This is a genomic window from Allobosea sp. GW821-FHT09G06 (genome assembly GCF_059416005.1).
In genome coordinates this window covers 386,702-443,719 of record NZ_JBWKOI010000004.1, presented here as the reverse complement: position 1 = coordinate 443,719, position 57,018 = coordinate 386,702, and the positions used below count along the sequence as shown (strand labels likewise).

46 protein-coding genes and 1 tRNA gene (1 of these 47 running past the window's edge) are annotated in these 57,018 nt (G+C 67.0%); 18 read left to right on the top strand and 29 right to left on the bottom strand.

All coding sequences use genetic code 11. From position 1 onward, the window contains the following. Positions 1-45 precede the first annotated feature (45 nt). The 5 genes from AC07NY_RS21325 to AC07NY_RS21305 form a co-directional block, all read right to left on the bottom strand. Complete coding sequence (locus AC07NY_RS21325; RefSeq protein ID WP_494585461.1) at positions 46-1,056, bottom strand: extracellular solute-binding protein; 1,011 nt, start codon at positions 1,054-1,056, stop codon at positions 46-48. Between the two features lie 344 nt (positions 1,057-1,400). Then, positions 1,401-2,516 carry a DUF2865 domain-containing protein gene (locus tag AC07NY_RS21320; protein WP_494585460.1) on the bottom strand — a complete coding sequence of 372 codons (1,116 nt, stop codon included), beginning with the start codon at positions 2,514-2,516 and terminating at the stop codon, positions 1,401-1,403. A 143-nt stretch (positions 2,517-2,659) separates the two neighbouring features. Then, a complete protein-coding gene (locus tag AC07NY_RS21315) occupies positions 2,660-3,070 on the bottom strand; it encodes an MAPEG family protein (protein WP_494585459.1) in 411 nt (136 codons plus the stop codon). A 69-nt stretch (positions 3,071-3,139) separates the two neighbouring features. Next, positions 3,140-4,633 carry an IMP dehydrogenase gene (gene guaB, locus AC07NY_RS21310; protein WP_336813520.1) on the bottom strand — a complete coding sequence of 498 codons (1,494 nt, stop codon included), beginning with the start codon at positions 4,631-4,633 and terminating at the stop codon, positions 3,140-3,142. A 180-nt stretch (positions 4,634-4,813) separates the two neighbouring features. Then, positions 4,814-5,137, bottom strand: coding sequence for a hypothetical protein (locus AC07NY_RS21305; RefSeq protein ID WP_492286139.1), 324 nt, complete (start codon positions 5,135-5,137; stop codon positions 4,814-4,816). Between the two features lie 301 nt (positions 5,138-5,438). On the opposite strand from AC07NY_RS21305, the gene AC07NY_RS21300 reads away from it, so the two are divergent. Then, the gene (locus AC07NY_RS21300; protein ID WP_494585458.1) at positions 5,439-6,878 is read left to right on the top strand and encodes a DHA2 family efflux MFS transporter permease subunit; all 1,440 of its coding nucleotides are present in this window, start codon (positions 5,439-5,441) and stop codon (positions 6,876-6,878) included. 36 nt (positions 6,879-6,914) lie between these two features. Further along, positions 6,915-7,535, top strand: coding sequence for a hypothetical protein (locus AC07NY_RS21295; protein WP_494585457.1), 621 nt, complete (start codon positions 6,915-6,917; stop codon positions 7,533-7,535). A 7-nt stretch (positions 7,536-7,542) separates the two neighbouring features. Here the strand turns inward: AC07NY_RS21295 and AC07NY_RS21290 are convergent, their stop codons facing one another. From AC07NY_RS21290 to AC07NY_RS21280, 3 genes are read right to left on the bottom strand one after another with little or no spacing between them, the layout of a single operon-like run. Next, positions 7,543-7,776 carry a hypothetical protein gene (locus AC07NY_RS21290; RefSeq protein WP_494585456.1) on the bottom strand — a complete coding sequence of 78 codons (234 nt, stop codon included), beginning with the start codon at positions 7,774-7,776 and terminating at the stop codon, positions 7,543-7,545. Between the two features lie 38 nt (positions 7,777-7,814). After that, the gene (locus AC07NY_RS21285; RefSeq protein ID WP_494585455.1) at positions 7,815-8,549 is read right to left on the bottom strand and encodes an RlmE family RNA methyltransferase; all 735 of its coding nucleotides are present in this window, start codon (positions 8,547-8,549) and stop codon (positions 7,815-7,817) included. 10 nt (positions 8,550-8,559) lie between these two features. After that, complete coding sequence (locus AC07NY_RS21280; protein WP_492286144.1) at positions 8,560-9,675, bottom strand: Ppx/GppA phosphatase family protein; 1,116 nt, start codon at positions 9,673-9,675, stop codon at positions 8,560-8,562. Between the two features lie 220 nt (positions 9,676-9,895). On the opposite strand from AC07NY_RS21280, the gene glpK reads away from it, so the two are divergent. Continuing rightward, positions 9,896-11,398: a glycerol kinase GlpK gene (gene glpK / locus AC07NY_RS21275; protein ID WP_494585454.1), complete on the top strand. Its 1,503-nt coding sequence runs from the start codon at positions 9,896-9,898 to the stop codon at positions 11,396-11,398. Here the strand turns inward: glpK and AC07NY_RS21270 are convergent. The 5 genes from AC07NY_RS21270 to AC07NY_RS21250 form a co-directional block, all read right to left on the bottom strand. Next, positions 11,390-12,556 (bottom strand): Gfo/Idh/MocA family protein, encoded by a 1,167-nt coding sequence (locus AC07NY_RS21270; RefSeq protein ID WP_494585453.1) that lies wholly within the window; start codon positions 12,554-12,556, stop codon positions 11,390-11,392. The two genes, glpK and AC07NY_RS21270, sit on opposite strands and share 9 nt — an antisense overlap. Positions 12,557-12,621: 65 nt before the next feature. Continuing rightward, the gene (locus AC07NY_RS21265; RefSeq protein ID WP_494585452.1) at positions 12,622-13,584 is read right to left on the bottom strand and encodes a substrate-binding domain-containing protein; all 963 of its coding nucleotides are present in this window, start codon (positions 13,582-13,584) and stop codon (positions 12,622-12,624) included. Positions 13,585-13,610: 26 nt separating this feature from the next. Further along, entirely contained in the window at positions 13,611-14,624 is a 1,014-nt protein-coding gene (locus AC07NY_RS21260; RefSeq protein WP_494585451.1) for an ABC transporter permease, read from the bottom strand. Further along, the gene (locus tag AC07NY_RS21255) at positions 14,611-16,119 is read right to left on the bottom strand and encodes a sugar ABC transporter ATP-binding protein (RefSeq protein ID WP_494585450.1); all 1,509 of its coding nucleotides are present in this window, start codon (positions 16,117-16,119) and stop codon (positions 14,611-14,613) included. The genes AC07NY_RS21260 and AC07NY_RS21255 overlap by 14 nt, the downstream gene beginning before the upstream one ends. After that, positions 16,116-17,084, bottom strand: coding sequence for an ROK family protein (locus AC07NY_RS21250; RefSeq protein WP_494585449.1), 969 nt, complete (start codon positions 17,082-17,084; stop codon positions 16,116-16,118). Before AC07NY_RS21250 ends, AC07NY_RS21255 begins: the two co-directional genes overlap by 4 nt. On the opposite strand from AC07NY_RS21250, the gene AC07NY_RS21245 reads away from it, so the two are divergent. The 5 genes from AC07NY_RS21245 (at position 17,004) to AC07NY_RS21225 (ending at position 22,883) form a co-directional block, all read left to right on the top strand. Then, entirely contained in the window at positions 17,004-17,375 is a 372-nt protein-coding gene (locus AC07NY_RS21245; protein ID WP_494585495.1) for a hypothetical protein, read from the top strand. The two genes, AC07NY_RS21250 and AC07NY_RS21245, sit on opposite strands and share 81 nt — an antisense overlap. A 147-nt stretch (positions 17,376-17,522) precedes the next feature. Further along, complete coding sequence (locus tag AC07NY_RS21240) at positions 17,523-18,578, top strand: sugar phosphate isomerase/epimerase family protein (protein WP_494585448.1); 1,056 nt, start codon at positions 17,523-17,525, stop codon at positions 18,576-18,578. Between the two features lie 426 nt (positions 18,579-19,004). Then, positions 19,005-20,570, top strand: a complete 1,566-nt coding sequence (locus AC07NY_RS21235; RefSeq protein ID WP_494585447.1) for a DUF4153 domain-containing protein — start codon at positions 19,005-19,007, stop codon at positions 20,568-20,570. 10 nt (positions 20,571-20,580) lie between these two features. After that, the gene (locus AC07NY_RS21230; RefSeq protein ID WP_492286153.1) at positions 20,581-21,285 is read left to right on the top strand and encodes a response regulator; all 705 of its coding nucleotides are present in this window, start codon (positions 20,581-20,583) and stop codon (positions 21,283-21,285) included. Continuing rightward, positions 21,282-22,883, top strand: coding sequence for a sensor histidine kinase (locus AC07NY_RS21225; protein ID WP_494585446.1), 1,602 nt, complete (start codon positions 21,282-21,284; stop codon positions 22,881-22,883). The genes AC07NY_RS21230 and AC07NY_RS21225 overlap by 4 nt, the downstream gene beginning before the upstream one ends. A gap of 116 nt (positions 22,884-22,999) precedes the next feature. Here the strand turns inward: AC07NY_RS21225 and AC07NY_RS21220 are convergent, their stop codons facing one another. Genes AC07NY_RS21220 through AC07NY_RS21205 form a run of 4 tightly spaced genes read right to left on the bottom strand, consistent with a single transcriptional unit; the run spans position 23,000 to position 27,991 of the window. Next, positions 23,000-23,284: a hypothetical protein gene (locus tag AC07NY_RS21220; RefSeq protein ID WP_494585445.1), complete on the bottom strand. Its 285-nt coding sequence runs from the start codon at positions 23,282-23,284 to the stop codon at positions 23,000-23,002. A gap of 17 nt (positions 23,285-23,301) precedes the next feature. Beyond that, on the bottom strand, positions 23,302-23,568 hold the full coding sequence (locus AC07NY_RS21215) for a hypothetical protein (RefSeq protein WP_492286155.1): 267 nt from the start codon (positions 23,566-23,568) through the stop codon (positions 23,302-23,304). A gap of 60 nt (positions 23,569-23,628) precedes the next feature. Continuing rightward, positions 23,629-26,760, bottom strand: coding sequence for an efflux RND transporter permease subunit (locus tag AC07NY_RS21210; RefSeq protein WP_494585444.1), 3,132 nt, complete (start codon positions 26,758-26,760; stop codon positions 23,629-23,631). 4 nt (positions 26,761-26,764) lie between these two features. Next, complete coding sequence (locus tag AC07NY_RS21205) at positions 26,765-27,991, bottom strand: efflux RND transporter periplasmic adaptor subunit (protein WP_494585443.1); 1,227 nt, start codon at positions 27,989-27,991, stop codon at positions 26,765-26,767. A gap of 77 nt (positions 27,992-28,068) precedes the next feature. Between AC07NY_RS21205 and AC07NY_RS21200 the strand changes: the two genes are divergently transcribed. Continuing rightward, positions 28,069-28,746: a TetR/AcrR family transcriptional regulator gene (locus tag AC07NY_RS21200; RefSeq protein WP_494585442.1), complete on the top strand. Its 678-nt coding sequence runs from the start codon at positions 28,069-28,071 to the stop codon at positions 28,744-28,746. A 95-nt stretch (positions 28,747-28,841) separates the two neighbouring features. Here the strand turns inward: AC07NY_RS21200 and AC07NY_RS21195 are convergent. Further along, positions 28,842-28,915 (bottom strand) — tRNA-Gln (locus tag AC07NY_RS21195). Between the two features lie 243 nt (positions 28,916-29,158). On the opposite strand from AC07NY_RS21195, the gene AC07NY_RS21190 reads away from it, so the two are divergent. After that, positions 29,159-30,271 (top strand): M20 family metallopeptidase, encoded by a 1,113-nt coding sequence (locus AC07NY_RS21190; RefSeq protein ID WP_494585441.1) that lies wholly within the window; start codon positions 29,159-29,161, stop codon positions 30,269-30,271. 87 nt (positions 30,272-30,358) lie between these two features. On the opposite strand, the gene accC is transcribed toward AC07NY_RS21190, so the two are convergent. From accC to AC07NY_RS21170, 4 genes are all read right to left on the bottom strand, one after another. Then, entirely contained in the window at positions 30,359-31,720 is a 1,362-nt protein-coding gene (gene accC / locus AC07NY_RS21185) for an acetyl-CoA carboxylase biotin carboxylase subunit (RefSeq protein WP_494585440.1), read from the bottom strand. Positions 31,721-31,761: 41 nt separating this feature from the next. After that, positions 31,762-32,223 carry an acetyl-CoA carboxylase biotin carboxyl carrier protein gene (gene accB, locus AC07NY_RS21180; protein WP_492286184.1) on the bottom strand — a complete coding sequence of 154 codons (462 nt, stop codon included), beginning with the start codon at positions 32,221-32,223 and terminating at the stop codon, positions 31,762-31,764. Between the two features lie 73 nt (positions 32,224-32,296). Continuing rightward, on the bottom strand, positions 32,297-32,752 hold the full coding sequence (aroQ, locus tag AC07NY_RS21175; protein WP_494585439.1) for a type II 3-dehydroquinate dehydratase: 456 nt from the start codon (positions 32,750-32,752) through the stop codon (positions 32,297-32,299). 121 nt (positions 32,753-32,873) lie between these two features. Then, on the bottom strand, positions 32,874-33,680 hold the full coding sequence (locus tag AC07NY_RS21170; protein ID WP_494585438.1) for a DsbA family protein: 807 nt from the start codon (positions 33,678-33,680) through the stop codon (positions 32,874-32,876). Between the two features lie 188 nt (positions 33,681-33,868). Here AC07NY_RS21170 and AC07NY_RS21165 point away from each other — a divergent pair, with 188 nt between their 5' ends. Both AC07NY_RS21165 and AC07NY_RS21160 read left to right on the top strand, forming a co-directional pair. After that, complete coding sequence (locus AC07NY_RS21165) at positions 33,869-35,059, top strand: pyridoxal phosphate-dependent aminotransferase (protein WP_494585437.1); 1,191 nt, start codon at positions 33,869-33,871, stop codon at positions 35,057-35,059. Between the two features lie 143 nt (positions 35,060-35,202). Then, on the top strand, positions 35,203-37,452 hold the full coding sequence (locus AC07NY_RS21160; protein WP_494585436.1) for a mechanosensitive ion channel family protein: 2,250 nt from the start codon (positions 35,203-35,205) through the stop codon (positions 37,450-37,452). Between the two features lie 48 nt (positions 37,453-37,500). On the opposite strand, the gene AC07NY_RS21155 is transcribed toward AC07NY_RS21160, so the two are convergent. Together AC07NY_RS21155 and AC07NY_RS21150 are read right to left on the bottom strand one after the other, a co-directional pair. Next, a complete protein-coding gene (locus AC07NY_RS21155) occupies positions 37,501-37,902 on the bottom strand; it encodes a hypothetical protein (RefSeq protein ID WP_494585435.1) in 402 nt (133 codons plus the stop codon). 156 nt (positions 37,903-38,058) lie between these two features. Then, the gene (locus tag AC07NY_RS21150; protein ID WP_494585434.1) at positions 38,059-40,806 is read right to left on the bottom strand and encodes an Rne/Rng family ribonuclease; all 2,748 of its coding nucleotides are present in this window, start codon (positions 40,804-40,806) and stop codon (positions 38,059-38,061) included. Between the two features lie 614 nt (positions 40,807-41,420). Here AC07NY_RS21150 and AC07NY_RS21145 point away from each other — a divergent pair. From AC07NY_RS21145 to prfB, 3 genes are all read left to right on the top strand, one after another. Continuing rightward, positions 41,421-42,737: an N-acetylmuramoyl-L-alanine amidase gene (locus AC07NY_RS21145; RefSeq protein ID WP_494585493.1), complete on the top strand. Its 1,317-nt coding sequence runs from the start codon at positions 41,421-41,423 to the stop codon at positions 42,735-42,737. 324 nt (positions 42,738-43,061) lie between these two features. Next, entirely contained in the window at positions 43,062-45,512 is a 2,451-nt protein-coding gene (locus AC07NY_RS21140) for a penicillin-binding protein 1A (protein WP_494585433.1), read from the top strand. A gap of 177 nt (positions 45,513-45,689) precedes the next feature. Next, a protein-coding gene (prfB, locus tag AC07NY_RS21135) for a peptide chain release factor 2 (protein WP_492286193.1) occupies positions 45,690-46,818 on the top strand; the annotation gives its coding sequence in 2 pieces (ribosomal slippage) (positions 45,690-45,758 and positions 45,760-46,818; 1,128 coding nt in all). A 75-nt stretch (positions 46,819-46,893) separates the two neighbouring features. Here prfB and AC07NY_RS21130 read toward each other — a convergent pair. Both AC07NY_RS21130 and AC07NY_RS21125 read right to left on the bottom strand, forming a co-directional pair. Continuing rightward, the gene (locus AC07NY_RS21130; protein ID WP_494585432.1) at positions 46,894-48,195 is read right to left on the bottom strand and encodes a M23 family metallopeptidase; all 1,302 of its coding nucleotides are present in this window, start codon (positions 48,193-48,195) and stop codon (positions 46,894-46,896) included. A gap of 108 nt (positions 48,196-48,303) precedes the next feature. Continuing rightward, the gene (locus tag AC07NY_RS21125) at positions 48,304-48,768 is read right to left on the bottom strand and encodes a peroxiredoxin (protein ID WP_494585431.1); all 465 of its coding nucleotides are present in this window, start codon (positions 48,766-48,768) and stop codon (positions 48,304-48,306) included. A 278-nt stretch (positions 48,769-49,046) separates the two neighbouring features. On the opposite strand from AC07NY_RS21125, the gene AC07NY_RS21120 reads away from it, so the two are divergent. Beyond that, positions 49,047-52,436 carry a hypothetical protein gene (locus AC07NY_RS21120; RefSeq protein WP_494585430.1) on the top strand — a complete coding sequence of 1,130 codons (3,390 nt, stop codon included), beginning with the start codon at positions 49,047-49,049 and terminating at the stop codon, positions 52,434-52,436. 197 nt (positions 52,437-52,633) lie between these two features. On the opposite strand, the gene tyrS is transcribed toward AC07NY_RS21120, so the two are convergent. After that, entirely contained in the window at positions 52,634-53,887 is a 1,254-nt protein-coding gene (tyrS, locus tag AC07NY_RS21115) for a tyrosine--tRNA ligase (protein WP_494585429.1), read from the bottom strand. 88 nt (positions 53,888-53,975) lie between these two features. Further along, on the bottom strand, positions 53,976-54,332 hold the full coding sequence (locus AC07NY_RS21110) for a DUF1127 domain-containing protein (RefSeq protein ID WP_494585428.1): 357 nt from the start codon (positions 54,330-54,332) through the stop codon (positions 53,976-53,978). Between AC07NY_RS21110 and gcvA the strand changes: the two genes are divergently transcribed. Beyond that, positions 54,331-55,287, top strand: coding sequence for a transcriptional regulator GcvA (gcvA, locus tag AC07NY_RS21105; RefSeq protein WP_494585427.1), 957 nt, complete (start codon positions 54,331-54,333; stop codon positions 55,285-55,287). The two genes, AC07NY_RS21110 and gcvA, sit on opposite strands and share 2 nt — an antisense overlap. Here the strand turns inward: gcvA and AC07NY_RS21100 are convergent. Beyond that, positions 55,262-55,933 (bottom strand): alpha/beta hydrolase, encoded by a 672-nt coding sequence (locus AC07NY_RS21100; RefSeq protein WP_047577045.1) that lies wholly within the window; start codon positions 55,931-55,933, stop codon positions 55,262-55,264. The two genes, gcvA and AC07NY_RS21100, sit on opposite strands and share 26 nt — an antisense overlap. Positions 55,934-56,223: 290 nt before the next feature. On the opposite strand from AC07NY_RS21100, the gene AC07NY_RS21095 reads away from it, so the two are divergent. Continuing rightward, positions 56,224-57,018, top strand: the 5' portion of a protein-coding gene (locus AC07NY_RS21095; protein ID WP_494585492.1) for a cysteine desulfurase family protein. It continues 411 nt past the right edge of the window; 795 of the gene's 1,206 nt are visible here — the first part of the coding sequence; the start codon lies at positions 56,224-56,226; its stop codon lies off the right edge, out of view.

Below are 57,018 nucleotides of genomic sequence, written 5' to 3'. Positions count from 1 at the left end.
ACGTGAATGGCGACCGTCGCGTAGAGTTGAGCGGGTGGCTCAGGCTCAATTGTCGAAGCCGACCTTGTCGACGAGGTTCGCCGCGGCCTTGCGCTGCTTGGCGACCTCCGAGAGCGGCAGCTTGTCGGGCGTGACGGTGCCGAGCAGCTTGACGGCGGCCGAGTCGGCCACGGCCGCGTTGACCGGGAACTCGAAATTGCCGTTGGCGTAGAGGGCCTGCGCCTTGTCGCCGAGCATGTACTCGACCAGCTTGACGGCGTTCGCCTTGTTCGGGGCGTTCTTGGCCAGCGCCGCGGCCGAGACGTTCACATGGGTGCCGCCATTGGCGAAGGTGGTCTTGAGCGGCTTGATCGCGTCGAACCAGCCCTTCTGCTCGTTCTTCGCCTCGCTCATCAGGCCGATATAGTAGGTGTTGATGATGGCGATGTCGCAGAGGCCGGACTGGATGTCGCGGGCGACGTCACGGTCGCCGCCGCCGGGCTTACGGGCGGCGTTGGCGCGCAGCGCCTTCAGGTAGGTCTCGGTCTTGTCGGCGCCGTGATGGGCGAGATAGGCCGCGAAGAAAGCGTTGTTATAGGGGTGCTGGCCGGCACGGATGCAGAACTTGCCCTTCCACTTGGGATCGGCGAGGTCCTCATAGGTGATCGCGTCCTGCTTGATGCGGTCCTTGGAGACGACCACGACGCGGGCGCGCTTGGTCAGCGTGACCCAGTTATTGTCGGGACGCAGCTGCGCCGGGACGGTCTTGTCGACGAGGTCGGACTTGATCGGTTGGGTGATGCCGGCCTCGACCGCGGCGTTGATCTCGCCGACATCGACCATGAGCATGACGTCGGCCGGGCTGTTGGCGCCCTCGGCGCGGATGCGCTCCTGCAGGCCGTCCTTCAGGAAAACGGCGTTGACCTTGATGCCGGTATCCTTGGTGAAGGCTTCCAGCACCGGGTTGAGCAGGGCCGGCTCGCGGGTCGTGTAGAGGTTGACGTCTTGCGCGAAGGCCGGGGCAGCCAGCAGGCAGGAAGACAGCGCCAAGGCGTGGAGATAGGTCTTTGCGGTCATTCTTCTGCTCCGTCGATGAGCGCAATCAGCGCGACAGGCGAGCGATAGAGCGACGCCCGCGGAGCGTCAATGAAGTAATCCTTTGATATCAATGCCTTATAAGGATTCTAGAGTTCTTCTTATTTTGACGAATTCTAATAAGTCAGGCATTCCATTGGAAACACGGCGAGATTTCGGGGCGGTCGGGATCGTACGCCTTTCGGCTGGGGCGACCTGTCGCGGCTCGGCGCCTTGCCTCCAGGTCAGTCGCGTCATGGCGGAATGGTGAAACTACGGCGCGAAACCGCGCCGCTGGCCCTCAGAAGGCAGATTGGCCTCTGGGGGGCGACCGGCGAAGCAGCGGTTCAGCGCGCCGGCAGGGAGAGCGGGATCAGCCGGACCGGCTCGCGCATCGTCGGATCGACGGAGCCACGCAGGATCGCGTCGCTGATGACGCTGTCGTCCTGAAGCTGTGCCTCGCGGACCCGCATCTGGCGCCGGACGGTACGCGCCTGCGCCTCCATCCGGGAGATGCCGACCTGCTCGTCGATCTGCTTGCGCTGGGCCTTGCTGAGCTCCGAGGCCGTGCGGAAATCGCGAAAGTCGCGCCGGTTGTAGGGCCAGCTCGAGCTGCCGGTGAAGGTCGAGACCTTGCCGTCGAGCACGACGCTGTCGCCCGGCCGCAAGGTGATGTCGCGCAGCAGGGAGATGCGTCGCTCGCCCGCCTGGACGATCGCCGGCCGGCAGGCCGGATCGGAGGCCTTGGCATGGCTGAAGGCCATTGGGAGCGCGCCATAGCGCTTGCCGTCGGCGGCGACGGCGTCGGCGATATCGGTCACGCCGGCCGCGGCCTTGAAGACCTTGACCGGAACGCCAGGGTTCATCGCCTTGCAGATCGCTTCATGCGCCTTGATGTCCCCGGACGCGCGAAGATAGCCGATCGGCGCATGGAAGCCGTCGCAGAGGCGCACGCAGAAAGTCTGGGCCCGGTCCGCCGCGCCGGTGACCGTGTCGAGCGAGGCATTGGTCGTGCCGGCCGGTCTGCGCTGCCGGTCGGCGAGCTTCTTGGGGGCGGTGCGGAAAGGGTTGAGCTCGATCGGCGGATGCGCGAGACGGCCGTCCGGCTGCACCTGCATGAGCGGCAGGCGCCAACCGTTATTGGCGGGCGCATAGGCATTGGCCTGCGGGGCGTAGCGGGTGGGAGCGGTGGACGTATAGGCGGCATTCCGCACGCCGGCCTGTGCCGCCTTTCGGGCGGCTTCCTGGGCGAAGAAGGCATGGATGCCGGCATCGTCCTCGGCCTGGACCAGCGACGCCGTCAGCACGATACCGCCCGAGCCGAGGGCGGCCCCGAGCACGGCCAGCGCCAGCAGGCGGCCCTTGCGGTTGCGCCGGACGATCTTCGCTTTGCCGGAAGCGGCAGCCACAACCTCACCCTCGCGGGCAAGAACCCGCGCCGGGACTTCACGGACACGCAACATCGCGTCACTCCAAACTACGCTTGTCCACCGTCCGCCGCCATTCGGGGTGTAGTTTACTTTTCGTTAAGCTTCAACGCTTCCGGGCGTGCGATCACCGGAAACGGCCGGAATGCTTAACGGGAGCGAGGGCCGGGCTCAGCCGCTCAGAGCACGGAGACGAGGACGCCCAGCCACATGCAGAACAGTGCGATGAAGCCGATGCCGTAGACCGCGCCACGCAGGGGCAGCTTGTTGGGGCCGAGATGGATGAAGGTGTGGATCACGCGGGTGGCGACATAAAGCCAGGCGAGCAGCGCCATGGCATAGCCGGTGGCACCGGTCTCCATCGCGACCATCACGACCGCGAAGAAAATCACCGGGGATTCGAACTGGTTGGTGAAGTTCGCGGCCGCGAGCCGCGCCGGGACCGGATAGCGCTCGGTCGAGACCGAGACCTCGTCTTGCCGGACGGCGCCGCTGCTGAAGGCATTCTTGCGGCGCAGGGCCAGGATGACGCCGACGACGAAGATCCAGAAGATCATCGCCAGCGTCGGATAGATCAGCTTGAGAGTCATGGTTGCGCGTCGCCTCGTGTCGCACCGGCCCGGATGAGCCGGGCAGTGCTGCACAATGCTCGCGATGACTCAAGAGCGGGTCGGGTAGTTCGGGCTCTCGCGCACGATGGTCACGTCATGGACATGGCTCTCGCGCAGGCCGGCGCTGGTGATGCGGATGAAGCGGGCCTTGTTGCGGTAGTCCTCGAGGTCCTTGCCGCCGACATAGCCCATGGCGGCGCGCAGGCCCCCGGCGAGCTGGTGCAGCACGTTCGAGACCGGGCCCTTGTAGGCGACCTGGCCCTCGATGCCCTCAGGCACCAGCTTCAGCGAGTCCTTGATGTCCTGCTGGAAGTAGCGATCGGCCGAGCCGCGCGCCATCGCGCCGACCGAGCCCATGCCGCGATAGGCCTTGTAGGAGCGGCCCTGGTACAGGAAGGTCTCGCCGGGCGTCTCGTCGGTGCCGGCCAGCAGCGAGCCGACCATGGCGCAGGAGGCGCCGGCCGCCAGCGCCTTGGCGAGGTCGCCCGAATACTTGATGCCGCCATCGGCGATGACCGGCACGCCGGCCTTCGCGCCGGCCGAGGCCGCATCCATGATCGCAGTGAGCTGCGGCACGCCGACGCCCGCGACGATGCGGGTGGTGCAGATCGAGCCCGGGCCGATGCCGACCTTGATCGCGTCGGCGCCGGCATCGATCAGGGCCTGGGCGCCGCCGGCGGTGGCGATGTTGCCGGCGATGACCTGGACCGAGTTCGAGAGCTTCTTCACCCGGCTGACGGCTTCCAGCACCTTGGCCGAATGGCCATGGGCGGTGTCGACGACGATGAGGTCGACGCCGGCATCGATCAGCATCTCCGAGCGCTCGAAACCCTGGTCGCCCGTCGTGGTCGCGGCGGCGGCCAGCAGACGGCCATGCACGTCCTTGGCGGCGTTGGGATGGGCGACCTGCTTCTCCATGTCCTTGACGGTGATCAGGCCAATGCAGCGATAGTGGTCGTCGACGACGAGCAGCTTCTCGATGCGGAACTGGTGGAGCAGGCGGCGCGCCTCCTCTGGGTTGACGCCCTCGCGCACCGTGATCAGCCGCTCCTTGGTCATCAGCTCGGAAACCGGCTGGGCCGGGTTCTGGGCAAAGCGGACATCGCGGTTGGTCAGGATGCCGACGAGCTTGCCGTTATGGCCCTGCGGGCCGCGCTCGACGACCGGGATGCCGGAGATGCCGTTGTTCTTCATCAGCGCCAGCGCATCGGCCAGCGTCTCATCCGGGTGGATGGTGATCGGGTTGGCGATCATCCCCGATTCGAATTTCTTGACGAGGCGAACCTGAGCGGCCTGCTGGTCGGCATCGAGATTGCGATGGATGACGCCGAGGCCGCCGGCCTGCGCCATCGCGATCGCCATGCGCGCCTCGGTGACCGTATCCATCGCCGAGGCGATGATCGGCAGGTTCAGCGAGATGGTGCGGGTGAGCTTCGTGCGGATATCGACATCCGCCGGCATGACCTCGGACGGGCCCGGCTCGAGCAGCACGTCGTCGAAGGTGAAACCGTCGCGAATCAGACCGTCGAGGGAAAGCGTCATCGTCAACTCCGACCGCCGGGCGAGGCCGGCTTTTCAAGGGGGCAGGGCGAGAGGCCCAGTGCCGAGTTGACGAGGCCCGTTAGCATGGGCGCGGCGGGTCCGCTAGTGCGCCGGGCTGGATTCTTTTGCAGTGCGGAAACGGCGCGTGTGCTTGGCGGCGCCGTTTCCTTGCGTCGGCGGCTATCGGATGGGTCGCGTGGCCGCGGGCTGGGCGGGTGCATCCGGCGCCACGCCGAAGCAGCCGGCCTCGAAAATGGTCCGGCCGGCCGCATTGGCCATGCGCTGGCAGGTCTCGAGACGCAGGCAGGCGTCATAGCGCAGGCCTTCGCCGCCGCTGTTGGGAATGGTCTTGAACTGGCAGCTGGCCTGCCAGCCGCCGGAGGCGGCCGCGGCCGCGGCCGACGCAGGCGCCCATGCCAATCCTGCCGCGAGAGCAAGCCCAAGAACGGACAGTCCAGGCGCTGCATGGTGTGCGGCGGTGAAAATGGATGAGACGGTAGTCATGGCGCTTCTCCAGGGATTGACGACGCACGCCCCTCGCGCCGGCCCGGCACGACCGGGCACGATGGAGATGGTGCTGGCGAGAGGCTCGAAGGAGTGACGTCAATGCATGGCGGCGTTGTGCGTGTCGCCGGGCCATATCCCGTGCGCATGGCGGAAGCGCGCCGGCAGCGGGCAAATCGGGCACCGCAGCGCGAATTCGCGCTCGTCACTCCCAATGCATCGGATTAATAGCCGAGCTTATGATTTCAAACGCGCCTAATTGACCGGGCGTGGAAGGTCCAAAGTCCCAAGGTCCGAAGACTTGCAGCGCTCCAAACTCCTGCCCCTGATCGTCGCCTGTGCGCTCTTCATGGAGAACACCGACTCGACGGTGATCGCGACCTCGCTGCCGGTGATCGCCGCCTCGCTCGGCGAGGATCCGATCGCGCTGAAGCTGGCGCTGACCTCCTATCTCGTCAGCCTCGCCGTCTTCATCCCGATTTCCGGCTGGATGGCGGACCGCTACGGCGCCCGCACGATCTTCCGCTCGGCGCTCGTCGTCTTCATGCTCGGCTCGATCCTTTGCGCGGTGTCGAGTTCGCTCGGCGCCTTCGTCGGCGCGCGTTTCATCCAGGGCATCGGCGGAGCGATGATGGTGCCGGTTGGGCGCCTCGTCATCCTGCGCAGCGTCAGCAAGTCCGAGATCGTCGGTGCGCTCGCCTACCTGACGATTCCCGCACTGGTCGGCCCCGTGGTCGGGCCGCCGCTCGGCGGCTTCATCACCACCTATTTCGATTGGCGCTGGATCTTCTTCATCAACATCCCGATCGGCCTGATCGGCATCGTGCTGGCGAGCCTGTTCTTCGAGGATATCCGCGAGGAAGATGTCGCCCCGCTCGACGTCAAGGGCTTCCTGCTGTCCTCCTTCGGCTTCGCCAGCCTGATGCTGGGCCTGGCGACCGGCGGGCGCCATCTCGTGCCGCAGGTCGTGTCCTATGGCTGCGTGCTGGCGGGCGCAGCAGCCCTCGTGGCCTACTGGTTCCATGCCCGGCGCGTACCTTATCCGGTGCTCAACCTCGCGCTGTTCCGAATTCCGACCTTCCGGATCGGCGTGATAGGTGGCTCGATTTTCCGGACCGGAATCGGCGCGATTCCCTTCCTGCTGCCCTTGATGCTGCAGCTCGGCTTCGGGCTCGATGCTTTGCAGTCAGGTCTGATCACCTTCGTCTCGGCGGCCGGTGCGCTGATCATGAAGACGCTGGCGCGAACCATTCTGGCGCGCTTCGGCTTCCGCCGCGTGCTGATCGCCAATGCCGTGATCGGCGCGGCCTTCCTCGCGGCTTCCGGCCTGTTCACGCCGACGACGCCGCACGCGATCATGCTCTCGGTGCTGCTGATCGGCGGCTGCTTCCGCTCGCTGCAATTCACCGGCATCAACGCGCTGAGCTATGCCGATGTCTCCAATCGCGAGATGTCGAGCGCGACCAGCCTGTCGAGCGTCGCCCAGCAGCTTTCGCTCAGCATGGGCGTGACGATCGGTGCCTTCGCGCTGGAGAGCGCCAACCTCCTCCATGGCGGCAAGGCGCTGGGCGCGGGCGATTTCTGGCCGGCCTTCCTGATCGTCGGCCTGATCTCGGCATCCTCGGCGTTCTGGATGATGCGGCTCGCCCCCGATGCCGGCGCCGAGGTCTCCGGCCATGTCCCGGTCAGCGCGCGCAAGGTCACCGCCGAAGCGATCGCCGATCAGAAGCCGCTCGAATAGCTTGTCAGCCCGGGCGGCTTGCCGCAGGGTCAGGGCATGCAGGCTGAGCCCGCGCCCTCGAACGAGACGCGCTACACGCTCTGCGTCGGCGACGGCGCGGCCCGGCTGAAACTCGCCGAAACCGAACTGACGCTCAGCGACGAAGGCATCGCCTACGAACTCGACGGCCGCTCCGGCTTGCGCGCCTTCGGCAAGCTGACCGGCGTACGGCTACAGGCGGTCAATGGTGGACCGCGATCGCCTTGGGAAGCGCTGGCCGAGCTGACATTTTCCTCCGGCCGGCCGCTCTTCGTCCATTCGAGCAGCCCTTGGGGCATCGACGATCCGAAGCGCGACACGGTCTTCATCGCCTTCATCGAAGACCTGCACCGTCGCCTCGTGGCCGGCGGGCACGGCCACGTCGCGTTCCGGCGCGGCATCCCGGAAGGGCGACATCGCTTCCTGATCGTGGTCGCGCTCATCGCCGCCGTGGTCTTCGGCGGTGCTGGGTTGATGGTTCTCTATATCGGGTTGAGCGGGAGGGCCGGGTTCTTCGAGGTCATCGGACCGCTCATCGGCGTCGGCGGCTTCGGCTTCTGGATCTGGGCCTCGGTCGTGAAGAGCGCGCCGGGAACTTATGACCCGCGCCATCTGCCGCGCGATGTCTTTCCGGAGTGACGGCGGCTTAGAACCCGCAGGCGAGGCACTCGGCGCCGTCGACCGTGCGATACTCCGCCTTCCAGTAATGCGGGTCGTTCAGCGCGGCATAGGTGACGCCGGGCGGAGCGGGATAGCGCTTTCGGAAGGGGCGGGCGAGCTGGACGAAGAGCCGGCAATCCGGCGGCCAGTCGCCAACGCTCAGGATGGAATTTCCCCGCGCGAGCTCGGCGTCGAGAATCACCTGAAGCGCCGGGATCATGCATGGAACAGGCGGCGCCACCGCGTCCCCGCTATCGGTCAGGCGTTCTCACCTTCCGGCCGCTGCTGCCGGCGATAACCGGTTGCGAGGACGTAAAGCTCGGAGGAATCGGCGCGGCTCGCAGCCGGTTTGACGTTGCGAACGAGCGTGAAGTCGCGCTTCAGCGTGGCGAGAAGCTCGGCGCTGTCGCCACCCTGGAACAGCTTGGCGAGAAAGAAGCCGCCCGGCGCCAGCACGTCATGAGCGAATTCGATCGCGGCCTCGGCGAGCGCGATGATCTTGAGATGGTCGGTCTTCTTGTGGCCGGTGGTGTTGGCGGCCATGTCCGACATCACGCCGTCGGCGCGGCCGCCGAGACGCTCGGTCAACAGGGCAGGCGCTTCATCGGCCATGAAATCGAGCTGGATCAGGTCGACGCCGGGGATCGGGTCGACGGCCAACAGGTCGATGCCGACGATGTATCCCTTGCCTTGCTCAAGCCCGATGCGTTTGGCCGCGATCTGGCACCAGCCGCCCGGCGCACAGCCGAGATCGACGAGCCGCTGCCCGGCTTTAAGGAACTTGTAGCGGTCGTCCATCTCCTCGAGCTTGAACGCCGCACGCGAGCGATAACCCATCTCCCGGGCCCGCTTCACATAGGGGTCGTTGAGCTGGCGCTCGAGCCAGAGCTGCGAGGAATGCTTGAGCTTGCCGGCCTTCTTGACCTTGACGCGCATGTCGCGCGCGCCGGCTGGCTTGCCGCCGGTGTTGCCGCCCGATTTTCCGGTGCTCATTGTATCGAACCTATTTCCGCCGCCACCAGGCGCGGTCCTCATGCATCATGCGCAGCAGGATGCCCTCGCGCAGGCCGCGATCGGCGATACGGACGCGCTCGCTCGGGAACGCACGGCGGATCGCCTCGAAGATCGCGCAACCGGCCAGCACCAGATCGGCACGCTCACGGCCGATGCAGGCATTCGCCGCTCGGGCGGCATAGTCCATCTCGATGAGGCGGTCGATCACCGCGAGGATGTCGCGCTGATGCATCCACAGCCCGTCGACCTCGCGCCGGTCATAACGCGGCAGGTCGAGATGGATACCGGCGACCGTCGTGACCGTGCCGGAGGTGCCGAGCAGGTGGAAGCTGCGGGCGTCGCGGGCGCCCGCCGCCTTCTTGGCGAAGGGCGCGAGCGCCTGCGTGCAATCCTCGACCATCTTCTCGAACAATTCGCGGCTGACCTCGATGCCGCCATAGCGCTCGGCCACCGTGACGACGCCGATCGGCAGCGAGGCCCATTCGCGAATGCGGGCGGCGGGGTCGCGCGCCTCGCTGCGGCCGCCGAGCCAGACGATCTCGGTCGAGCCGCCGCCGATATCGAAGACGATGACGCTTTCCGCCGCCGGATCGGCGAGCGCCGCACAGCCGGAGACGGCGAGCGCCGCTTCCGTGCGCTGGTCGATGACCTCCAGCGCGAGTTCCGCCTCCGCCGCGACGCGGCGGATGAAGTCGAGCCCGTTGGTGGCGGCGCGACAGGCTTCCGTCGTGACGAGGCGGGCGCGGGTGACGCCGCGATTCGCCATCTTGCCGCGGCAGATCTTCAGCGCCTCGACGGCGCGGTCCATCGCGGCATCGCCAAGGCGGCTGCTCGCGCCCAGGCCTTCGCCCAGGCGCACGATGCGGGAGAAGGCGTCGACGACGCGAAAGCCATGCTGCGCCGGGCGGGCGATCAGCAGGCGGCAGTTATTGGTGCCGAGATCGAGCGCGGCATAGGTCGCGCCCGGCGGGCGGGGGGCAGGCTGTCCAAAGCTCTGGAACGACGCACCAACCGGGATCGCGCCGTTCCGTTGCGGATCGGCGTCATGTCTCTGCGGTCGCGCAATAGGCGCGACATCCCGTTGTTGCCGGTCCTCGACCGCCACTGATTCAACCTCTCAACCTGTCCGATGCCTGGGGCACGGACAGGGGCCGCGACCCGGCGCGGCCCTGCTTCATGATGAGCTAACTACAGGGCGCGCGACATGCCAAGCGGAACCTTGCCGGCTGGGAGACTTGCCGCACATTCGCATGGGACGCGGCTTGCGCCCGGACCGGCTGATCGGCCAGTCTCCGCCGACCAATGAGACCGGGCAGGGAACCGACATGGCCGCCAGACATATCCTCGCCATCGACCAGGGCACGACCTCGTCGCGGGCGATCCTGTTCGATGCGTCGCTCGGCGTGGTGGCCAGCGCCCAGCGCGAGTTTCCGCAGCATTTTCCGGCCTCCGGCTGGGTCGAGCACGAGCCGGAGGATATCTGGGACAGCGTGCTGACGACCGCACGCGAGGCCATCGCCAAGGGTGGCCTGAGTGCGGCGGAGATCGCCGGAATCGGCATCACCAACCAGCGCGAGACGACGCTGATCTGGGATCGCCGCACGGGCCGGGCGATCCACCGCGCCATCGTCTGGCAGGACCGGCGCACGGCGAAGGCCTGCGCGAATCTCGTCGCCGCCGGCCATGAGGACCTCGTCGCCGAGCGCACCGGCCTGCGCATCGATCCCTATTTCTCCGCGACCAAGATCGCCTGGCTGCTCGACAACGTGCCGGGCGCGCGACGCCGGGCGGAAGCCGGCGAGCTCGCCTTCGGCACGATCGACTGCTTCCTGCTCTGGCGTCTGACCGGCGGGGCCGTGCACGCGACCGACGCCACCAATGCCGCGCGCACCATGCTGTTCGATATCGGCCGCGGCGTCTGGGATTCGGACCTGCTCGACCTGTTCGGCATCCCGGCCGCACTGCTGCCGCAGGTGCGCGACTGCGCCGCGCATTTCGGCGACACGGCGCCGGACCTGTTCGGGGCGTCCATTCCGGTGCGTGGCATCGCCGGCGACCAGCAGGCGGCGACGATCGGGCAGGCCTGCTTCTCGCCCGGCATGGTGAAATCGACCTATGGCACCGGCTGTTTCGCCCTGCTCAATACCGGCGACACGCCGGTCCGCTCGAAGCATCGCCTGCTCAGCACCGTCGCCTATCAGCTCGGTGGCAAGCGCACCTATGCGTTGGAAGGCTCGATTTTCATCGCGGGCGCGGCGGTGCAATGGCTGCGCGACGGGCTCGGCATTATCGAAAAAGCGAGCGAGACCGGGCCGCTGGCGGAGGCGGCCGATCCCGAGCAGGACGTCTATCTGGTGCCGGCCTTCGTGGGCTTGGGCGCACCGCATTGGGACGCCCATGCGCGCGGCGCAATGTTCGGCCTGACCCGCAACTCCGGGCCGCGCGAATTCGCGCGCGCTGCGCTGGAAAGCGTCTGCTACCAGACGCTCGACCTGATCGAGGCGATGCGGGCCGACTGGCCGGAAGCAGGCGCCGGGAAGCAATCAGTCCTGCGGGTCGATGGCGGCATGGTCGCCTCCGACTGGACGATGCAGCGCCTCGCCGACATCCTCGACCTGCCGGTCGACCGGCCGAATGTGCTGGAGACGACGGCGCTCGGCGCGGCCTATCTCGCCGGGCTCGATGCCGGCCTGCTGCCGGAGCCCGATCGTTTCGCCGATCTATGGCGCCTGGAGCGGCGCTTCTCGCCGGCCGTGGCCGCCAGCGAGCGCAAGCGCAAGGTCACGGGCTGGCGCGACAGCGTCAGGCGGACGCTGAGCTCAACCTGAGAAGGGCAGCCAGCGCCGCTCTGCCGAGGACGCCACCGCGCATTCGATGAAGCGCACGCCGCGCGCGCCGTCGCCGACCGTCGGATAATCGGCATCGAGCGGATCGGCCGCCGTGCCGGCCTTGCGGGCGCGGATATCGGCGAAGACGCCGCGATAGATATTGGCGAAGGCCTCGATGAAGCCCTCAGGATGCCCCGCCGGAATGCGTCCGGCGCGTCGGGCCGATTCGCAGAGCCACGGAGAGGCGCGCGTGAAGATCTCGGTCGGCCCCTCGCGGCGATGATGGACGAGCCGGTTCGGCTCCTCCTGCCGCCATTCCAGCGTGCCGTTCTCGCCGGAGACGCGCAGGCGCAGGTCGTTCTCCAGCCCGGCATTGATCTGGGAGGCGACGAGGACGCCGCGCGCGCCGCCCTTGAAGCGCAGCAGCATGCTGGCATCGTCATCGAGCGCGCGACCGGGAACGAGCGCTCCGAGGTCCGCGACCAGCTCCTCGATGCCGAGTCCGGTCACGGTCGAGACGAGGTTTTCGGCATGGGAGCCGATATCGCCGAGCGCGCCTGCGATGCCGCTGCGGGCCGGATCGGTGCGCCAGCTCGCCTGCTTGTTGCCGGTCGCTTCCAGCGCGGTGGCGAGCCAGCCTTGATTGTACTCGACCACGACCTTGCGGATGGCACCGAGTGCGCCGGAGCGCACCATCTCGCGTGCCTGCCGGACCATCGGATAGCCGGCATAGTTGTAGGTAACGCCGAAGACCGTTCCGCGCTCTGCGACCGTCTCGACCAGCGTCGTGGCCTGCGCGCCGGTATGGGTCAGCGGCTTGTCGCAGACGACATGGAAGCCGGCTTCCGCGAAAGCCTGCGCGATCGGGAAATGCGTATCTGTCGGCGTGACGATGACGACGAGATCGACGCGCTCTGCCGCCGGGCGGGCGAGCTCGGTTTCAAGCAAAGCCTGCCAGCTCGCGTGATTATGCGCATCGGTGAGACCCAGCGCGCGGCCGGATTCGCGGGCCCGCTCGGGCGTCGACGAGAGTGCGCCCGCAGCCAGTTCCGCCTGCCCGTCGAGCGCGATGGCATGGCGGTGCACGGCGCCGATGAAGGCATCGCGGCCGCCGCCGATCATGGCATAGCGCAGCCTTGGCGCGTATTCGTCGTTCATCGCGTGACCTGATGCTCTCGGAGATGCGGCCGCCGCCGGAGCGGCGGCCGATGGGTTTTGTCCGCTCAGAACGGCGAGTCGGGATAGTAGAAGTCCTTGGCGTTGCTCTTGTCGATCAGCACCGAGGGAATGATCGTGGTCGCCGGCAGCTTCTCGCCCTTCAGGCGAGCTTCCGCCGTCAACTTGATCGATTCATAGATGAATTTCGGCGAGTAGCTGACATTGGCCTGAATGCGCGGGTCCTTGTTGTCGAGGATGACTTTGACCATGTCCTTGGCCCCGGCGCCGCCGAAGATCACCTTGATGTCCTTGCGTCCGGCCTGGTCGATAGCGCGGATCGCGCCGAAGGCCATGTCGTCATCGGCCGCCCAGAAGGCGTCGATATCCTTGAAGCGGGTCAGGAAGTCCTGGGTGACCTTGTAGGCATCGTCGCGGTTCCAGTTGGCGTATTTCGCGTCGAGCAGCTTGATGTCGGGGTGGCCCTTCAGCACGCCGTTGAAGGCATCCATGCGCTCGTTGTCGAGCGTGGTCGGGATGCCGCGGAGCGCCACGACATTGCCTTTGCCGCCGAGCGTCTTGGCGATGTACTCCGCCGGGATCTTGCCGAAGGCGGTGTTGTCGCCGGCGACATAGGCATCCTGCGCCGAGGTGTCGGTCAGGCCGCGATCGACCACAGTCACATAGGCGCCCTTGGCCTTCACATTGGCGACCGGCCGGGTCAGCGCCGCCGATTCGAAGGGGAAGACGACGAGCGCGTTGATCTTGCTGACCGTGCTCAGATCCTGGAGCTGGTTGGCCTGTTCGGTCGCGTTGGCGGCGGTGCGGATCGTGATCTTGAGGTCCTTGTGCTTGGCCTCGAGATCCTTCTTCGCCTGGTTCGCCCAGTAGTTGATGCCGCCCATGAAGCTGTGCGTCGCGGCGGGGATGGACACGCCGAGATGGACGGGCTCGGCGGCGGCACTTGTCGCCGCGAAGGCGAGGCCCGCGGCGGTGGCAAGCATGAGGCTGCGTCTGGTCTGCATGGACATCGCTTCTCTCCCTGTATGGCCCACCTTCAGCGGCGGCCTTTCTGCAAAAACGCGACGGTGATGATGACGAAGCCTTGCACGGCGGCGTTGAGATAGACGCTGATCAGGCTCGTCAGGTTGAGGATGTTGCTGATCACCGAGAGCAGGATCGCGCCAATGACCGTGCCGGTGATGCTGCCATGGCCACCTTTCAGCGCCGCCCCGCCGACGATGACCGCGGCGATCGCCTCCAGCTCCCAGAGCAGGCCGGTGGTCGGCGAGGCCGAGGCCAATCGCGGCACATAGAGTAGCGTGGCAACGCCGACGCAGAGCCCGAGCAGCATGTAGGTCAGGATCTTGACGCGCTCGACATCGACGGCGGCATAGCGTGCGACGGTCTCGTTGGAGCCGATCGCCTGGACATGCCGGCCGAAGATCGTGCGGTTCAGGATGAGTGCGCCCAAGAGCGCGACAAGCAGGAAAACCCAGACCGGGATCGGCACGCCGAGGACGCTGCCGTAATAGACCGGCGCGTAGAGATCGGCCAACGCGTTGTCGAGGGTGAGCGCGCCGCCATCGGCGAAATAGGTGAGGTATGCCCGGTAGATGCCGAGCGTTCCTAAGGTGACGATGAAGGGTTCGATCCGTCCCTTCGCGATCAGGATGCCGTGCAGCAGCCCGAAGACGCCGCCGAGCACGACCGCGAGCGCGGCCCCGCCGATCACCGCCATCAGCGGCGAGCCGAAGGCCCCGGCCGCCCAGTTGATGAAGAGGATGACGCAGCCGGCGATCAGCGCCGCCATCGAGCCGACCGAGAGGTCGATCCCGCCGAGGATGATGACGAAGCACATGCCGACGGCGATGATGCCGATGAAGGCGGTGCGGGTGAGCACGTTCAGCGCATTGTCGAGCGTGGCGAAATCGCTGTTGAGCGCAGCACCGGCCGCGCAGAGCAGCACGAGGCCGATGATGGGTCCGAAGGCGGCGATGCGGTCGCCGAGCGGCGTGGCTGCCTCGCGGGCGCGGCCCTCGGCACGCTGGACGGCTTCAGGCTGCGACATGGCGGGTCCCCGTGGCATGGGCGATCATCGTCGCTTCGGTCATCTCGTCGCCCTCGACCGTCGCGACGATCCGGCCCCCGCGCATCACCGCGACGCGATGGGCAAGGCCGATCAGCTCGATCAGCTCCGAGGAGATGACGATCAGGGCGAGCCCTTGCGCCGCGAGCTTCTGGATCAGGAAATAGATCTCGCGCTTGGCGCCGACATCGACGCCGCGCGTCGGCTCGTCGAGGATCAGTACGCGAGGTTCCGGGTGCAGCACCCTGGCGAGCGCAAGCTTCTGCTGGTTGCCGCCGGAGAGCGAGGCGGCCTTCATGCCCAGCGAGCCGGCCCGGATGCCGAACTCGCCGACGGCGGTTTCGAGCGCGCGCTGCTCCGCCTCATGGTCGAGCAGCGGTTTGGCGTAGCGTTCGAGCGCCATCAGCGTGAGGTTCGGCCGCAGCGGGAAGTCGATATGGAGGCCCTTGCCCTTGCGGTCCTCGCTCAGATAGGCGAGCCCGTGGCGGGTGGCATCGCGCGGCGAGTTGAGCTGAATTGGCTTGCCGTCGCGCCGGATCGTGCCACTGGCCGGCCTTAGACCCAGAATGCCCTCGAAAAGCTCGGTGCGTCCGGCGCCGACCAGCCCGGCGAAGCCGAGGATTTCGCCCGGCCTTACCGCAAACGCGATGTCGCTGGCCCAGCCCGGCACGGAGAAGCCCTCGACCGCGAGCGCCGGAGGCAACGCGGGGTCAGCGACAATCTTCTCGGGGAATAGGTCTGCGATCTCGCGCCCGACCATCATCGTCGCCATGGCGTGGCGGGTGAGCGAGGCGGTCGCTGCACGTCCGACGAAACGGCCGTCGCGCATGACGATGACCTCGTCGGTGATGCGCTCGACCTCGTCGAGCTTGTGCGAGATGTAGACGACGGTGATGCCCTCGGCCCGCATCCGCTCGATCAGGGCGAAGAGCCGGCCGGCCTCGGAGGGCGTCAGCGTCGCGGTCGGCTCGTCCATGATCAGCAGCCGGGCTTTTCGCGAAAGCGCCTTGGCGATCTCGACGAGCTGCTTCTCGGCGACGATCAGGCGCCGCACCGGCGTATCCGGCGCCCGTGCCAGCCCGACCTGGGCGAGCGCAGCCTCGGCTTCGCGGCGCATGGCGTCCTCGTCGAGCAGCCAGCCCTTGCGGCGCTCATGGCCGAGGAAGATGTTGCCGGCGATGGTCAGGTCCTCGGCCAGATTGAATTCCTGGTGGATCAGGACGATGCCCTTGGCCTCGGCAGCGCGTGAGCCGGCGAAGGCAACCGGCTCGCCGTCGATCAGGACACGGCCCTCGCTCGGCTGCTCGTAGCCGGAGAGGATCTTCATCAAGGTCGACTTGCCGGCGCCGTTCTCGCCGAGCAGCCCGTAGACCTTGCCGGGTTCGAGGTCGAAGGAGACGCCGTGCAGCACCTCGACCGGGCCGAAGCGCTTGACGATGCCGTCGAAGGCGACGGCGAGGCCTACGGTCGCGCTCATGCCGGGCCTCCGCTGCGCAGCGCCTCGCGCATCGCGAGCACGCCAGCGCCGATCAGCCCGGTCTCGGGGCCGAGCGGGGCGGAGGTGATCTCGAGATGGCGGGTCGAGAGGGCGAGCGAGCGCTGGCTCACACTCTGGCGGATCGCCGCGAGGAACATCGGGCCGATCGCTGAGACGCCGCCGCCGATGAAGATATGCGACGGGTTGTAGAAATTGACGAGCGCGGCCAGCACCTGGCCGATCAGCCGGCCGGAGCGGCGCACGATCGCGTCGGCCTCGGCATCGCCGGCCCGGCTGGCGGCGCCGATATCGGCAGCCTCCAGCAGTCCCTTGGTGGCGAGGCGCCCGGCCAGGGCAGGGCTGCGTCCGGATTGGGCGGCTTCCAGTCCCATGGCGACGATGGCGGGGGCGGCGGCCATCGCCTCGACGCAGCCGCGATTGCCGCAGCGACAGAGCGGGCCCTCGGGGTCGGCGCAGATATGGCCGATATCGCCGGCCGAGCCGGTGGAGCCACGATAGAGCTCCCCATGACAGACGATGCCGCAGCCGATGCCGGTGCCGACCTTGATGACGAGGAAATTCTCGATCTGCTTGCGCTGGCGCCAGAGCACGCCGAGCGCCATCAGGTTCACATCGTTATCGACGAAGATCGGCGCATTGGTGATCTCGCGCAGGTCTTCGCGGATCGCATAGCTGTCCCAGCCCGGCATCAGCGGCGGATTGACGAGCTGGCCGGCGGCGAAATTGACCGGGCCGGGCACGCCGATGCCGACGGCGAGCACGCGGTCGGGGGCGATGCCGTTCTGGGCGAGCATCGCCGGCAGCAAGGCGCGAAGACGGGCCATGATCGGGCCCGGGCCGGCCTGGACATCTGCCTCCTGTGCATGGCGTGCGATGATGCCGAGATCCGGGCGGAGCAGCGCGATATCAAGGCTGGTCGCGCCGATATCGATGCCGACGAGCACGCCGATGCGGCGATGGACGCAGAGGGTCTCGGGGCGGCGCCCGCCGGTGGAATGCTGGACGCCGGCCTCGTCGAGCAGGCCTTCCTCGATCAGCCCTGCGGCGATCGCATTGGTCTTGCTGCGCGAGAACTGCAGGCTATCGGCGAGCGCATGGCGGGCGGCGCCGCCGGACCAGAAGGTGGCCTCGAGCAGCGCGAGCTCATCCGGGCTCAGCCTGTGCCAGGGCAGGGCGATCGCAGCCTCCTGTCGTTTCCCGCTCGGCCTTGTGGCGGCCGTTGCGATGCAGGCTAGGGGACGGCCTCGAAACGGCTCAAGACCGAACTTCAGCCTAATTCAGGCGGAAGTTAAATTGAAGGCGAGGCGGAGATCGAACGCTCGCGATCTGGACGCGCGGCCGATCGTCGGGCGAAGCTGCGTCTAACGATGGAGGAACAGCCGATGCCGGCGACGATGCAGGGTCCTGCGATCTTTCTTGCCCAGTTCGCCGGCGACAAGGCGCCGTTCGACAGCTGGGCCGGCATCACGGCCTGGGCTTCAGGTCTCGGCTATCGCGGCGTACAATTGCCCAGTGGCGATCAGCGCTTCTTCGATCTGGAAAAGGCCGCAGCCTCGCAGGACTATTGCGACGAGATCACCGGCGTGGCCCGCGAGAACGGCATAGCGATCACCGAGCTTTCGACGCATCTGCAAGGCCAGCTCGTCGCGGTCCATCCGGCCTATGACGCCGCTTTCGATGTCTTCGCGCCGGCGGAGGTTCACGGCAAGCCGAAGGAGCGGCAAGCCTGGGCCGTCGAGCAGATGAAACTCGCCGCCAAGGCCTCGCGCCGGCTCGGGCTGTCCGGTTCGGTCAGCTTCACCGGCGCGCTGGCCTGGCCCTTCCTCTATCCCTGGCCGCAGCGGCCGGCTGGGCTCGTCGAGGAGGCTTTCGGCGAATTGGCAAGGCGCTGGCGGCCAATCCTCGATGCCTACGAGGAAGAGGGCGTTGATATCGGTTTCGAGATTCATCCCGGCGAGGACGTCTTCGACGGCGCGACCTTCGAGCTCTTCCTCGATCGGCTCGGCGGGCACAGGCGCTGCCGGATCAACTACGATCCCTCGCATTTCCTGCTGCAGCAGCTCGACTATCTCGCCTTCATCGACATCTATCACGAGCGCATCAGCGCCTTCCATGTGAAGGATGCCGAGTTCCGTCCCGATGGCCGGCAGGGCGTTTATTCCGGGCTTTCGCCCTGGATCGGGAGGGCCGGGCGCTTCCGCTCGCTCGGTGACGGGCAGGTCGATTTCAAGGCGATCTTCTCGAAGCTCGCACAGTACGGCTATGACGGCTGGGCCGTGCTCGAATGGGAATGCGCGCTGAAGCATCCGGAGGACGGCGCGCGCGAGGGCGCCCGCTTCATCGCCGACCATATCATCCGGGTGACGGAGACCGCCTTCGACGATTTCGCCGGCGGCGGAGATCCTGGACTGGCGCGGCGGATGCTGGGGCTGGACTAGCGCGCTGTCGGATTTCCGCGGGGCCACCCATTGTCATTCCGGGGCTTCGCGCAGCGAAGAACCCGGAACCCACGACCGGGTGCGACGCCAAAAGCGCGGCATCGAATGTCCTACCCAGTCGTGGGTTCCGGGTTCGCGCCTGCGGCGCGCCCCGGAATGACAAGGCGTCGCGGCCTGCACAGAACCTGCACGAAAATCCTGAGTTTCTGCCGATCTCGGCGATCTCCGCTGCAAACGGCCGGCGCATCGATGGCGCATGGCGGACATCATCGCTCCAGCATCCTTCTCGTCGAGACTGCCGCGCCGGCTCATCCGTGACGGCTGGTGGCTGGAAGCGGCGATGCAGCCCGCCTGTGCCGAAATCCTCGCCTTCCCGATACGGCTCCGGGCCGCAGGCGAAGGCGTCGCCAGCCGAGACGAGCGCCCATGTCAGCCTATGCATCGGAAAGCCCCGCCGCCCTCCATCCCGGCAAGCGACCGCCAGGATCGCTTGCCCTCCAGCTGACGGGCGCCGCCGCGCTCGTCGCTCTCGCCGATTTTCTGTTCTACGACCGCGCGATCGGGCTCTCGCTGGCGCTGTTCCTGCTGGCGCTCGCCGCGGCTTCCGCTTGTCTCAACCGGGTGCGCGCCGGTTCGACACGACGCATGAGCGCCTTCCTGCTGCTCGGGGCCGGACTGCTGCCGATCCTTGAGGATGTCGGCCCGCTTTCGATCCTGATCGCGCTGACGGCGACGGCCATCTTCGCGAGAATGCTGAGCGAGACGAGGGCGCTCTCATGGCAGGAGCATTTGCCAGCCGCGCTGCGTCTTCCCTTGTCCGGCCCTTTCAAGCTGCTCGGCGATCTCGTCCGTGCACGCCGCGCCTCGCTGCGCGGCAAGCAGGGGGACGGCGTCATCGCGCTCGCGCTGGGTTGGGTCATCCCGCTCGGCCTCTGTGGCGTCTTCGCCGCCCTGTTCGCCTCGGCCAATCCGCTGCTGGAACGCTGGCTGAACCGCCTCGATCCCATCGTGATGCTGGAGCAGCTCCTCTCCTGGCGCGCCATGTTCTGGGCCGTGATCCTGTGCCTGATCTGGCCGCTCGTCCGCATGCGCTCATTGCGCCGCAAGCGCCGCGCGGCTGCCGCGAGCGTGGCGCCGATCCGTCCGCAGGAACTGCTCGGCGATCGCACGGTGCGCCGCTCGCTGATCCTGTTCAACGGCCTCTTCGCCATCCAGACGGCGATGGACATCGCCTATCTCTGGGGCGGCGCGGCCCTGCCTGCTGGTATGAGCCACGCGGCCTATGCCCATCGCGGCGCCTATCCGCTGATCGTGACGGCGCTTCTGGCGGCGGCCTTCGTCATCATGGCGGTGCGTCCAGACGGGGCGGCGGCGCGCGACAGGCTGGTCAGGCCGCTGGTTCTCGCCTGGGTCGGGCAGAACGTCATGCTGGTGCTATCGGCCCTGCTGCGGCTCGATCTCTATGTCGCGGCCTATTCGCTGACCTCGCTCAGGCTCGCCGCCTTCGTCTGGATGCTGCTGGTCGCGATCGGGCTCGTGCTGATCCTCGTGCAGATCGTGAGGCGCCGGAGCGTCGGCTGGCTCGTCTCGGCGAATGCTCTGGCGCTGGCGCTGACGCTCTATGGCTACAGCTTCGTCGACACCGCCGTCGTCATCGCCAACTACAATATCCGGCACTCCTTCGAGATGCGCGGTCAAGGCAAGTCGCTCGATGCGAACTATCTGTTCAGCCTCGGCCCGAGCGTGATCCCCGCCATCGATCGCTACGCTCCGCGGATCGCAGCCAAAGGCCATGTCTCGCCCCATTCGTCCTGGGGGCAGTCTTCAGGCTGGGTCCTGGCCCGTCGCTATGGGCTCGCATCGAGCCACCGCCAGTCGCAAGCCGACTGGCGCGCCTGGAGCTTTCGCGGATGGCGGCTGTCGCGATATTTGGCTAACACTCCCGAGGCGCCGTTCCCGGCGAAGCCGGCCGCGCCGGCGGGCAATTCCTGAGGCAGACGGCATGGCGCCCCGCATTCTCGTGGTCGATGACGACAGCCATATCCGGGACGTGATCTGCTTCGCGCTCGAAAAGGCGGGGATGGCCACGACCACGGCGCGCGACGGCGTGCAGGCGCTCGATGCCTTCCGGCGCCAGCCGGCGGAACTGGTCATCCTCGATATCGGCATGCCGGAAATGGACGGGTTGGAGGTCTGCCGGCAGATCAGGCGCTCCTCCGAGGTGCCGATCCTGTTCCTGTCGGCACGCGACGACGAGATCGACCGGGTGCTCGGGCTCGAAATGGGCGGCGACGACTATGTCACCAAGCCTTTCAGCCCGCGCGAGCTGGTCGCCCGCGTCAACGTCATCCTCAAGCGTGTCCGGCAGGGGCAGCGGAGGGAGAGCGAGGCCGAGGCGGTCCTGTCCTGGGGAGCGCTCAACCTCGACACGGGCGCCCATGCCGTCCGCTTCGCCGCGCAGGAGCTGACGCTGACCGCGATCGAGTTTGCGATCCTGCGGGCGCTGATCGCGAGGCCGCGCCAGGTCTTCAGCCGCGAACAGATCCTAGACCACGCCTATGGCGGTGCGATCCATGTCGCCGACCGGACGATCGACAGCCATATCCGCAACATCCGTGCGAAGCTCGCCAAGGCCGGCTGCGACAGCGCGATCGAGACGGTGCATGGCGTCGGCTTCCGGCTGGGGCGTTGCGAGGCTGCGGCGTGAGCGGGCAGGGCGCGGCGCCTGTCCGGGTCAAGGCCAAGTGGCGGCCGAGCCTGAGCCTGATGGTGTTCATGATGCTGACGGCGGTGCTGGCACTGCCCTTCGTCGGCCTGTTCTTCTTCCGCATCTACGAGAACCAGCTCGTGCATCAGGCGGAATCGGAGCTGATCGCCCAGAGTGCGGCCCTGGCCGCGACGATCCAGCAGGATCTGCAGGCCCATTTGCCGGCCGGGACGATGCTGGGAGCGCAGGTTCCCCCTGAGACTGGGCGGTATGGCAACGAAGAGCTTGCGCCGCTGCTGCCGTCGCTGGATCTGGCCCGGGACCGGCTGCTGCCGCGCCGACCCGATGCGCAGGTCGCTGCAGCGCCGGCAAGCGAGGCCTATCGCGCTGCCGGCACGCGGCTCGAACCGCTTCTCGTCGCGACGCAGAACGTCACGCTGGCCGGCTTCCGCCTGCTCGATCCGCAAGGCGTCGTCATCGCCGGGCGCGGCGAGATCGGCCAGTCGCTCGCCCATGTCGAGGAGGTGGTACAGGCGCTGAACGGGCGCTTCGCCGCGATGCTGCGCCTGCGCGTCTCCAAGAACGAGCCGCCGCCGATCTATTCATTGAGCCGCGGCACCGGCGTGCGGGTCTTCACGGCCATGCCGGTCGTGCTCGACGGGCGCGTCGCTGCCGTGCTCTACGCCTCGCGCACGCCGAGCAACGTCTTTCGCCATCTCTACGAGGAGAAGGGCAAGGTTGCGGCGGCAGGGCTCTCCGTCGCGGTGCTAACACTGCTGATCGGGCTCGCCTTCCACCGCACGATCACGCGGCCGGTCAAGGAGCTGATCGCGCGGACGGATGCGATCGGGACGGGCGACCGCAACGCTCTGCGGCCGCTCGAGCATCACGGCACCGCCGAATTCGCGATGCTCTCGCAGAGCTTCCTCGACATGGCCGCTGCTCTCGCCAACCGCTCCGATTTCGTCGCGACCTTCGCGGCCCATGTCTCGCATGAGCTGAAATCGCCGCTGACCTCGATCGAAGGGGCAGCCGAACTGCTGCGCGACGATGTCGACAGCCGTGCAATGACCGATGCCGAGCGCCGACGTTTTCTCGACAACATTGCCGCCGATGCCAAGAGACTGACGGTGATCACCAATCGCCTGCGCGAGCTGGCCCGCGCCGAGGAGCCGCCGACCGGCGGACGAACGAGTGTGGAGCAGGCGATCGAGGCGCTGCGGTCGGTTACCTCAGGGCTTGCGATCGATGCCGCCGGCGATCTGGCAGTCCCGGTCGCGATCTCGCTGGAGAACCTGCGGATCGTGCTGACGCATCTGGCGGATAATGCACTTCAGCACGGAGCTGCCCGCTTGGCGATCGACGTGTCACGGGACAGCGGATCGCTCCGCTTCGACATCCGCGATGACGGGCCAGGGATATCGCCGAACAACCGGGCGCAAGTCTTCGACAGCTTCTTCACGACGCGGCGCGACAGCGGCGGCACCGGCATGGGGCTCGCCATCGTGCAGGCGATGCTGACGGCGCATGGTGGCTCGATCAGGCTGGTCGAGAGCGAGCGAGGCGCGCATTTCGCGGTGATGCTGCCGGTTGCGTAAGGTCTTGTCGGTGATTGCAACGCCTGCCGGTTTCTTTCCGGAAACACATCGTCATCCCGGATCTTCGCTTCGCTCCATCCGGGATGACGGCGTGGTTCTCTAGAAAACCGTGGGTTCTAGGACAGACGCCGGTCGAGCGTCTCAGCGATCCGCTCGACGAGCGCGGCATGATCCGCCAGCAGGTCCTGAAGCGGGCCGATCGGGCGGAAGGCGCGCGAATCCTGCGCTTCCTCGCCTTCGTTCTCCCAGGCCTCGACCGCCTCGTCGGCAGCCGTCAGCCAGGCTTCCATGGATGCGCCATCGAACGGTGCGCCCGCTTCCAGCGCCAGCCGCTCGGCAATCCGTTGGCGGAGCGCATCACGGGCGGTACGGAGCGCGTCGAGTTCGTCGGTATAGCGCATGGAAAGCCGCTGACCGCTCAATGCACGGTGGCGAGGTCGTCGTCGTCCGGGTCGATCAGGCGGTCGAGGCCGAGCTGCTCGACGCCGTCGGTGAACTCGGCGAAGGCGTCGGCATCGGTGGCGAAAGAATCCTGCCAGACGGTCGAGCCGCCGTCTTCGTCGATCAGCTCAAGGGTCCAGCCGTCGGTGCCGCCGATCTTGTAGATCTCCACCCGCACGGTGACGCCGTCATGGGTGAAGGTCTGCGACAGGGGGGAGCGGATGATGTCGGGGAAGTCGGTCATGACTCCATTCTAACAGCTTCGTCGGAAGGGCACAGCCGTCGCCGGCCGCGCCCCCGTCATTCACTCGGCGGCGGTCGCGGGGGCCGGCTCCGGGCGGCGCCAGCGCCGCACGAGGCGCACGACCACGACATAGAGCAGCGGCACGAAGAACACCCCGATCACGGTCGCTGCGATCATGCCGCCCATCACGCCGATGCCGATCGAGTTCTGGCTGCCCGAGCCGGCGCCGGTCGCGACCGCCAGCGGCGTCACGCCCAGTACGAAGGCGAGCGAGGTCATCAGGATCGGGCGCAGGCGCTGGCGTGCCGCTTCCAGCGTCGCCTCGACGAGGCCCTTGCCCTTGGCTTCCTGCTCGATCGCGAACTCGACGATCAGGATCGCGTTCTTGGCCGCGAGGCCGATCGTCGTCAGCAGGCCGACCTTGAAATAGACGTCGTTGGTCTGGCCGAAGAGCGTCGCCGCGAGCAGGGCACCGAAGATGCCGATCGGCACCGAGAGCATGACCGCAAAGGGAATCGCCCAGCTCTCGTAGAGCGCCGCGAGGCAGAGGAACACGACCAGCATCGAGATGGCGTAGAGCGCCACCGCCTGGCTGCCGGAGAGCCGTTCCTGGAAGGACAGGCCCGTCCATTCATGGCCGAACCCGGTCGGCAATTGCGTCATCAGCCGGTCGATTTCCTCCATCGCCGCGCCGGAGCTGATGCCGGCCGCGGCCGCGCCCTGCATCTGGACGGCCGACGCGCCGTTATAGCGCTCCAGCCGTGGTGAGCCGTAGGTCCAGCGCCCTGAGGAGAAGGCCGTGAACGGCACCATCTCGCCGCCCTGGTTGCGGACATACCAGCGCCCGATATCGCCGGGCTGCATGCGGAAGGGCGCATCGGCCTGGACATAGACCGATTTCACCCGGCCGCGGTCGATGAAGTCGTTGACATAGGCCGAGCCCCAGGCAGTCGACAGCGTGTTGTTGATCGCGGCGAGCGGCAGGGTCAGCGCGCTCGCCTTCTCCTGGTCGATCTCCACGGCGTACTGAGGCGTATCCTCCTGCCCATTCGGCCGCGTGCCGGTCAGCTGCTTGCTCTGCGCGGCGAGGCCGAGCAATTGGTTGCGAACCTCCATCAGCCGGGTATGGCCGGCGCCGGCGATGTCCTGCAGGTAGAAATCGAAGCCCGCCGTGTTGCCGAAGCCCTGGATCGCGGGCGGGGCCAGCGCGTAGACCGTGCCGTCCTTGATGCTGCGGAAGGCGCCCATGGCGCGGCCGGCGATGGCCTGCGCCGTCGCCTGCTTGCCCACACGCTCGGCGAAGGGCTTCAGGCGCACGAAGGCGAGGCCGACATTCTGGCCCTGGCCGCCGAAGCCGAAGCCCGCGACGGTCAGCACGCCCTCGACAAGATCCTTCTCGTTATCGAGATAGTGCTTCTGCACCTGATCCAGCACGCGCAGCGTCCGGTCCTGCGTTGCGCCGACGGGCAATTGCACGCTGGTCAGCAGGATGCCCTGGTCCTCGTCGGGCAGGAAGGAGGAGGGCATGCGGGCGAAGAGCCAGGCCATGCCGCCGCCGATCAGCAGGAACACCATCAGGAACCGCATCGGCCGCGCGATCATCGCCGCGACGCCGGAGCGATAGCCGTTGGTCGTGCGCTCGAAATTGCGGTTGAACCAGCCGAAGAAGCCCTTGCGCGGACCGTGGTCGCCGACGGGCTTCAGCAGCGTCGCGCACAGCGCCGGCGTCAGCACCAGCGCGACGACGACGGAGAGCGCCATCGCGGTCACGATCGTCACCGAGAACTGGCGGTAGATCACGCCGACCGAACCGCCGAAGAAGGCCATCGGCACGAACACGGCCGAGAGCACGGTGGCGATGCCGACCAGCGCGCCGGTGATCTCGCCCATCGACTTGATCGTCGCTTCCTTGGGCGAGAGCTTCTCCTCCTGCATCACGCGCTCGACATTCTCGACCACGACGATGGCGTCGTCGACGAGCAGGCCGATGGCGAGCACCATCGCGAACATGGTCAGCGTGTTGATCGAATAGCCGGCGAGCGCCAGCACGCCGAAGGTGCCGAGCAGCACGACCGGCACGGCGAGCATCGGAATGAAGGTCGCGCGCAGGTTCTGCAGGAAGACGTACATCACGATGAAGACGAGGATGATCGCCTCGAACAGCGTGTGCACGACCTTCTCGATCGAGAGCGTCACGAAGGGCGTGGTGTCGTAGGGATAGGTCACCTCGACGCCTTCCGGCAGCGTCTGCTTCAGGCGCTCGATCGTGGCGGTCACCGCCTTGGCGGTGTCGATCGCATTGGCGCCGGTCGCGAGGCTGACGGCGAGGCCGGTCGTCGGCTTGCCGTTGTAGAACGAGACGGTGTCGTAGCTCTTGGCGCCGAGTTCGACGCGGGCAACGTCGTTCAGCCGCACGATCGAGCCTGACGAGCCGCTCTTGAGGATGATGTTCTCGAACTGCTGCACCGTCTGAAGCCGCGAGAGCGCGGTCACGGTGGCGTTGAGCTGCTGGCCTCTGACCTGCGGCAGGCCGCCGAGCTGGCCGGCCGACACTTGCGTGTTCTGGGCCTCGATCGCCGCGGCGATGTCGGCGGGCATCAGCGCGTATTTCCGCAGCTTGTCGGGGTCGAGCCAAATGCGCATGGCGTAGCCGGCGCCGAAGAGCTGGGTCGTGCCGACGCCTTCGACGCGCTTCAACGTGTCGTTCAGCGTCGAGTCGACATAGTCGGCGAGGTCGGTGGTCGACATCCGCCCGTCCTTGGAGACGAAGGCGACGACCATCAGGAAGCCGGTGGACGCCTTTGCGACCGAGATGCCGGTGCTCTGCACCACGGCCGGGAGCTGGCGCGTCACGAGCTGCAGCTTGTTCTGCACCTGCATCTGCGCGACGTCGGGATCGGCCTGGCTGTTGAAGGTCAGCGTGATCTGGGCGTTGCCGGTCGAGGTCGAGGTCGCCGTCATGTATTGCAGGTTGTCGAGGCCAGTCATGCCCTGCTCGATGACCTTGGTCACCGAGTTCTCGACGGTTTGCGCGTCGGCGCCGGGATAGTTGGCGCTGATCTGCACGGTTGTCGGCGCGATCTGCGGATATTGCGAAATCGGCAGGGTGCGCAGGGCCAGAAGCCCCGCCAGCATGATGACGATGGCGACGACCCAGGCGAAGATCGGCCGTTCGATGAAGAAGCGCGACATGGCGTCAGTTCTTCGCCGTGTTGGCGGACGCAGGGAGCTCTGCCCGGCGGTTGGCTGATTTCAGCTCGCCGGTGGCTTCGTCGACGCTGACCTCGTTCGCGGTCACGGTCTGGCCGGGGCGCACCAGCTGCCCGCCTTCGACGATGATGCGCTCGCCATCCTTGACGCCGCTATCGACCAGCCAGTTGTTGCCGATATTGCGGCGGGTGACGAGCACGCGCTCCTCGACCTTGCCGTCGGCCGAGACGAACTTCGCGGTCGCCTCGCCCTTGGTGTTGCGGCCGACCGCACGCTGCGGCAGCAGGAAATTGTTCTCGGCAATGCCTTCCTGGATCACCGCGCGGACGAACATGCCGGGCAGCAGGAGCCGCTCCGGATTGGGGAATTCGGCGCGGACCGTGAAGGTGCCGGTGGTCTCGTCGATATTGGCCTCGGCGAATTCGAGCTTGCCGGATTGCGCATAGGCGTCGCCGGTATCGAGCTTGAGCTTCACCGCGACATTGGGGCCGGTGAACTTCAGACGGCCCGAGGCGATGTCGTTGCGGAATTTCAGCAGGTTGGTGCTCGACTGGGTGACGTCGACATTGATCGGATCGAGCTTCCGGATCGTCGTCAGGATGGCCGCCTGGTTGGCGGTGACGAGCGCGCCCTGCGTCAGCGCCGACTTGTCGATGCGCCCGTCGATCGGCGCCGTGACCTTCGTATAGGCGAGGTTGATGCGCGCCGCCTCGACATTGGCCTTCGCGGCCGCGACATCGGCCTGGGCCTGGCCGAGCGTTGCAGCGGCGTCGTCGGCATCCTGCTTGCTGCCAGCATTGCGCTGGAGCAGCTCGCGGTAGCGGTCGGCCCGCACCTGGGCGTTGGTGACGGCGGCTTCCGCCTTGTGCTGGGCGGCCAGCGCGCTGTCGAGGGCTGCCTGATAGGGCGCCGGATCGATCTCGTAGAGCACGTCGCCGGCCTTGACCTCGCTGCCCTCGCGGTAGAGCCGCGCCTTGATGATGCCGCTGACCTGCGGCCTGATCTCGGCGATCAGGCTCGCCGAAACGCGCCCAGGCAGCTCCGCCGTGATCGCGACCGGCTGCGGATGCAGCGAGACGACGCTGACCTGAAGCTGCGGCTGCGGCGGAGGCGCCGCCGCTTTCTCGGAATTGCAGGCCGCCAAAGCCGCCGCGAGGAGGAGGGCGCCCGGCAAGGCGTAACGGGATGACGACGGGGCGCGCTCGGCCAGCATGCGGGCTCTCTTTTCGGAAACTGATGAGTTTCTTATCTCTTGATTTCTCTGCCTGTCAAATCCAAGAATGCGGCGCGATGACGGACGCGACGATGACAAGCGATAAAAATAGCGAGATCGAAGGGAGGCAGGCCCGTTCACGCGGGCGGCCGAAGACCCGTTCGGACGAGGCCGAACGGCAGCGTATCGTGCGCACGGCCCGTGAGCTGTTCCTCGATGTCGGCTATGGCGGCACGACGATGGATGGTGTGGCGGCGCGCTGCGGCGTCTCCAAGCGCACGCTCTACCAGTTGTTCCCGGCGAAGACGGACCTGTTCCGGGCAATGATGGCCGATCACCGGCGTTCGATGCTGGCCCTGCCGCGCCCCGAAGGCGAGGATCTGCCCCTATTGGAGGCGCTCGCCGCGATCTTCCGCCTCGAGATCGACCAGATCGACAATCACGAGCGTCTGGCATTCATCAGGCTTGTCTTGGCCGATTCGGATCGTTTCAGCGAGATCGGCGAACTGATCGAGCAGGAGGGAGCGGAGCCGGCGCGGCGCCTTCTCGAAGACTGGCTCACCGGTCAGCAGATGAAAGGCGCGCTTCTCGGCTTTCCGGCAGACGCCTTGGCCCGCATGCTGATGGATATGATCTTCTCGGTGCTGATCAAGCGCTTTCCGGGAGACCGGCTGCTGACGGTCGAGGACCGCGCCCGGCACGCAAGACTGTGCCTTGAAGTGTTCTTGCAGGGCGCCGCGACGAAGATTAGGTGACTGGAGCGCACCGGCAGCCGACAGGAGCACGCGGAAACGCATGCCCAAATCTGTTCGCGAATGGCGGGATTTGATTTGGCCGGGCCACCAAGAAGTGGCTGGGGGACTAGGATTCGAACCTAGACAACCAGAGTCAGAGTCTGGGGTCCTACCGTTAGACGATCCCCCAACGACAGGGCGCTTGGTGCGGCGCCGCGTTGGTGAGCCGGGGTCTAATCAATGCGATCCGGCTTGGCAAGAGCAGAATTCACGGTCCACGCGAAACGCTTCACAGAAACGTCGTCATCCATCGTTCACGGGGCAGCTCCGCTCGCTCTCGTTCGTGCCGTGAATGACGGGTGCGCTGCCGCTCTGCGCAGGGCGCATGCAGCTTGCCTTGCGCGGCCCCGCCTTCTTCGGAGAACATCGCGCCATGAATCAGCAAGAAGCCGCCGCCGCGCTCTCCGTCTGGGTTGCGCTCGAAAGTCCCACCAGCCATGCCGCCGGGCTCAATGGCATGATGGACCTCGTCCAGAAGGAGGTCGCGGGGCTGCCGATCGCGGTCGAGCGCATTCCCGGCCGCGACGGGCTCGGCGACATGGTCATGCTGCGCGCCGGGCTCGACAACGGCCAGCCGGGCGTCGCCGTGATGTCGCATCTCGACACCGTGCATCCGGTCGGCACCAGTTCCAAGGAGCTGCCTGTCAGGATCGAGGGCGACCGGCTTTACGGCCCCGGCGTCTACGACATGAAGGGCGGCGCCTGGCTTGCCCTGCAGGCCTTCAAGCAGGTCGCGGCCGCAGGCTCGGCCAAGCGGCCGATGGTCTTCCTGTTCACACCCGACGAGGAGATCGGCTCACCGACGAGCCGCGCACTGATCGAGAAGATCGGCAAGGGATCGAAGGCCGTGCTCGTCACCGAGCCGGCGCGGCAGGGCGGCAAGATCGTCACGGCCCGCAAGGGCGTCGGCCGCTTCGATGTCAGGCTGGAAGGCCGCCCGGCCCATGCCGGCTCGAAGCATGCCGACGGGCGCAGCGCCATCCGTGAGGCGGCGCACCAGATCCTCGCGATCGAGGGCATGACCGACTATGCGCGCGGCATCACCACGAGCGTCGCGCTGGTCGGCGGCGGCACGGCGGCGAATGTCATCCCGCAGCATGCCTGGTTCAGCGTCGATTGCCGCGTCACCACGCTGGCCGATGGCACGATGATGGAGAACCGCATCCTTAGCCTGAAGCCGCATGATCCGGATGTCGCCTTGCGCATCACCGGCGGCATGAACCGGCCGCCTTATGAGAAATCGGCGGACGTCGCCGCCTTGTTCGAGCTGGCGCGCAAGGTCGCGGCCGATGTCGGCTTCGACCTGCAGGACTGCCCGATGACCGGCGGCGGATCGGACGGCAATTTCACCGCCGCGCTCGGCGTGCCCACCCTAGACGGGCTCGGGATCGATGGCGATGGCGCGCATACCCTGCAGGAGTACGGGCTGATCTCCTCGATCGCGCCGCGTCAGGCGCTGATGAAAGGCCTGCTGGAGACGATCTGAGGCTGACCTGCTCGCTTCGAACAGCAGGCAAGAAAAAAGCCCCTCGCATCGCGAGGGGCTTTCTCGTTTCGGGAGCTGTCCGAAGCCTCAGGCTTCCGGCTCGCCCATGCCGCCGGCGGCGAGGAATTTCTCGAGCCAGTGGATGTTGTAGTCGCCATTGAGGATGTCCGGGTTGCGCACCAGCGTGCGGAACAGCGGCAACGTCGTGTCGACGCCGTCGACGACGAACTCGTCGAGCGAGCGGCGCAGGCGCATCAGGCATTCGTCGCGGTTGCGGCCATGCACGATCAGCTTGCCGACGAGCGAGTCGTAATGCGGCGGGATCGTGTAGCCCTGATAGGCTGCGGAATCGACGCGAACGCCGAGGCCGCCCGGTGTATGGAACGAGGCGATCTTGCCGGGCGAGGGGCGGAAGGTCGCGTGATGCTCGGCATTGACCCGGCACTCGATGGCATGGCCCTCGATGACGATGTCGGACTGCTTGAGCGAGAGCGGCGCGCCCGCGGCGATGCGGATCTGCTCGTTGACCAGATCGATCCCGGTGATCATCTCGGTCACGGGATGCTCGACCTGGATGCGGGTGTTCATCTCGATGAAGTAGAACTCGCCGTCCTCGTAGAGGAACTCGATCGTGCCGGCGCCGCGATATTGCAATTCGCGCATCGCCTTGGCGCAGATCTCGCCGATCCGGTCGCGTTCGCCGGCGTTGAGGGCGGGCGAGGGACCTTCCTCCCAGACCTTCTGATGGCGACGCTGCAGCGAGCAGTCGCGCTCGCCGAGATGGATGGCGTTGCCGCGGCCGTCGCCGAGCACCTGGATCTCGATATGGCGCGGCTTCTCGAGATACTTCTCTATATAGACCGCATCGTCGCCGAAATTGGCCTTGGCCTCGCTGCGGGCGGTGGCGAGCAGGACGGCGATCTCGTCCTCGTTGCGAACCACCTTCATGCCTTTGCCGCCGCCGCCGGAGGCGGCCTTGATGATCACGGGCAGGCCGATCTCGCGGATGATGCGCAGCGCCTCGGCCTCGTCGGCGACGCCGCCCTCGGAGCCGGGCACGCAGGGGATGCCGAGGCGCTTGGCGGTGCGCTTGGCCTCGATCTTGTCGCCCATCGAGCGGATATGCTCGGCCTTGGGGCCGATGAAGGTGATGTTGTGCCGGTCGAGGATGTCGGCGAAGCGGGCGTTCTCGGAGAGGAAGCCGTAGCCGGGATGGACCGCATCGGCGCCTGTGATCTCGCAAGCCGCGATCAGGGCGGGGATGTTGAGATAGCTTTCGCGGGCCGGCGGCGGGCCGATGCAGACGCTCTCGTCGGCGAGGCGCACATGCATGGCGTTGGCGTCGGCCGTGGAATGCACCGCGACGGTCGCGATGCCGAGTTCCTTGGCGGCGCGCAGCACGCGCAGCGCGATCTCTCCACGATTGGCGATCAGGATCTTGTCGAACATCTTGAAACCCAAATCGGACCCGGCGGCGCGCGGCGCCACGCTCACTCGATCACCAGAAGCGGCTCGCCGTACTCAACCGGCTGGCCGTCCTCGACCATGATGGCCGTGACCTTGCCGGCGCGGGGCGCGACGATGTCGTTGAAGGTCTTCATCGCCTCGACGAGCAGGATGCGCTCGCCCTGCTTCACGACGCTGCCGATCTCGACGAAGGGCTTGGCATCGGGCGAGGGGCGGCGATAGGCGGTGCCGACCATCGGGGAGGGCACGGCGCCGGGATGGGCGGCGGTCGGCTTGGCCTCGACCGGAGCGGCAACCGCGGCGACCGGAGCCGGCATCGCCATCATCGGGGCGGCGGCGGGAACCTGCACGGTCGTCGAGATGTTGCGGGCGACGCGGACGCGCAGATCGCCCTTCTCGACCTCGATCTCGGTGAGATCGGTCTGGTTCAGGAGCTCTGCGAGCTCGCGGACAAGTTCGGGGTCGATCGGGCTCTTGGTCGCCATGGCGGGTATCACCGTCTTCTTCGGATATTCGGATGGAGGCGACGATCTCAGCCGCGCTCCCGTTCAAACAGGTTCAGGCAGCCTTCGCCGCCCGCTTTTCCAGCAGCGGCACGATCGCGTCGAGAGCCAGGTCGTAGCTCGCGACGCCGAAGCCGCAGATCACGCCCACGCAGACCGGCGCCATATAGGAATGGTGCCGGAATTCCTCGCGCGCATGCACGTTGGAGATATGGACCTCGATCGCCAGCGCATCGACGCCCTTGATCGCGTCGCGCAAAGCCACCGAGGTATGGGTATAGGCGCCCGCGTTGATGATCACGCCCGCGCCGGCCAGGCCCGCCTGCTGGATGAAGGTGACGAGCTCGCCCTCGAAATTGGTCTGGCGGAAGGTGAGATCGACGCCCGCGGCTTCAGCCTTGCGGCGCAGACGCTCCTCGACGCCGGCCAGCGTGACCGCGCCATAGGTTCCGGGCTCGCGGGTTCCGAGCAGGTTGAGATTGGGTCCGTTCAGGACGTGGACGGCGACCATCGAAGGCGTTGATTCCGGCACCGCGCGCAGGCGGCAGGAGCCGCCCTCATAAACGTTGAAGGCCGGCAGGGGAAGCCTGAAGCACCCTGCCGGCCCATCGAGGTGAGTTGGCGGCGGCCGTTCAGCCGGCGCAGTCGGTCTTGCCGCAGCGGCGCACCGAATCGATCTTCTGCTTGAGGGCGGCCTGGCCGACCGCGCCGAAGACGATCTCGTCGCCGATGATGAAGGCGGGCGTGCCGGTGAGGCCGAGACGGTCGCCGAGCGCGACGGTGTCCTCGATCGCGGCCTTGGTGGCGGGCGCCTCCATGTCCTTCTTCAGCTGCGCGACATCGGCGCCGGCTTCCTTGGCGATCTCGAGCGCCTTGGCGGCGTTGATCTTGCCCTTCACGGCCATCAGCTTGTTGTGGAACTCGAAATATTTCGGGCCCTGGAGCTGGTTCTTGGCGGCGATGGCGACGCGGCTGGCCTCGACCGAATCAGGCCCGAGGATCGGAAAGTCCTTGAGCACGACGCGCAGCTTCGGATCGGCCTTGGAGAGCGCGGTCACGTCCTCCATCGCCCTTTTGCAGTAGCCGCAATTGTAATCCATGAACTCGACGAGGGTGATGTCGCCATCGGGGTTGCCGATGATGACCGAGGTCGCGGGATCGGTGATACGGGCCTTCTCGGCCGCGACCGCGTTGCGCTGGGCATCGGCCTGGGCGACGGTGTTGCGGCGCTCCAGCTCGATCAGGGCGTCCTGGATGATCTCGGGGTTCTTCAGGATCGTCTCGCGGATCAGATCGGTCACCGCCTTGCGCTGCTCGGGCGAGAGCGGCTGGCCCTGCGCCACGGCCGGCGCGGCGGAGGCCGCGAGCCAGAGGCTCAGCGCGACGGCGGCAGGCCGCAGGCAGGCACGCGCCAGGCTGGTGAGGGTCGGGAAAGCCATCTCGTCATCCTTTTCAAAACCGCCGGGGCGGGTAAACCGCGACCGAAGCAGCGCTTCCAGCCGCGAGCTTGTGGGTGTTCGGAGTGCGGAGGTCAAATCACAGCTCTGCCACCGGATGCGGCCGATGGTTGCAGGCCGCTACAGGCTCGGCTACGCGGGCAGGCCTCTTCGCGAAACCGGACAAGCCGATGCAGAAGCCCCTGATTGCGCCCGCCGCCTTGCCCGCTCTGGCCGAGCGCGCCGAGCGCGTCGCGCCCTTCATCGTCATGGACGTGATGAACCAGGCGGCGGCCATCGAACGCCGCGGCGGCTCGGTCGTGCATATGGAGGTCGGCCAACCCTCGGCGCCGACGCCGGCCTCGATCCGCGCAGCCGCAGCCCGCGCGCTGGAGCACGGCCGGATCGGATATACGCAGGCGCTCGGCACGGATTCGCTGAGGGATCGCATCGCCCGCCATTATCAGGATGCTTATGGCGTCCAGGTGGCGGCCGAGCGCGTGGTCGTGACGACGGGCTCGTCGGGCGGCTTCATCCTCGCCTTCCTCGCCTGTTTCCAGCCGGGTTCGCGGATCGCGATCACGGCGCCGGGCTATCCGGCCTACCGCAATATCCTGATCGCGCTCGGGCTGGAGCCGGTCGCGATCGAAGTCGGCCCCGAGACCCGTTTCGCGCTGACGCCCGACCTGATCGAGCGCGCCCATCGCGAGAAGCCGCTCGCCGGCGTGCTGACCATGAGCCCGGCCAACCCGACCGGCGTGGTGATGACGCCGGAGGCCATCGCCGATGTCGCTGCCTGCTGCCGCAGGCTCGGGCTCTGGTACATCTCGGACGAGATCTACCACGGGCTGACCTACGAGACCCCGGCGACGACGGCGCTCGCCGCCTATCCCGACGCGATCATCGTCAACTCCTTCTCCAAGTACTATTGCATGACCGGCTGGCGCGTCGGCTGGCTCGTGGTACCGCAGCGACTGGTGCGGACGATCGAGCGGTTGCAGCAGAATTTCTCGATCTCGGTACCCTATCTCAGCCAGGTGGCGGGCGAGGCGGCCTTCGACGCGACGGAGGAATGCGAGGCGATCAAGGCCGGCTATGCGCAGAACCGCGCCTTCCTGCTGAAGGCGCTGCCGGAGATCGGCCTCGGCGACTTCCTGCCCGTTGACGGCGCCTTCTACATCTATCTCGACATCGGCCGGTACTCGAACGATTCGATGGCCTTCTGCCGCAGCGTTCTTGAGGAAGCCGGCGTCGCGATCACGCCCGGTCTCGATTTCGACGAGGCGCGCGGCGCGCGCACGATCAGGCTCTCCTTCGCCGGCTCGCTCGGCGAATGCGAGGAGGCGGTGACGCGGATCGGCGCCTGGATGAAGAAGCGCTGAGATATCGGGCCGCGCCGCACTTGCCAGAAACCATGGAAGCTCCGCATTCTGCGCCAGCAAGGGGGAAGCAGGCCATGGACGTCGTTACAGCAGGCGGGGCTTGCGGAAGGCGCGTTGCGACGCCGCTTTCCACATTCCTGATCTTGGCATTCGTTTCAACGGCTCTCCTCTCCGCCTTCGGCTCGGCGGGATCGGCGCGTGCCGAAACTCAGGCGCCGATCGTTCTGAACCTGCGCGGCGACGAGACGCCCGAGACGATCCGCAAGATGGTCGATGCCCTGTCGGCACCGGGACGGCAGGTCGAGATCAGGGTCGGTGGCGCGCCGGCAGCGCCCGTCGCTGCCGCGCCGGCGGAGCCAGCCGGCAAGGCCAAGCCCGCCGCTCCACCCGCTCCCGCCCCATCCATGGCGGACGAGGACGGCTTCCAGGCCGAGGTCAACGCGCTCGTCGACCGCTTCGTCGACGGTGTCGAGTATGGCGGCACCTCGATACCAGCGATCAGCGAACTGCCGGACAACTGGGGGCGTGCCTGGCTGCGCAACCTCAATGGCCGCGAAGGGACGTCCGCCGGCTGGCGCATCCTGGGGATCATCTGCCTGGCGCTCACCGCCGCTTTCGCCTTCCGGCTCGCCTCCGCCCGTTGGTTCGCGCGCAAGATGCAGCCTGCGGGGCCGGAATTCACGCCGCGTCTCATCGCCTCGTCCTGGGGACTGCTCCAGGATGTCGCGACGGTCCTGCTGGCCCTGGCCGTCGCGAGGGTCGCGCGTAACGCCTGGCTGCCGGAGCACGATCTCGCCCATATCGCCCTGACGACGGGCGCCAATGGCGCGGCGATCGGCGCGCTCTACATTGCCGTGGGGCGCTTCCTCGTCTCACCAAACGCGCCGGACCGGCGGATCATGCCGCTGCCGCGCGCGGAGGTGCATTTCCGCAGGCTGGTCGCCTACGCGATCCTGACGCCGCTGATCGTGACCGGCATCCTGCTCGCCCACCATGTCAGCGCCGGCCCGCGGCCGGTGACGGGACTGATCGCGCTCACCGGAATCCTCATCACGCTGTTCAAGATCTGGTGGTTCCATGACGGACGGCACGATCTGGAGGTGCTGGTCCTGTCGGGCTCCTCCGAACCCGGCCCGATCCGGCGGCTGCTCGCGACCGGAACGGCCTGGTTCTACATCGGCACGACGGTCCTGTTATGGATGGTCAGCAGTGCCGCCGCGATGATGTCGAATGGCGGGCGCTGGGCCGAGGCCGCTGCGCTGACGCAGGTGGCGATCGTCCTGATTCCGATCCTCGCCGTCGGCATTGCCAGCCTGCTGCGCTGCCATGCCATGCGGCACGAGGAGGAACATGGTTCGACCCCGATGCGGCGTGCCGGCAGCGCCGCCTTGCGTGCGGCGGCTGTCGGTTTGCTATGGGCGGCCGGCTTCTTCGTGCTGTCGCGCCTCTGGGCCGGGTTGCTGCTCGGCGTGAGTTCGGCGCAGTTCGCCGCCGTGATGCGCCAGACGGCGGGTGTCGCGATCTTCGCCTTCGTCGGCTGGGTGGCGCTCGTCTTCCTGCATGCCTTCTTCGAAGCCTATACGCCGCGGCGGCACGTCGTCGGCCCTGGCGACGAGGACGTTGCGCATGAGGAAGGCGTACCGAGCCGGCTGGCGACGGTGCTGCCGGTGCTGCGCGGCGTCGTCCTGGGCACCGTGCTCGGCCTCACCATTCTCATCGTTCTGTCGCGGTTGGGCGTCGATATCGGGCCGCTGCTTGCCGGTTTCGGCATCCTCGGTCTCGCTCTCTCCTTCGGCTCGCAGGCATTGGTGCGCGATATCGTCTCCGGCGTGTTCTTCATGCTGGAGGACGCTTTCCGGGTCGGCGAATATGTCGATACCGGCCGGCTCAAGGGCACGGTCGAGAAGATCTCGCTGCGCTCGATGCAATTGCGCCACCAGAGTGGCCAGATCCACACTGTGCCCTTCGGCCAGGTCCAGTCACTGACCAATGCCAGCCGCGACTGGGCGACCATCAAGTTCAACGTCCGCCTCGACCATTCCGCCGATATCGAGCAGGCGCGCAAGGCGATCAAGAAGACCGGCATCGCGCTGATGGAGGACCCCGAATACGGGCCGCATTTCATCGCTCCGCTCAAGATGCAGGGCGTCGCCGACATCACCGACAGCGCCATCGTCATCCGGCTGAAGTTCACGGCCAAGCCGAACCAGTCCTCGATGCTGCAACGCGAATCGTTGAAGCGCGTCTACCGGGCGCTGAACGACGCGCATGTCCCCTTCGCCTCGAACGCCGTCACGGTGCGCGGCGGCGAGGGCGGCTCGCAGCACAGCCACGCGGCCGCCGCGATATCGACCGTGCCGCCGCCGACCCCGCTGGCGCCGACACCGGGCTGAGGCGAAACGATCTCCGCAAGGCGTCGGATCAATCCGGTCTGGCCTGCCTCACCATGGCTTGCCCTTCCGGAAGGTGTCCCAGATCAAGCTACCCAGCAGATTTAACAACACCGGAGGGTCGGAGCGCACCGGCCCGAAAAACAGCAATCCAGAGCCGATGACGGCGAGCAGGGCGCCGGCATAGGCGAACAGGCGCGCCGAGACGGTGAAGGATGCGACCTCCGCACGCCTGCCGGCACGTTCGGCAGGATTCTGCGCGCGCTCGGCGTGGAAATGATTGGCGTAGAGCGTAGGCATCGTTTGCGTGCCGACGGGACGGTCGCCCTCAAGCTCGACCCTGAGCGCGACGAACAGGACAAGCAGCCCGAGCATGCCCACGCCGAACCAATCGATTGCATCCCAGGCGAGATAGGCGAGGCCGAGCAAGCTGATAGCGACCAGCGCGATCATGACCATACGCTCGCGATTGCGTGGCGGCGGCATCGGCTCCTGCCTTGGGTGAACGCTCTCCGGACAGTGATCCTGACCGGTTTGCCGGCCCGCGAAAAGAGAAAGCCCGCTGCGGGGGCAGCGGGCTTCGTCATTCATCGGGCTGGGATGGCGCGATCAGGAGCGGCCGGCGAGCCTGTTCCACCAGCCGCCGCGCTTGGGCCGGTTCGGATCCGGCTCGGTCAGCACGACCGCGACAGGCTCCTCCGCCGGGGCCTTGACTGGGGCAGGCTCGGGCGCAGGAGCCGGCTCGGCCGGGGCTGCGGCAACCGGAGCCTCGACCTTCGCCTCGACAGGAGCCGGAGCGGCTTCAGCAACGGCCTCGCCGCCCTCGGTGATCGGAACGACCTTCTTGCGCGAGCGGCTGCGCTTCGGCTTCTCGGCCTCGGCGGGAGCAGCCTCAGTCGCGACGATCTCGGCCTTGGCGTCGGTCTCCTTGGCGGCCTCGGCCTTCGGCTTGCGGGCGCGGCTGCGCTTCGGCTTGGCCGCAGGCTCCTCGGCTGCCAGCTCCGGAGCGATTTCGGCCACGGCCTCAGTGACCGGCTCGGCAGCAGCGGCCGGAGTCACGGCCTCATCGCCGTCGTCCTCGCCCTCGTCGCCCTCGGCGTCGTCATCGCCCTGCGCGCCATCGAGCTGCTGGCCCTGCTCGTCACGCTCGCCACCACGCCGACGGCGGCGACGCCGACGACGGCGACGGCCGTTTTCGCCCTCGCCACGCTCGGACTGGCCTTGTGCCTCTTCGGCGGTCGTCTCATTGCCGCCGGTCTCGGCGTCGAGGGCAGCCGCTTCCGCGGCGGCATCGAGCGCCTCGTCGTCGACGTCGGAAGCGATCGCCTCGGCCTTGAAGCTGGTCGGGATGACCCGGCCCTCATTGCCGACGAACTCGCCGCGTTCGACCTCGAAATAGCGCGTGCCAAGCAGGTTCGCGTCGGTCGAGATCGTGATCGCGATGGCGAAGCGCGCCTCGAGATCGGCGAGATGGGCGCGCTTCTGGTTGAGGACGTAGAGCGCGACCTCCGGCCGGGTGCGGACGGTGAGGTTATGCGAGGCGCTCTTGATCAGCGTCTCTTCCAGCGCACGCAGGATCTGCAGCGCGATCGACGGGGTCGAGCGGATCATGCCGGCGCCGGCGCAGTGCGGGCAGGGCACCGAGGACGATTCGAGCACGCCGGTGCGGATGCGCTGGCGCGACATCTCCAGGAGGCCGAAGGCCGAGATGCGGCCGACCTGGATGCGGGCGCGGTCGTCCTTCAGGCACTCCTTCAGCTTCTTCTCGACGGCGCGGTTGTTCCGGTTCTCCTCCATGTCGATGAAATCGATCACGATGAGGCCGGCAAGATCGCGCAGGCGCAGCTGGCGGGAGATTTCCTCCGCCGCTTCGAGATTGGTCTTGAGGGCGGTGTCCTCGATATTGTGTTCGCGGGTCGAGCGGCCCGAGTTGATGTCGATCGCGACCAGCGCTTCCGTCTGGTTGATGACGAGATAGCCGCCGGACTTCAGCGTCACCGTGTTCGAGAACATCGCGTCGAGCTGGCTCTCGACGCCGAAGCTCGCGAAGAGCGGGGTCTGCTCGCGATAGGGCTTCACGCTTTTGGCATGGCTCGGCATGAGCATGCGCATGAAGTCCTTGGCCTCGCGATAAGCACTCTCGCCGGCGACGTGAACCTCGTCGATATCCTTGTTGTAGAGGTCGCGGATCGAGCGCTTGACGAGGTTGCCCTCCTCATAGACCAGCGCGGGCGCGACCGAGGCGAGCGTCAGCTCGCGCACGCTTTCCCACATGCGCATGAGATATTCGTAGTCGCGCCGGATCTCGACCTTGGTGCGCGAGGCACCGGCCGTACGCAGAATCAGGCCCATCCCCTCGGGAACCTCGAGCTCGGTCGCGATTTCCTTGAGGCGCTTGCGGTCCTCGGCATTGGTGATCTTGCGCGAGATGCCGCCGCCCTTGCCGGTGTTCGGCATCAGCACCGAATAGCGGCCGGCGAGCGAGAGATAGGTGGTGAGCGCCGCGCCCTTGTTGCCGCGCTCTTCCTTGACGACCTGGACCAGGATGATCTGGCGGCGCTTGATCACCTCCTGGATCTTGTACTGGCGGCGATGGCTGCGCTGGCGGCGCTCCGGCATGTCGTCGAGGGCGTCGCCGCCACCGAGCTGCTCGGGAGCCTCCTCGGCCTCCTCGTCGCCGTTCTCGTCGTCGCCATCGTCCTCGGACGGCTTGCGGGCTTCGCTCTCGGCGCTCTCCGGCGCTTCAGCCGAGATAACGGTCTCCTCGACCGAGACGCTCGCCTCAACGGTCTCGAAGGTCAGCGGGGCCGCGTTCGGGGCGGAGTCCTCGGTGGTCGATTCGGCGACGTCAGGCGCAAAGAACTCACCGAAGGCGGGGCCGCCCTCGTTGACCATCGCGGCTTCCTTGCCGTCGGTCTCGACACGCTCCTCGCCGTTCTGCTCGACCTCGGCCGAAACGGTCTCGTCGGCGGCAGCCTTCTTGGCGCGGTTGTCGCGATCGCCGCGGCGGCCACGATCGCGGCGGCCGCGCTTCTCGCGGCGCTCCTCGTCGCGCTCTTCGTCACGCTCGGCGCGGGCCTCGTCCTCGAGCAGCGCCTGCCGATCGGCAACCGGGATCTGGTAATAGTCGGGATGGATCTCGGAGAAGGCGAGGAAGCCGTGGCGGTTGCCGCCATACTCGACGAAGGCCGCCTGGAGCGAGGGCTCCACGCGGGTCACCTTGGCAAGGTAGATATTGCCGCGGAGCGGCTTTCGGCTGGCGGATTCGAAATCAAACTCTTCGACGCGGGATCCGCGGACCACCACGACCCGGGTCTCCTCCGGGTGGGTGGCATCGATAAGCATCTTGTTGGCCATAAGAAATTTCCATTGGCGCGGCCGCCGACCGAGGCCGCGCGGCTACGGATGCGAATCCGCTGCCGCGGGCAGGGGCGCCGCGAAAAGGCCGGGGTGAGCCGGCATGTTGCAGGAGGGAGGAGGAAGCGGTCGAGACAGGAAGGCGGCTCGGAACAGCCACTCGGGCGCATAGCCCGGCGCGGTTCCGCAGGTTCGGACGGTTCACCGATGGTGCTAGCGGCGTCTTATGCCCCGTCATCTGTCCTGACCTGCGATGCTCCGGCCAGGCAGCCAGGCGCATCGCGTTTGCACGCTCGCAAGACAGGGCAGGGCGCAGAAAACACGCAATCCCGATGCCAACCGTCTGCGGACGATCCGTTGCGGTCGTCTTGTTGCCGCCACTCCGGTGAGGAGCGGCAGCCCAGTCTGCTTCGGACGCCGACGGATCGCACGATCCGGATGTGTCTCTCAGGCAGGCTGACAAGCAACCTGTTCCATTACAGACAGGTGATGGTGATTTGCAAGTCACATGACGGACGCATCTCACCCCGCCTCCGGCAGGGCGGTTCACGGTCTCGGGAAGAGATGGTAACGGGCTGTTAGGATTTCAGCCCCGTTATGGTTAAACCCTCGTAATAAATACCGGGATTCTTCAACTGTTCTCGTGCATCCGCCGTGCCGATTGGAGCCGTCGTGATGCGCTGCGGCGTTTCCGGGCGCTGCGGTGCGCGCTGGCTGCCGCCTGCCTGCTGGCGAGCTTTCCGCTGGCCGGCCAGACTCAGGCGCAGCCGAAGACCGAGCCGCGGCCGCAGAACGAATACCCGGTCGCGACCGACGCCCGCATCGAGCAGAGTGGCGAGACCGTGCGCCTGACGATGATGCTGTCCTCGTCTGTTGCGGTCGATGCCTGGGTGCAGGCCGCTCCGGACCGGGTCATCGTCGAGCTGCCCTCGACCAATTTCCAGATTCAAACCTCAGCCAAGCGCAGCGCCGGCTTCGTCAGCGGCTATCGCTTTGGCCTGTTCACGGCCGATAAGGCCCGAATCATCATCGACCTCGCCCAGCCCGCCACCATCGCCAGGGCGGAGGTGAAGACGGTGCGCGGCGGTTTCGGCGAGCTGACGATCGAACTGAAGAAGACCGCAAAGGCGGATTTCCTGGCCGAGGCCGGCAAGGTGCTGAAGCCTGCACCCACGATTCCCGCTCCGGCGCCGTCGCCGGCCAAGACCGCCGGCGAGACCCGCCGCACCATCGTCATCGACCCCGGCCATGGCGGCATCGATCCCGGCGCAACGGTCGCCTCCATCGCCGAGAAGGCCGTCGTCCTCGCCTTCGGCAAGGCGCTGAAGGAACAGCTCGAAGCCAATGGCCGCTATCGCATCGTCATGACTCGCGACGACGACCGCTTCGTCTCGCTCGGCGATCGCGTTCAGCTCGGCCGCAGCGAGCAGGCCGACCTGTTCATCTCGATCCACGCCGATTCGCTGACCCAGGCGCAGGAGGTTCGCGGCGCGACCGTCTATACCCGCTCCGAGCGCGCGACCGACGCCGAGGCCGCTCGGCTCGCGGCCAAGGAGAACGAGGCCGATGCCGTCGCCGGCCTTGAGACCAGCGAGGAGGTGCAGGACGTCGCCGGCATCCTCATGGACCTCGCCCGGCGCGAGACGCGGACATTCACCGGCGTTTTCGCGCGTAATCTCGTCGAGAAGCTCGGCGGCTCGATCAAGATGCACAAGATTCCGCTGCGTTCCGCGCGTTTCTGGGTGCTGAGCGCGCCGGACGTGCCCTCCGTGCTGATCGAGCTCGGCTACATGTCGAGCCCCAAGGACGCCGAATTGCTGAACTCGCCGGAATGGCGCGGCAAGGCCGTGACCGCCGTTTCCGTCGCGATCGATGACTATTTCGCCCGCGAGCGCGCCTCCGTGGGCAAGGCGGCGGAAAGCCGGAACTAGGACGTGCTGACATGCTGTCATCCCGTGCGCGCTGCGGCGCATAGCGCCGCTGCGCAGACACGGGACCGTCAACCGGAAGGGGCGCCTTTTCGGGCGGCGAGGAGGGTGGAACACGAAGCGTCACGCGGTCCCGTGTCTGCGCAGCGGCATTTCATGCCGCAGCGCGCACGGGATGACAGCGCGGCCTCGCAAGGGCGGTGTGAGATGATGCGGAATGTGGTTGCAAGGCCACGGTTCCGCCATCTCCGTCATGTTATAGCTATGATTTGCGAAGCGCCCTGATTTGGCGCCAGCCGATGGCAGTTACGGGGTCCAGGGCCTGAGATGCGGTTCATTCTGCGAATCTTCGGATGGTTGTTCGCCGCCGGTGCGATCGCTTTCGTGATCGGCGCCGCCATCGCGGGCGGTCTGATCTGGCACTACTCGCGGGACCTGCCCGATTACGCGCAGCTCAGGAACTACGAGCCGCCGGTGATGACGCGCGTCCACGCGGGCGACGGCAGCCTGATCGCCGAATATGCGCGCGAGCGGCGCCTCTACCTGCCGATCCAGGCCGTGCCGAAGCTTGTTGTCGACGCCTATCTCTCGGCCGAGGACAAGAATTTCTACAAGCATGTCGGCGTCGACCCCGAAGGCCTCGTCCGCGCCGCGATCTCGAACTTCCGCAATCGTGCCGCCAATCGCCGGCCGCAGGGCGCCTCGACCATCACCCAGCAGGTCGCGAAGAACTTCTTCCTGAGCCCCGAGCAGTCGATCGAGCGCAAGATCCGTGAGGCGCTCGTCGCGCTGAAGCTCGAATCGACCTATTCGAAGGACAAGATCCTCGAGCTGTACCTGAACGAGATCTATCTCGGCGCGCCGGCGCCGGGGCAGGGCAGCTACGGCATCGCCGCCGCGGCGCTGAACTATTTCGGCAAGTCGGTGCATGAGCTGAACCTGCAGGAAGCTGCCTACCTTGCAGCCCTGCCGAAGGCGCCCACCGACCTCCATCCCTTCCGCAATCGCGACCGCGCGATCGAGCGCCGCAACTACGTCATCGATCGCATGGTCGAGAACGGTTACGTCAAGCGCGAGGCGGGCGAGAACGCCAAGAAGCAGCCGCTCGGCGTCAACCCGCGCACGGTCTCGCCGAACCAGATCGCGGCCGGCTACTTTGCCGAGGAAATCCGGCGCGAATTGCAGGACCGCTACGGCGAGAAGAAGCTGCTTGAGGGTGGCCTTTCGGTTCGCTCGACCGTCGATCCCAAGACCCAGCTGATGGCGCGCAAGGCGCTGGTCGATGGGCTCGTGCGCTTCGACGAGGCACGCGGCTGGCGCGGCGCCATCCAGAAGCTCGACATCGGCGGCAAGGAATGGGGCACCGTTGTCGGCGAACTGCCGGTGCTCGGCGATGTCGCGCCATGGCGGCTCGCGGTCGTGCTGGAGGTCAACGGCGACAGCGCCCGTCTCGGCCTGCACCCGCTGCGCGACAATGCCGGCCATCTCAACAAGGAGCGCCAGATCCTGACGCTCGCCGCCGACGGCATCAAATGGACCCGCCGCGCCCGCGTCTCGCAGGCCGTCTCGGTCGGTGACGTCGTCTATGTCGAGCCGATGGACAGCCGGCCCGGCTTCGCGCGCCTGCGCCAGCTGCCGGAGGTCAATGGCGCCATCGTCGCGATGGACCCGTTCTCGGGCCGCGTGCTCGCCATGGTCGGCGGCTTCAGCCATGACCAGTCGGAGTTCAACCGCGCGACGCAGGCGCTGCGCCAGCCCGGCTCGTCGTTCAAGCCCTTCGTCTACGCGACCGCGCTCGACAACGGCTACACGCCGTCGAGCATCGTCCTCGACGCCCCGATCGAGATCGATCAGGGCCCGGGCCTCGGCATGTGGCGGCCGGAGAACTATGACGGCAAGTCGACCGGCCCGCGCACGCTGCGCTACGGCATCCAGTTCTCGAAGAACCTAATGACGGTCCGGCTCGCCAAGGATGTCGGCATGCCGCTGATCGCCGAGTATTCGCGCCGCTTCGGCATCTATGACGATCTCCAGCCGGTGCTGTCGATGTCGCTCGGCGCGGGCGAGACGACGGTGATGCGCATGACCGCGGCCTATTCGATGCTGGTCAACGGCGGCAAGCGTATCCGGCCGACCCTGATCGACCGCATCCAGGATCGCTCGGGCTCGACGATCTTCCGGCATGACCAGCGCGTCTGCGAGGGCTGCAACGCCGAGAAATGGGCGAACCAGTCGGAGCCGCGCCTGATCGACAACCGCGAGCAGGTGCTCGACCCGCTGACCGCCTACCAGATGGTCTCGATCCTCGAAGGCGTGGTCAATGCCGGCACCGCGACGGTGGTCAAGTCCGTCGGCAAGCCGCTCGCCGGCAAGACCGGCACGACCAACGACGCCAAGGACGTCTGGTTCGTCGGCTTCTCGCCGGATCTCGCGGTCGGCGTCTATATGGGCTTCGACAAGCCGAAGTCTTTGGGCACCTCGGCGACTGCCGGCCAGTACGCCGCGCCGATCTTCCGCGACTTCATGAGCGTCGCGCTGAAGGAGAAGCCGGCGACGCCGTTCCGCGTTCCGGCCGGCATCAAGCTGATCCGCGTCGACCCGAAGAGCGGCATGCGCGCCGGCGGCGAGGGCGGCATCCTCGAGGCCTTCAAGCCGGGCACGGCGCCGCCGGACAGCTATTCGGTGATCGGCGCGGCCGGCGACGGCAGCATGCCGCTCGGCGCAGGCCCCGGTGGCGGCGGCAGGGCGGTCGGTTCCGGGACCGGTGGGCTTTACTGAGCCGACAGCAGGTGATTTCGCGGCGCCCGGAGGTCACTCCGGGCGTTGCCTTTTTCAGGCTGGCCAATCCATGGCCGCCTCGATGGGAAGGCGATATCGCCTCCGGCGTTTACAGCCGGGCCTTTCGCCCCTATCTCAACCCTCACGTTTTGCTCACAAGGACGTCCAGACGGAATCATGCGCCCCGAAATCCAGACGCAGCTCGATAACGCCAAGCAGTCGATTGGACTGCTGAGGAGGCATCTTTGACTGGGATCAAGCCCAGCGCCGCCTAGCGGAACTCAACGCCCTCTCCGAGGGACCCGATTTCTGGAACGATGCCGAAGCCGCGCAGAAGCTGATGCGCGAGCGCACCTCGCTGGAGACCCAGATCGAGGGCATCGGCAAGCTCGAGCGCGAGCTCGACGACGCGCTGACGCTGATCGAACTCGGCGAGATGGAGGGCGATGACGCCACCGTCACCGAGGGCGAGCAGGCGATCAAGGCCGTGCAGGACGAGGCAGCGCGCCTCCAGGTCGAGACCTTGCTCTCCGGTGAGGCTGACATGCTCGACACCTATGTCGAGATCCATCCGGGCGCAGGCGGAACCGAAAGCCAGGACTGGGCCGAGATGCTGCTGCGCATGTATCGGCGCTGGGGCGAGCGGCGGAAGTTCAAGGTCGAGACGCTCGAATATCAGGACGGCGATACCGCCGGCATCAAGTCGGCGACGCTGCAGTTCAAGGGCCATAACGCCTATGGCTGGCTGAAGACCGAATCGGGCGTGCACCGGCTGGTGCGCATTTCGCCCTTCGATTCGAATGCCAGGCGGCAGACCTCCTTCGCCTCGATCTGGGTCTATCCCGTCGTCGACGATCGTATCGTCATCGACATCAACGAGTCGGACTGCCGCATCGACACCTATCGCGCGCAGGGAGCGGGCGGACAGCACATCAACACGACGGATTCGGCGGTGCGCATCACGCATATCCCGACCGGCATCGCGGTGTCCTGCCAGCAGGAGCGTTCCCAGCACAAGAACCGGGCCAAGGCCTGGGACATGCTGCGCGCCCGCCTCTATGAGGTCGAGCTGAAGAAGCGCGAAGAGAAGGCCAATGCCGAGCAGGCCTCCAAGACCGATATCGGCTGGGGCCACCAGATCCGCTCCTATGTGCTGCAGCCCTACCAGCTGGTGAAGGACCTGCGCACGGGCGTCAGCTCGACGGCACCGTCCGAGGTGCTTGACGGCGATCTCGACGCCTTCATGGAGGCGTCGCTGGCACAGCGCGTCTATGGCACCGAGGTCGAGGTCGACGACATCGACTGATTTCGGGCTACAAGCCGGATCGCAAACAAAAAGGCCGCGCTCGAAGCGCGGCCTTTTTTGTTTCGGGGAGTTCTCTCAGAGCGCGTTGGCGAGGAGCTTACCGCCGGCGCGCAGGAAACGGGTCGGGTCGACCGGCTCGTCGTTGATGCGGGTCTCGTAGTGCAGATGTGGACCGGTCGAGCGGCCGGTCGAGCCGACGCGGCCCACCACGGTGCCGGTCTTGACCATCTGCCCGGCCGCAACCGAGATCGCCGACATATGGGCGTAGCGGGTCGTCAGCCCATTGGCATGCTCGACCTCGACCATGTTGCCGTAGCCGCCATTGTACTCGGCGATGACGACCTTGCCCGGCGCGGTCGCCAGGATCGAGGAACCGGTCTCGGCCCTGAAATCGACGCCGGTATGCATCGCGAGGCCGCGCGTGAACGGATCGGTGCGATAGCCATAGTTCGAGGTGAAGTCGTGGTCGCCGGCCATCGGCCGGGCGAGGGGCAATTGCTCGATCACACCACGCAGGCGCATCACCGAGGCGACGCGCGGCTGAAGCGCGTTCAACGTCGCCTCGAATGGTCCGGCCGACGAGTCGAGCTTCACAGGCACGAAAGGCCCGCCCATGCCGCCGGTGGGGGCGGCCGGCGCGGAAAGCTTCTCGGCATCGAGCCCGGTTTCGGAGAGTGCGCTGCGGAGGCGCTTCTGCGTCGCCGCGAGAGTCTCGTCCATATCCTTGAGTGCTGCGAGCTGGGCATCGGAGCTGCGCGTCATCGCGCCGTCCAGCCTGATCAGCGCGGCATCGACCCGCTTGGCCGGCGGCTCGGCCGGCGCCTCGCCCGACTGCCAGCCGCCGCCATCGGCGCCGCGCAGTGGCGGCGTATCGGGTGCGGGTGTCGGCTTGCCCGGCAGGATCGGCGCGAAGCTGGTCACGCCGGAGGCGCGGATCGGTTCGCCGGGCTTGATCACCTGCGAGCGCAAAGGCAGCTTCGTGGCCGGGATCAGGCCGCTGGACTGCAACGTATCGGCGAGGGCGGCGACCAGAGACTGGCGCGATTCGAGTTCTGCCTGGCGGCTGGCGAGCTCGTCGACGCGGGATTCGACGCCGTCCTGGTCGAGCAGGGCGCGGCTGGCATAGCGGTCGATATCGGCCCGCAGCGCCGAGATCCGGTCCTCATAGGCATATTGGCGCGACGTCTCGCGGGCGATCATCCGCGCGGCAAGGTCGTCGCTGCTGAGGATGTACCAGCCGGCGCCGCCGCTGCAGGCCGTGCTCAGGGCCAGCCAGGCGAGCCCTGCGAGCATGGTGGAGCGGCGCACCGTATAGGTCTTGTGGGAGACCAGGCCGACGGTCGAGAGGGCGGGGGCTGTCTGGGACTGATGATGCATACGCAGTACCGGTAATCACGCTGCCGATACCGTCATCAGACATTGTTAGGGTTAATCTTTCGCAAATCCCGTCCCGCGCGCGCAACGTCCGCGCAATGCTTGAAAGCGTCAGAGCGCCTGCGCCGCCGCCAGAACCTCCTCGGCATGGCCGGCAACCTTCACCTTGCGCCAGATCCTGGCAAGGCGCCCGTTGGCATCGATCAGGAAGGTCGAGCGCTCGACGCCCATATAACTGCGGCCATACATGCTCTTCTCGACCCAGATGCCATAGGCGTTCGCCAGCGCCTGCGTCTCATCGGCCAGCAAGGGGAAATCGAGCTCGTACTTCTTCTTGAAATTGCCGTGCTTCTTGGCCGAATCCGGCGAAACGCCGATGATTTCGGTGCCGCAGGCCGCAAATTCCTGGCGCAGTCGATTGAAGGCTATCGCCTCCTCGGTACAGGCCGGGGTGTTGTCCTTCGGGTAGGCATAGAGCACGATCTTGCGGCCGCGCAGCGCCGAGAGGCTGACCTCGCTGCCGCCATCGCGGGGCAATATGAACCCGGGTGCCGGGTCGCCTTCCTGCAAAGCCATGGCCGCTGCCTTCCTTTCGTCGCCTTCTCGCTGCATGGAGCCCGCGACCGGCGTGGCGAGCCGGCTCACGGCAGGGCCGGCGAATCGTCGGACGTTTCCGTTTCCGGATTGCCGAATCGCTTCGCCTGACCGCATCGACATGCATGCTGCCTTCCGGGATTGCGGCAAGGGGCGATCGGCCGCACCTTGATGCGAACCGGCGCAGGCGCAGAAAAGGGACCACGCGGATCTTGTCGGATCAGGAAGCAAAGGCTGCGGCAGCCGGGCACGCAAAGGCGTTGCCCGCGGACGAGGCCTGCGATGTCGAGATCGTGAAGCGGCGCGCCAAGGCGGGCCTCGTCACGATCTGCGTCGCGGTCACCGTTGCCGTGCTGGTGCTGGCCGGTGCGGCGGCGACGCTTCTGGTCACGGGCATCGTCCCGCTTTCCGGCCTGGAAGGCCGCATCACCGCCGCCATCGAGGAGCGGCTCGGGCCGGACTGGAAGGTCACCGCGGCCGCCGCCGAACTCGGCCGCATCGATGGGCATTCGCAGCTCAGGGTCCGGCAGGTCTCGTTCCAGCATTCCAGCGGCGCCGTGATCCGGGCGCCCGAGGCGGTCCTCGGCTACGCGCCAATGGCGTTGCTGCGTGGCGATATCAAGCTGGTTTCGGTCGATCTGCGCGGTGTCAATGTCCGCCTCGGCGTCACCAAGGACGGCGCGCTGATGGTCAATGCCGATTCGGCGCCGGCCGAGACGCCACCGCAGCCGACCCTGCCCGACGCGGCGCAATGGAACGCCTTCACCGGCATCATGGGCGCGATCTCGACGCTGGCGCGCGGCGACGGCTTTCTGGGCGCGCTCGAGGAAGCCGGCATGAACGGCGCGCGGCTCTCGCTGGTCGATCCCGACGGACGCCAGAAGGCCGGGCTGGAGGATGTCGAGATCAAGCTGACGCGCATCGCCGAGCGCGGCACGCGGATGACGATGAAGGGGCGCACGGGGCAGCGCTGGAAGGAACTGGCGGTCGATATGTCGACCGAGGCCGACGGCACCCAGCGCGCCGATATCGATATCCTGCGCTTCGAGCCTGCCGAGGCGGTCGCGCTCGCCTTCGGGACAGGTGGCGTCCTGGTCGAAGGCCTGCCGCTGCAGGGCCGCGCGACGTTGCGGCAATCCCCGGACGGCAAGAAGTCGATCACCGCACGGATCGGCGTCCGCTCCGGCACGCTGCGCTTTCCCGACGCCCCGATCTCGTCCTTCGCCGTGGATTCTGCCGAACTCGAACTGGCGAGCGGCGCTGACCTCTCCGAGCTCAACATCACCCGCGGCGAGATCAAGGCAGGCCCGACGCGTTTCACGGCGACGGGCTCGTTGCGCGAGGATAATGGTGGCTGGCGCATCGCGCTCGATGCCAGCGGCCAGCTGGCCGGGATCGATAACGATCCGCCGGTCCAGATCGACAGCTTGAAAGCCGCGCTGAAGCTCGACCCGGCCAACAATGCGGTCAACATCGATTCGGCCTCGCTGCGCGGGCCGCTGGCCTCCGTCGACCTGTCGGCAATGGTCCAGCGGGTCAACAGCTCGCCGCTCCAGCGCTTCGCGATCAAGTCGACGAACTCCGATGCGCGTGCGCTGCTCGCGATCTGGCCGAGCTTCACCTCGCCGGACGTACACGGCACGTTGCGACGGCAGCTTGCCGCGGGGCGCCTCAAATCGCTCTCCGTCGATCTCGATCTGGCGCCCGAGGACCATGCTCGCCTGGTCAAGGGCGAAGGCATGCCCGATGCCGCACTTTCCGTGATGATCGATGCCGACCGCGTCCGCTATCTCCCCGATCCCGGCCTCCCGCCGCTGGTCGATGCGACCGTGACGGGGCGTGTCGGCGGGCGCACCGTCCAGCTCGCCATCGGCAAGGCGACAGCGGAGCTCGGCGGCGGCCGCCAGCTCCAGCTGAGCGAAGGCAGCTTCGCCATGCCGGACTACCACACGCACCGCGCACAGGCCCGGATCGGCTTCCGTTCGCTCGGCTCGATGGATGCGCTGGCGGCGCTATTCGCGTTTCCGTCACTCAAGGATTTCAGCCCCGGCAGGATCGACCCGGCCGCGATCAAGGGCACGAGCGATCTCAAGGTCGGCATCACGCTGCCGCTCGCCGACGACCTGAAGCCGGACGAAGTCGTCGTGACCGGCGCGGGCAACCTGGCGAATGTGGCCTCCGACACGCTTCTCGGCACGGAAAAGCTCGAAGCCGGCATGTTCGCCGTCAATGTCGACCGCGCCGGCCTGCTGCTGCGCGGCGATGCGCGGGTCGGCGGCGACAAGGCGCAGGTCGAGCTCAAGCAGAGCGGCAAGGGGCAGGGCGAGGCGACCCTGCAGCTCGCGCTTGATGCGGCCGCAAGACAGCGTCGCGGCTTTGGCGCCGATAGCGGCATTTCCGGGACATTGCCGGTGAGGGTGGTCAAGCCTCTCGGCAAGGGCCCGGAGCAACCGCCTCGTGTCGAGATCGACCTTGCCAAGGTCGCGCTTGACGGCGTTCTTCCCGGCCTGAGCAAACCGGCTGGGCGGCCCGGCAAGATCAGCTTTGCCTATGTGGCCGATCCCGAAGGGCCGGATCTCGAGGATTTCTCGCTCGAGGCCGGCTCGGCCCTGATCAAGGGGCGTATCGAGCTGAACAAGCAGAACGGGCTGGACAGCGCGAGCTTCTCGCAATTCCGCCTCTCGCCCGGCGACAACCTCAAGATCGATGCCAGGCGGGACGGCAATATCGTCAAGCTGACGGTGCGCGGTGCGGTCGCGGACCTGCGCCCCTTCATCAAGGACCTGCAAAGCCCGGGTTCATCGGGCAAGGGCGACAAGTCCGGTGGGAAGGGCGGCGATTACGACGTCGATCTCGACGTGCCGATCCTGACCGGCTTCAACAACGAGGCGATCACCAACGGCACGCTGAAATTCGCCAAGCGTGGCGGCGAAATCCGCTCAGCCAATTTCCAGGGACGGATCGGCCGGGCCGATGTCTCCGCCCGGCAAGGCGGCCGGGGCGAGGGCGGGCAGCTCGTCATCCAGTCTGAGAACGGAGGATCGCTGCTGCGCTTCCTCGATCTCTACAACAGGGCCCATGGCGGCGACCTGCTGCTGACGCTCGGGCCGGGCGAGAACCAGAGCGGCGACCTGCTGTTCCGCAACTTCATGGTCCGTGACGAACCGGCGCTACGCCGCGTGGTCGGTTCGCAGCCGGCGAGCGCCTTTACAGGCGATGGCGCGGCCGAGCCGCGTATCGACGTAACCGAGGTCGCCTTCACCAAGCTCAAGGCGGAGTTCACCCGCTCCGCCAGCCGGCTCGACGTCTCGGACATGGTGATCTGGGGCCAGCAGGTCGGCTTCACGCTGCAGGGCCATGTCGATTACGGCCGCGACCGCGTCGATATCGGCGGCACCTTCGTGCCGGGCTACGCCTTCAACAACGCCTTCGCGCAGGTGCCGGTGGTCGGCGCGCTGCTCGGCGGCGGCAGCCAGTATGGCGGGCTCTTCGCGGTGAATTTCCGGATTTCGGGTGCTGCCAGCGCGCCGACCATGTCGATCAACCCGCTTTCGGCGCTGGCGCCCGGCATACTGCGCCGCTTCGTCGATCCGCTCGGCGGCGCCCCGGCCCAGAAGCCGGTGCAGTCGCGGCCCGCGCAGCCGCGCTGAGACACCTGTTCCTGGGAGCACGCTGTCATCCCGTGCGCGGTTCAGCGCGCAGCGGTGCGCCGCAGACACGGGACCGTATGACGAAATGGCGCCTTTTCCTGAGAACGGTCCCGCATCTGCGCAGCGGCATTGCATGCCGCAGCGCGTGCGGGAAGACACGCGCCCTATAGAGCGGCGGCGCTGTCGCTGACGCGCCCTTACTCCGGGCGCAGCAGGATGTGCTTCTTCTTGCCGAAGGAGAGCTTGATCACGCCTTCCGAGGTGAGGTCGCCGAGGCCGAGCGAAGCGCGCTCGTCCGTGACGACCACGTCGTTGACGCGCAGGCCACCGGCCTTGACCTGCCGACGCGCCTCGCCGGTCGAGGGCACGAGCCCGGCCTTGACGAAGGCGGTGAGCACGCCGACGCCGGGCTCGATCTCGGCCCGTGCGATCGCGACGCTCGGCAGGTCGGCGGCAAGCCCGCCTTCCTCGAACGTCTTGCGCGCGGTCTCGGCAGCGGCCTCGGCCGCCTCGCGGCCATGCACGATCGCCGTGATCTCGGTTGCGAGGATCTTCTTCGCCTCGTTCAATTCGGCGCCGCCGAGCGCGGCGAGCCGGGCGATCTCGTCCAGCGGCAGGCGCGTGAATACCTTGAGGAAGCGGCCGACATCGGCATCCTCGGTGTTGCGGAAATACTGCCAGAAATCATAGGGGCTGAAGACGTCGGCATTGAGCCAGACCGCACCATTGGCGGTCTTGCCCATCTTGGCACCCGACGAAGTCGTCAGCAGCGGCGTCGTCAGGCAGTAGAGCTGCGGCCCGCCCATCCGGTGCGAGAGGTCGACGCCGTTGATGATGTTGCCCCACTGGTCGGAGCCGCCCATCTGGAGGCGGCAGCCATGGCGCCGGTTGAGCTCCGTGAAGTCGTAGCCCTGCATGATCATGTAGTTGAATTCGAGGAAGGACAGCGACTGCTCGCGGTCGAGCCTGAGCTTCACTGAATCGAAGGAGAGCATGCGGTTGACCGAGAAATGCCGGCCGACATCGCGCAGGAACTCGACATAGTTCAGCTTCAGCAGCCAGTCGGCATTGTTGGCCATCATGGCGTCGGTCGGCCCGTCGCCATAGCGCAGGATGCGGCCGAAGACCCGCTTGATGCTCTCGATATTGGTCGCGATCTCTTCGACCGTGAGCAGCTTGCGCTGGTCGTCGCGGAACGAGGGGTCGCCGACCATGGAGGTGCCGCCGCCCATCAGCGTGATCGGGCGGTGGCCGGTCTCCTGGAACCAGTAAAGCATCGTCAACGAGATCAGGTTGCCGATATGGATCGAGGTCGCCGTCGCGTCATAGCCGACATAGGCCGTCTGGGTTCCCTGCCGGCACAGAGCGTCGAGGCCCTCCGCATCGGAGACCTGATGGATGAGGCCGCGCTCGTCGAGGACGCGCAGGAAATCGGACTTGTAGGTGGTCATGGCGGCTTGCGATCTGCTGGATGTCGTTCCGCCGTCGTCTAGAGCATCGGGCCGAAAAGGGGAAATCGCTTTTGCGACCAGGGCGCTCTCAACCTCCCGCGGAAAGGCGGTTGAGCCACAGATCGGGATTGTCGCGCGGGCGCGGCGGCTCCACGACATCGCGCGATAGGCCGAGATCGCAGAGCGCGCGATCGTCCAGCAGCGCGAGACGATGCTGCGTGCGGAGGGTGACCGCATGGCGCTGCCAGGCGGTGAACAGGCCGTGCAGAAGGGATGAGCTGCCGGACGTGTCCAGCCGCCCCGCATGGGAAGCGCAGGTCATGATGTGATCCTCTGGGGCGCAGGCGCTACCGCCTGCTTTGTGAGGATGAATCTGGGCCAGACGGGACGCGGGCACAAAGCGGAAGATTGTCACCTGCCATAAAACTGGCTTATGCTTCGGCATGCCCTCGCATCCGCCGCCGCCCAAGCTTCCGCCCCTCGCAGCGGTCCGCGTCTTCGAGGCTGCGGCGCGCCATCAGAACTTCACTCGCGCCGCCGAAGAGCTCGGCATGACGCAGGCCGCCGTCAGCTATCAGATCCGCCTGCTGGAGGATCGCGTCGGGGCGCCGCTCTTCCTGCGCCAGCCGCGTCAGGTGGTGCTGACCGCGATCGGCCAGCGGCTCGCCGGGCCGGTCGGCAAGGCGCTCGCCGATATCGGGACGGTGTTCCGCGACATCTGCGAGGAGAACCAGACGGTCCTGACGATCTCCTCGCTCCAGACGATGGCGATCACCTGGCTCTCGCCACGGCTGGCGCAGTTCCAGATCGAGAACCCGCAATTCGCCGTGAGGGTCCGGACCTCGCAGCATCTCGTCGACTTCACCACCGAGGCCGTCGATCTCGCCGTGCGCTACGGACCGGGCTCATGGCCGGGCGTCACGGCGGAGAAGCTGTTCGATTGCCACTACGCGCCGCTCTGTTCGCCGGAGCTGCGCGAGCGGCTGCAATTGCGCGAGCCGGCTGACCTGCTGCGGGCGCCGCTGCTGAGCGCGGATGAGGAAGCGTGGAAGGATTGGTTCGCCGATCTCGGCCTCGATATGCCCCGGCAGGGCGGGCGCTCGATGTCGCTGGAGATGCAGGCGATGAGCGTGCAGGCGGCGATGCGCGGGCATGGCGTCGCGATGGCCGTGCCCGAGCTCTTCGCCTATGACATCGCGGCCGGGCGGCTCGTCTTCGCCGTCGAGCACGCTGTGCCCGACGAATGGGCCTATTGGATCGTCTATCCGACGGAGCGCCAGCGCGAGCGCAAGATCAGGCTGTTCCGCGACTGGATCATGGCGGAGGCACGGGCAGCGAAGATGACGCTGCCCGTCTTGGCGTCGAGCCGGAGGCTCAGGCCTGTTCCTGCTCGGTCTTGAGGATTTCGGGGCCGACCTTGGCGTCGAGATAGGCGCCGACCTGGCTCATCAGCACATCGACCTTGCCGTCGAAGAAGTGGTTGGCGCCATCCACGACCGTATGCTCGATCTGGATGCCCTTCTGGGTCTTCACCTTCTCGATCACCGCCATGACTTCCTTCACCGGCGCGACGCGATCTTCCGAGCCGTGGACGAACAGGCCCGAGGACGGGCAGGGCGCCAGGAACGAGAAGTCGTAGCGGTTGGCCATCGCCGCGATCGAGAGGAAGCCCTCGATCTCCGGGCGGCGCATCAGGAGCTGCATGCCGATCCAGGCGCCGAAGGAGACGCCGGAGATCCAGCAGCTCTTCGCTTCGGGATTGAGCGCCTGCATCCAGTCGAGCGCGGCAGCGGCGTCCGAGAGCTCGCCCGCGCCGTGGTCGAAATGGCCCTGGCTGCGGCCGACGCCGCGGAAATTGAAGCGCAGGGCCGAGAAGCCGCGGTTCACGAAGGTGTAGAACAGGTTGTAGACGATCTGGTTGTTCATCGTCCCGCCGAATTGCGGGTGCGGGTGCAGGATGATCGCGAGCGGCGCACCCCGCTTCTTGGCGGGCTGGTAGCGACCCTCGATCCGGCCTGCGGGCCCGTTGAAGATAACCTCTGGCATCGTCTCACCGCTTCTTGCGGCAGTGCCGGCGCGGGCGGGCAGAAAGCGGGCGCATGCCTGCTCGAAACCCGGCCACCCTTGACGGCGCCACCATGCGCGCCCTAGATGAAGAGCGCTTAGAATAGTTCTAACAGCCGTGAACAAGTCGAGAACAAAACGGTGGATCGCAAGAGCGAACCGCGTTTCGACCGTTCCGGCCGGTTCGGATGGGCGGCTATAGCACGGCGCACAGGTGCGATTTCAAGCATTTCGTATCAGTGACCGGCAATGACGAGGATGGAGCAGGCAGGATCGTGACGGCGGGACGCGCCTATCTCGACCATAATGCCACGACCCCGGTGCGGCCGGAGGTGGTGGAAGCGGTCGCGCATGCGCTGACGCTGCCCGGCAATCCGTCCTCCGTCCATGGCGAGGGACGCGCCGCGCGGGCCGCCATGGAGCGGGCGCGCGAGCAGGTCGCAAGGCTCGTCGGCGCCAAGGCGTCGAACGTCGTCTTCACCAGCGGTGGCACGGAAGCGAATGTCGCCGTGCTCTCGCCCGGCCTGATGGATTGCGATGGTGGCCGTGACTGCGTGCGGACGCCCGCAACGCTTCTGCTTCACAGCGCGACCGAGCATGCCTGCGTGCGCGAGGGGCATCGTTTCCCGGCTGGCGCCGTCGAGACGATCCCGGTCGATGCAAACGGCGTGGTCGACCTCGTCTGGCTGGATGCACGGCTGACTCGTTTCGTCACCGAGAACCCCGGCGCGCGGGCGCTCGTTTCGATCCATCTCGCCAATAACGAGACCGGTGTGATCCAGCCGATCGCCGAGACGGCCGACCTCGTCCATCGCCATGGCGGCCTTATGCATAGCGATGCCGTGCAGGCGGCCGGCAAGATCGCCATCGACATCATTGCCCTCGGCGCTGATGTGCTGACGCTATCTGCCCACAAGATCGGCGGGCCGAAGGGCATCGGGGCCATTGTCTTCCGCACCGGAGCGCTCGAACTCGCCGACAAGCCGATGCGCGGCGGCGGGCAGGAGCGTGGCTGGCGCGCCGGAACCGAAAACCTGCCGGGAATCATCGGCTTCGGCGCGGCGGCT

Excerpts from the sequence above, each read along its gene's own strand:
- AC07NY_RS21240 (WP_494585448.1), top strand. The coding sequence starts at position 17,523 with ATGCCGGCGACGATGCAGGGTCCTGCGATCTTTCTTGCCCAGTTCGCC.
- AC07NY_RS21270 (WP_494585453.1), bottom strand. The coding sequence starts at position 12,556 with ATGAACGACGAATACGCGCCAAGGCTGCGCTATGCCATGATCGGCGGC.
- guaB (WP_336813520.1), bottom strand. The coding sequence starts at position 4,633 with ATGACGCTTTCCCTCGACGGTCTGATTCGCGACGGTTTCACCTTCGAC.
- AC07NY_RS21230 (WP_492286153.1), top strand. The coding sequence starts at position 20,581 with ATGGCGCCCCGCATTCTCGTGGTCGATGACGACAGCCATATCCGGGAC.
- AC07NY_RS21235 (WP_494585447.1), top strand. The coding sequence starts at position 19,005 with ATGTCAGCCTATGCATCGGAAAGCCCCGCCGCCCTCCATCCCGGCAAG.
- AC07NY_RS21130 (WP_494585432.1), bottom strand. The coding sequence starts at position 48,195 with ATGCATCATCAGTCCCAGACAGCCCCCGCCCTCTCGACCGTCGGCCTG.
- AC07NY_RS21215 (WP_492286155.1), bottom strand. The coding sequence starts at position 23,568 with ATGACCGACTTCCCCGACATCATCCGCTCCCCCCTGTCGCAGACCTTC.
- AC07NY_RS21295 (WP_494585457.1), top strand. The coding sequence starts at position 6,915 with ATGCAGGCTGAGCCCGCGCCCTCGAACGAGACGCGCTACACGCTCTGC.
- gcvA (WP_494585427.1), top strand. The coding sequence starts at position 54,331 with ATGCCCTCGCATCCGCCGCCGCCCAAGCTTCCGCCCCTCGCAGCGGTC.
- AC07NY_RS21100 (WP_047577045.1), bottom strand. The coding sequence starts at position 55,933 with ATGCCAGAGGTTATCTTCAACGGGCCCGCAGGCCGGATCGAGGGTCGC.
- AC07NY_RS21220 (WP_494585445.1), bottom strand. The coding sequence starts at position 23,284 with ATGCGCTATACCGACGAACTCGACGCGCTCCGTACCGCCCGTGATGCG.
- accB (WP_492286184.1), bottom strand. The coding sequence starts at position 32,223 with ATGGCGACCAAGAGCCCGATCGACCCCGAACTTGTCCGCGAGCTCGCA.
- AC07NY_RS21325 (WP_494585461.1), bottom strand. The coding sequence starts at position 1,056 with ATGACCGCAAAGACCTATCTCCACGCCTTGGCGCTGTCTTCCTGCCTG.
- AC07NY_RS21315 (WP_494585459.1), bottom strand. The coding sequence starts at position 3,070 with ATGACTCTCAAGCTGATCTATCCGACGCTGGCGATGATCTTCTGGATC.
- AC07NY_RS21140 (WP_494585433.1), top strand. The coding sequence starts at position 43,062 with ATGCGGTTCATTCTGCGAATCTTCGGATGGTTGTTCGCCGCCGGTGCG.
- glpK (WP_494585454.1), top strand. The coding sequence starts at position 9,896 with ATGGCCGCCAGACATATCCTCGCCATCGACCAGGGCACGACCTCGTCG.
- AC07NY_RS21155 (WP_494585435.1), bottom strand. The coding sequence starts at position 37,902 with ATGATCGCGCTGGTCGCTATCAGCTTGCTCGGCCTCGCCTATCTCGCC.
- AC07NY_RS21170 (WP_494585438.1), bottom strand. The coding sequence starts at position 33,680 with ATGGCTTTCCCGACCCTCACCAGCCTGGCGCGTGCCTGCCTGCGGCCT.
- AC07NY_RS21205 (WP_494585443.1), bottom strand. The coding sequence starts at position 27,991 with ATGCTGGCCGAGCGCGCCCCGTCGTCATCCCGTTACGCCTTGCCGGGC.
- AC07NY_RS21255 (WP_494585450.1), bottom strand. The coding sequence starts at position 16,119 with ATGAGCGCGACCGTAGGCCTCGCCGTCGCCTTCGACGGCATCGTCAAG.
- AC07NY_RS21265 (WP_494585452.1), bottom strand. The coding sequence starts at position 13,584 with ATGTCCATGCAGACCAGACGCAGCCTCATGCTTGCCACCGCCGCGGGC.
- AC07NY_RS21210 (WP_494585444.1), bottom strand. The coding sequence starts at position 26,760 with ATGTCGCGCTTCTTCATCGAACGGCCGATCTTCGCCTGGGTCGTCGCC.
- AC07NY_RS21200 (WP_494585442.1), top strand. The coding sequence starts at position 28,069 with ATGACGGACGCGACGATGACAAGCGATAAAAATAGCGAGATCGAAGGG.
- AC07NY_RS21245 (WP_494585495.1), top strand. The coding sequence starts at position 17,004 with ATGGCGTGCGATGATGCCGAGATCCGGGCGGAGCAGCGCGATATCAAG.
- AC07NY_RS21320 (WP_494585460.1), bottom strand. The coding sequence starts at position 2,516 with ATGTTGCGTGTCCGTGAAGTCCCGGCGCGGGTTCTTGCCCGCGAGGGT.
- accC (WP_494585440.1), bottom strand. The coding sequence starts at position 31,720 with ATGTTCGACAAGATCCTGATCGCCAATCGTGGAGAGATCGCGCTGCGC.
- AC07NY_RS21260 (WP_494585451.1), bottom strand. The coding sequence starts at position 14,624 with ATGTCGCAGCCTGAAGCCGTCCAGCGTGCCGAGGGCCGCGCCCGCGAG.
- AC07NY_RS21305 (WP_492286139.1), bottom strand. The coding sequence starts at position 5,137 with ATGACTACCGTCTCATCCATTTTCACCGCCGCACACCATGCAGCGCCT.
- aroQ (WP_494585439.1), bottom strand. The coding sequence starts at position 32,752 with ATGGTCGCCGTCCACGTCCTGAACGGACCCAATCTCAACCTGCTCGGA.
- AC07NY_RS21190 (WP_494585441.1), top strand. The coding sequence starts at position 29,159 with ATGAATCAGCAAGAAGCCGCCGCCGCGCTCTCCGTCTGGGTTGCGCTC.
- AC07NY_RS21125 (WP_494585431.1), bottom strand. The coding sequence starts at position 48,768 with ATGGCTTTGCAGGAAGGCGACCCGGCACCCGGGTTCATATTGCCCCGC.
- AC07NY_RS21285 (WP_494585455.1), bottom strand. The coding sequence starts at position 8,549 with ATGAGCACCGGAAAATCGGGCGGCAACACCGGCGGCAAGCCAGCCGGC.
- AC07NY_RS21150 (WP_494585434.1), bottom strand. The coding sequence starts at position 40,806 with ATGGCCAACAAGATGCTTATCGATGCCACCCACCCGGAGGAGACCCGG.
- AC07NY_RS21290 (WP_494585456.1), bottom strand. The coding sequence starts at position 7,776 with ATGATCCCGGCGCTTCAGGTGATTCTCGACGCCGAGCTCGCGCGGGGA.
- AC07NY_RS21110 (WP_494585428.1), bottom strand. The coding sequence starts at position 54,332 with ATGCCGAAGCATAAGCCAGTTTTATGGCAGGTGACAATCTTCCGCTTT.
- tyrS (WP_494585429.1), bottom strand. The coding sequence starts at position 53,887 with ATGACCACCTACAAGTCCGATTTCCTGCGCGTCCTCGACGAGCGCGGC.
- AC07NY_RS21165 (WP_494585437.1), top strand. The coding sequence starts at position 33,869 with ATGCAGAAGCCCCTGATTGCGCCCGCCGCCTTGCCCGCTCTGGCCGAG.